The sequence below is a fragment of the Chryseobacterium sp. IT-36CA2 genome, assembly GCF_949767875.1.
Lineage (GTDB): Bacteria > Bacteroidota > Bacteroidia > Flavobacteriales > Weeksellaceae > Chryseobacterium.
In genome coordinates this window covers 576,713-634,383 of the sequence record NZ_CATKPG010000020.1, presented here as the reverse complement: position 1 = coordinate 634,383, position 57,671 = coordinate 576,713, and the positions used below count along the sequence as shown (strand labels likewise).

Genomic DNA, 57,671 nt, shown 5'->3' with positions numbered 1-57,671 from the left:
GAATTTGTAGTCACCGGAATGGTAATCCATGCAGCACTTCCTGTTTTTCTATATTGTAAAGAATAAGTGGCTCCCTGTACAGCTGGCCAGCTTACGGTTGCGGAAGATTTTGTTATCCCTGAAACAGAAACTCCTGTGGGTGCTGTTGACGAGCAAGCCGAAGCAGCAGAAACAGTAGCATTTCCAATGGCATAAAATACATTGTCAATAGCACTTACCCTTATCTTTACATTAGCTCCAGCAGCAAGCGTTGAAAATGAATACGATTCTACTCCGTCATTAGGTGTTGATGCTGAAATAACAGTCCATGTATTTCCATTATCCGTTGTATAATCTATTTTAACATTTGCTACGTTATAAATCGTATTATTTGTATTGGCTACGTCCCAGGTAATGGCTCCAGAGGTATTATTATATACTGTGGATGAAGTAAGTTTAAATGGTCCGTCATTTCCTACATTTATTTTAACTAAACTGCTTTGGGTCTGTTGTTGGGTAACATCAGGATTATTATCTCTTACCGTTACCTTAAAGTTCATTTCTCTGCTGACATTAGATACCGTTTCCCAATCCTGAGCATTGGTAAGATTTCCATTGAGCACACTGGATAATTTGGGGAAATAACGTGTTGGAGAATTGGTAGGCATCAGCGATCTGAAGTTTGCCCCATTAGTACGATTGGCATCTACATTATTAAATTTAGTAGTTGCGATATCATACTGCTCCCAGGTATAGGTCATAGGATCATTTTGAGCATCTGCAGCGCTCGCAGTTAGCACAAAAGCTGTTCCTTTGGGAATTGTTTTGGTAGGAATGGGCTGTATCACCGGTGGAGTATTGGCAACCGGAGTGGTAATAGCACAATTTTGAGAATTTACATATTGTTGTATTTGTTCAATATTGAGTACGTGAAAATAAGCATCAGAATTCATTTGAACATTGGCAGCAGTAATTCCTGCATAACCCATAATGGTGGAGCCTGATCCTGGTTCTATGGGACGGTCTGTCTGAGGATGAATGACAGACATCGTATGACGGCCTCCAAACTGATGTCCCAGCTCATGGGCTACATAATCAATATCAAAGGTATCACCAAAAGGCTGATCATTGATACTCGGAGAAGTGATTCCTGCTCCTTTTGAAGTGTCATCGTTATTATTGGCAGGGTTTCTACATACGTTTCCGATGTCACCGGCTGATCCGCCACCACCTCTATGTCCGAAAAAATGACCTACATCATAAGCACCATTCCCTACACCGGCAGTATTGGTTAAAGTTTGCTGAACTTGCAAATTCCATGCATCAGGTGCAGAATAAGAACCGTTGGGATTTTGAACAACATCTGCATAGGGGTCTGTTGCGGGATCCGTAAAAATAAGTTGTGGCAGATCCTGTACAATCAAATGAATTCCCAAGTCCTTTTCATAGACACCGTTTACTCGGTTTATAGTAGCATTAATACGGGCTGCTGCTCCCGGAACTCCTCCTGCTAATTGGGTATATTCACCATTTACAGAAACAGCTAGTCTATAAGTTCTGTATTTTTGGTCATTACTTTTTTTTTGACTTCCTGCTTTTTCCCAAACACTCTTTGAATTGAGCAGTTTTTTCATTTGCTTTTTTGATTGTTCAGTTTCGGATACTTTACATTCAAAAGGGTGGCCGTCCGATGTTTTATTAGACTTAAAGAAAACTCCAAATACATCCTTTTCCTTATTAATAGGCTCTATAAATTCATATAGACCTGTTTTAGTATCAAAAAGCATCGATTGGAAATCATTGGGTGCTGTACTAAGTCTAACCTGTTTGCTTGGATTATCCAGACCTACTCCTGAATAAGCTCCTAACTGATATCTATCTGCCATTGATTTTTCCATGACAGGCGAGCTGTACACAGAAAATCTTTCAACTCTTCCATCTGTAGTAGGTAAATAAATGACTACCGGACTTCCTTTTCCGGCTTCCGGAGCATTTTTTAAAAGCTCTCTCAGTGCATTAAGATCAAATTTGTAAGCATGAATAACATTCACTTCTTTCCTGATCGGAGTAATCTTTTGAGATACGGGTTCCCAACGTTGTGCTTGTAAACTCGTTAGCCCTATTGCTAACGCAAAAACGAAAATAATTTTCTTTTTCATGAAATAATATATTGATTTGGTTTTGGTTTTGTGAATTTTGTGTAAATCTAATCAATTGTATGTGAATAATTAATTAAAAGTATTTATTTATTGATTTTGATTTAATTTTAAAATTAATAACTTTAATTAGTCTTAATTGTGAAAAATTTTTAATCAATTATTATATTTTAAGAAAAAATAAATTGATGTATTGGGAGGGGTGTAATAAAAAAAGAGCTGATTTTCACAATGGAAAACCAGCTCTTTTTATATCGTTGATTAATTAAATTATTTCTGTACTGCCGGAAGGTTTCCGTTACTTTTCTGTGCTTTTTTATAAGTATAACTACACATCATAATACTGAATTCATAAAGAACAAGCAGTGGTAATGCAGCCATGATCATACTCAAAACGTCGGCTGGAGTAATGATTGCTGCCACTACCATAATCAAAACTATAGCATGACGACGATAGGTCTTCATAAAGGTAGGGGTAAGAATTCCGATACTGGTGAGGAAGTAGATAAGGATAGGGAAAAGAAAAATAACTCCCATACCCAAAACGACCTGTAAAAATAAGGTGGTATAATCACTTAAGTCATAAAGCGGAACGATAATGTCTGAAATTTTAAAGATAACCCCAAAATTAACAGCAAACGGAAGGATTAAAAAATAACCACACAATACCCCGGTCATGAAAAGCATCCATACCGCATTGATAATATAAATAGAATTCTTTCTTTCCTTTGGATGTAAAGCAGGACCAATGAAACGCCATAATTCCCATACAATATAAGGGAATGCAGCTACCATTCCCCCAAAAATAGAAACAGCCATCATCACATTGAACTGCTGATACAATCTCTGTACACGAACAGGGAACTCTTTTGGAAGATGAATACTGTCTTCCCCTAAAATCATTCTTGAAAAATGATTAACAATTCTGAAGGTAGGGAAATCATTTCTGGTGGGTCCAAAAAAGATATGGTCCATAATCCAGTTGATATTAAAGCCCACAACAAAAGCCGCAATTATGATAGCAATAATCGAACGGATCAGGTGCCCTCTTAATTCTCCTATATGTCCAAGAAAGGACATGTCTTTACCATCACTCACAGAATAAAATTTTTACAGCGCAAATTTATAAAAAAAATGACAGAAGTAAGAGTTTGCAGGGTATTAGTTAAATTTTACTTTTAATCTGCAAATTGTCTTATTAATCTCCAACCTCTGGATTTCTATCTCTAATTAATTCCTTCGTCCAGCAGTTTATGCAGATCTATGATCCCGAAATACTTTCCGTTTTCTGTTACTACAAGCTGTCCGATATTATTTTCTTTCAGAATTTTCATAGCTTCTTTGGCTAAAGAATCCTTCTCAATTGTTCTTGGGCGGGCAGACATAATATCTTTAGCCGATACTTTGCTGATATCTTCTCCTTTCATCAGCATTCTTCTCAAATCACCATCTGTGATAACACCAATAATCTGATCTGCATTCGTTACCACTGTAATTCCGTGGCTTGAACCACTGATCGAGATAATAACATCTCTTATGGATGCATCTTCTGTAACCTGTGGTTTTTGTGAAGAAAGAAACTGCTCCACTTTAGATGTAAGATTTTTTCCTAAGCTTCCTCCAGGATGAAATTTGGCAAAATCATTAGCTTTAAAGTCATTCAGTTCCATCAAAGCCACTGCCAAAGCATCTCCCAACGCCATTTGTATAGTTGTAGAACTTGTAGGAGCCAATTTATTCGGGCACGCTTCAACATCTACATGGGTATCTAAAATAACTTCAGAAAACTCAGCCAGTTTACTGGTCTTATTTCCTGTCATTCCTATCAAAGCGGATGAATAATCTTTCAAATAAGGAACCAGATTTGCAATTTCAGGTGAATTTCCGGAATTGGAGATGCATAAAACAACATCCTGTTTCTGAATCACCCCAAGATCTCCATGAATAGCTTCTGAAGCATGAAGGAATTGCGAAGGGGTACCTGTTGAGTTTAAGGTCGCTACAATTTTATTTCCTACGTGAGCAGATTTTCCAATTCCTACCACGATGAGCTTTCCTTTTGCCGAATTAATAATCTCTACTGCCTGCGCAAATTGGTCATCAAGTCTGTTTTTTAATTTTTCGAGTTCAGAAATTTCTATTTCTAAAGTGCTTTTTGCAATTGATATAATGTTGGTTCTATCCATTTTATGATAATAAGGTATACAAAAAAGTTCTTAAAAAACGTTATATTTTAAAAAGAATATTTAATATAAATTTTATTTTTTATAAATTCGTTCGCTTTTATTTTAAGCAGAATTTTTATAACTTTGGGTGAGTTGCAAATTTAGCAATAGAAAATTAGATGAGTGCAAAAAAAGCCAATTTATCAGGCGAATTAAAAAAGTATTTTGGTTTTTCTACTTTTAAGGGCCAGCAGGAACAAATTATAGACAATCTATTGAATGGGAAAGATATATTTGTTTTAATGCCTACAGGTGGTGGAAAATCATTATGTTATCAGCTTCCGGCACTTATTTCGGAAGGTACGGCAATAGTCGTTTCACCCCTAATAGCGTTGATGAAAAATCAGGTAGACGCGGTGAACGGTCTTTCATCTGAGGATGGAGTAGCACACGTATTGAATTCATCATTAAACAAAACGCAGACCAAACAGGTTTTTGATGATATCAAAAGCGGTAAAACCAAACTTCTGTATGTAGCTCCTGAATCATTAATTAAAGATGATTATCTGGAGTTTTTGAAAGACGTGAAAATTTCTTTCTTTGCTATTGATGAGGCGCACTGTATTTCAGAATGGGGACACGATTTCAGACCGGAATACAGGAATCTGAAACAGATTATAGACAAAATCGCCAGTGTACCGGTGATTGCTTTGACGGCTACTGCCACTCCTAAGGTGCAGGATGATATCCAGAAAACTTTAGGAATGACGAATGCATTGGTATTCAAAGAAAGTTTTAACCGTCCTAATCTATACTATGAAGTATGTCCTAAAATCAATATAGATAAGGAAATCGTTAAATTCATCAATCAGCATAAAGGAAAATCAGGAATTGTATATTGCCTGAGCCGAAGAAAAGTTGAAGAATTTGCCCAGCTTCTGCAGGTCAACGGAATCAATGCACTTCCTTATCATGCCGGTCTTGATCAGAAAGTGAGAGTGGCCAATCAGGATAAATTCCTGATGGAAGAAGTAGATGTAATTGTGGCAACCATTGCCTTCGGGATGGGAATTGATAAACCCGATGTGCGTTTTGTAATCCATTATGATTTCCCGAAATCACTGGAAAGTTATTATCAGGAAACCGGAAGAGCAGGAAGAGATGGAGGTGAAGGTCATTGTCTGGCATTCTACGATCCGAAAGATATTGAAAAATTGGAAAAATTCCTGGCACAGAAGCCCGTTTCAGAAAGAGAAATAGGACTTCAGCTTTTAAATGAAGTGGTAGGCTATGCTGAAACTTCAATGAGCAGAAGACAATATATTCTTTATTATTTTGGTGAAAGTTTCGATCCGATAAATGGTGACGGGGCAAAAATGTGTGACAATTCTTCCAATCCGCCAAAATTAAAGGATGCTACGGCAGACATGGAAAAGTCGCTGGAACTGATCAGTGATACAGGAGAAAAATTCAAGTCCAAAGACCTGATCTCTGTCATTGTAGGAAAAGAAAATGCAGTTACAAAATCTTACAAACTTGAACAAAGCTCTTATTTTGGTTTTGGAAAAGAGGAAAAAGATAATTACTGGAAAACAATTCTGAGACAAGCAACTGTTCAGAATTTTTTACAAAAAGATATTGAAACTTACGGTGTTTTAAAGATTACAGAAAAAGGAAGAAATGTCGTAAATGGTAAATCCAAAGAAGTATTTTTAATTGCTGAAGACAGGGAATTTGACCTTACTCAGGCAAAAGCGGAAAGTGATCAGGTACAGCAGCAGGCTGGCGGAGGCTTAGATCAGAAACTTTTTACCCTGTTGAAAGAACTGAGAAAGAAAGTAGCCAAAAAACATGGAATTCCGCCTTATACGGTGTTTATGGATCCAAGTTTGGAGGATATGACAGTTCAATATCCGATCACAGTAGATGAAATTACCAAAATCTATGGAGTAGGCGAAGGAAAAGCCAAAAAATATGGTAAGGAATTCGCAGACTACATCAAAACATACGTAGAAGATAATAATATCGAACGTACTCAGGATATGGTACTGAAGCAGGTGGCCAATAAATCAAGCCATAAAGTTTTTATTATCCAGAGCACTGATAAAAAGATTGATCTTGAAGATATCGCAAGAGCTAAAAACCTTTCTATGGATGAACTTCTTAAAGAAATGGAAAGGATTGTATATCAGGGAACAAAACTGAATATCGACTACTATATTGAAGATAATTTTGACGAAGACATCGTAGACGGATTCATGGAATTCATGAACGAATCTGAAAGCGACAGCATGAAAGTATTGCTGGATGAATTCGGGGATGAACTGTCTGATGAAGAAGTAAGAATGCTGAGAATTAAATTCATTAGTGACGTAGCAAATTAGAAAATCAATATATTTTTAAAATATAAATAAAATAGAGCAAGCTTTTCAGTAGAAGAGCTTGCTCTATTTTTACACAGACTTTGCTCCGGCTGAAATTATAAACTAAAGCAGAGTTTTGAAGCTTAGTTAATTTCTGTTAATAACCACCAAAACAGCAATTTTCACCCTTCCAATATTAGAAAGATAACCAAACTTTTTAGTAACTTTGATATGATGAAAAAAATATCTGTCATATTTATTCTGCCGGACCTAGAGACCGGAGGAGCAGAAAGGATTGTTACTACCATAGCGAACCATCTTTCCAGAGATCGGTTTGAGCCCAAGATTTTGCTGTTACGTAAACAAGGCGGATACCTGGATTTTCTTAAAAAAGATGTCGAAATCATCGATATCAATACCGAAAGAATAAGACATTCATTACGACCTATTTTAGGAGAAATCTACAGAAGAAAACCGGATATTGTTTTCTCAGGTTTCGGAGAGGTAAATGCTTATTTATCCCTATTCATAAAACTTTTTCCAAGAACAAAATTCATCGCGAGGGAAACCAACGTTGTTACCGAGCATGTAACCCGTAAAGAAATTAAATTTTTCTATAATTTTTACAATAACTATCAGAGAATCATTGCTCAAAGTGATGATATGATGAAGGATCTTGTCGATAATTTTAATATTAAAAAGAAAAAAATTGTCAAGATCAATAATCCTGTAGACTTTGATTTTATTGAAGATAAAATGGCTGTATCTGTAAAACCGGAATGCTTCAAATACAATTATAAAAATGTAGTGGCTATTGGTAATTTATCTTCCAGAAAAGGATTTGACAACTTGTTGAAGGTTTTTTCAAGACTGAAGAACGAAAATATTATCCTTCATATTTTAGGAGACGGAAAAGATAAAGATCTGTTGCTTCAGACAAAGGAGCTTTTAGGATTAAAAAAAGTCATTTTCCATGGCAGACAGGAAAATCCCTACCAATATCTGAAATATGCGGATTTATTTGTTCTTTCTTCAAGATATGAAGGATTTCCCAACGTGCTTCTGGAAGCAGGTGCCTGCGGAACGTATTCTCTGGCCAACAACTGTCCCGGAGGAATCAATGAAATCATTCAGCACAATGTAAACGGGGAAATCGCGAATATTGAAAACTATGATGGTTTCGCCCAGCAGATTGTAAAAGTATTGCAGAGCAACTATAACAGAGATGCCATAAAAAATTCTATTAAATCCAGATTCTCGAAGAATATTATTTTGGATAAATACGAAAAGCTTTTATTGGATTTGATACAACCTTGATGACTCCATTTGCTTTATGGGTTGTTAATTTCTTACTTTTGGAGTTATAAATTTTATCTGAAAACCAATTTTTCATTCATGAATAAGATCCAGAAATTAGGATGTGCCTGTGAGAAGCCCAATTCAAATTATACAGAATATAGAAGTTCAGCATTAGGAACTGATCATACCAACGGGAGATACGGGGAAGTAACGATTCAACAGTGCAAGTTGTGCCAGAGAATATGGATTCATTATTTTGTGGAATATGAAAGCTTTTCCAAATCAGGAAGATGGTACAAAGGAATTGTTTCTAAAAAAGACCGCCCAAATATAACCCCGGAAAATGCAGTAGAGTTTTTGGAAAGCCTTGAATGGTATGTGTACGGAGGTTCTTTTTTTGAAAGTACAGGTGAATTTGGACAAGGAAAGCTGAATGTGTAATTAATAAATATTAAATTTATGAAACCATTTATCATTGTTATTTTGATGTTGAATGCTGTTGGAATGCTGGCTCAGCAGAAGACAATCTCCAGAAAAGAATTGTTAAAAACTGCTCTTGATCAGAAAGTTAAATTCACAGAAATTCAGGAAATAACAATGGCTGCAGGACAAGGAGCGCCAGAACATCTGCATCCCTGTCCCGTTTTAGGAATAATCAATTCCGGTGAAGCAGTTTTTCAAATAGAAGGACAAGAAAAAGTGGTTCTTCATGAAGGTGATGCTTTTTACGAACCTAAAAATGTAAAAATCCTTCATTTTGATAATGCATCAGCTGATAAACCGCTTGTCTTTACCGCAATTTACCTGAAAAAGGGGAATGAGGAAAATATAAAGTTCATAAAATAACATTTTTCATAAAACTAAAGCATATAATTATCATTTTTAAAATTGATAAAACTCACTTTGGTGCTTGGTAATTTATATGTAAATTTGTGAGAATTAAGATAGATAATAATAAACAAATTCATACAATAACATGAGTCAATTCGATGTTACCGTAATAGGTTCTGGTCCCGGTGGTTATGTTGCTGCTATCCGTGCAGCACAATTAGGTTTCAAAACAGCAATTATTGAAAAATATTCAACTTTAGGCGGAACTTGTCTTAACGTTGGATGTATTCCGTCAAAAGCGCTTCTTGACAGCTCTGAACATTTCGAAAATGCAAAACATAATTTTGCAGGTCACGGAATCATCATCAATGAGCCACAGGCAGATATCGCAAGAATGATCGAACGTAAAAACGAAGTGATCAAACAAAATACAGACGGAATCAGCTACCTGATGAACAAAAATCAGATTACTGTTTTTGAAGGGGTAGGAAGCTTCGAATCTGCTACTCAGATTAAAGTTACTAAAAACGACGGTTCTTCTGAAACGATCGAATCTAAATATACAATCATTGCAACAGGTTCTAAACCATCTGCATTACCTTTCATCTCTTTAGACAAAGAAAGAGTGATTACTTCTACGGAAGCTTTAAACCTTAAAGAAATTCCTAAGCATTTAGTAGTAATCGGAGGTGGGGTTATCGGTCTTGAACTAGGTTCTGTATACCTAAGATTAGGAGCTCAGGTAACTGTTGTTGAATTTATGGATAAAATCATCCCTGGAATGGATGGAGCTTTAAGCAAAGAATTGACTAAAGTTCTTAAGAAACAAGGAATGAAGTTTATGCTTTCTACTGCGGTTTCTGCGGTTGAAAGAAACGGAGATACTGTAAAGATCACTGCTAAAGATAAAAAAGGAGAAGAAGTAGTAGTAGAAGGAGATTACTGTTTAGTTTCTGTAGGTAGAAAACCTTATACAGATGGTCTTGGTCTTGAAAAAGCAGGAGTAGAGCTTGACGAAAGAGGGAGAGTGAAAGTAAACGATCACCTTCAGACTAATGTTGCTAATATCTATGCGATCGGGGACGTTATCAAAGGGGCTATGTTGGCTCACAAAGCTGAAGAAGAAGGAGTATTTGTTGCTGAAACATTGGCTGGACAAAAACCTCACATCAACTATAACCTTATCCCGGGAGTTGTTTACACATGGCCGGAAGTAGCTGGAGTTGGTAAAACTGAAGAGCAGTTAAAAGAAGAAGGGGTAGCTTACAAAGTAGGATCTTTCCCAATGAGAGCGTTAGGTAGAAGCCGTGCAAGTGGTGATATCGATGGTCTTGTTAAGATTATTGCAGACGAAAAAACAGATGAAGTTTTAGGAATGCATATCATTGGAGCAAGAGCTGCTGACCTTATTGCTGAAGGGGTAATTGCTATGGAATTCCGTGCAAGTGCTGAAGATATTGCAAGAAGTTCTCATGCTCACCCAACGTATGCAGAGGCTATCAAAGAAGCTGCATTGGATGCTACAGCAAAAAGACCTATTCATATGTAATATTTGATTAAAAAATTTAATCATTTAAATATAAAAAGGAGAAATCAATTTGGTTTCTCCTTTTTTTGGCATAAAAATGGAGATGGTTTCTGAAAATTTCATACATGAAAAAGATTTTTATAAGTTGGATGCTTTTGGCAGGAATCAGCGCATTTGCGCAGGAAGCAGGGAAGGCAGGAGAATTATTGAAAAATGAAGCTTCAGCCACAGAAATGAGAGCTTCTAAAAGCCCGGATGAAAGAAATAAAATTGTTGATCAGTCGAGATTAGGAAATACTACCATTCCTCAGAGAAATGGGAATGGAGCTGGAAATAGATCTCCAAAATCTAATTATCAATGGGACAGAAACTACGGATATGCAGAAGTTTTTCTGAGAATTCCTGAACAGGGTTTTTTTACCGTTGAAGTGGGTAATCAGATGATGGCAAACGGCTCCGGAAAATACAGATTCTTTGATCTTTCTTCAGGAAGAATGCCCATTTCAATCTACGAGAATGGTTTTCTGATCTACAGAACAACTTTGAGGCTGAGCAATAACAGTAGAATGGTACTTGATTTCTTCACCAATGAAGGTTTATATCTTCTGGATTCTTATCCTCTTCAAAATCAGTATGGATTTAACGACTGGAATGATATCTGGAACAACCCTTACGGAAATCAACCCGGAGGCGGATATAATAATGGAAATGCGATGGATACTCAATCTTTCCGCCATTTTTTTGATACGATGATGCAAAATGAAAGGTTTGATGATGGGAAAATTACCATGATTAATCAACAGATGCGTGTTTCAATGTTTACTGCTGCACAAATAAGAGATTTGGTGAAATCAATAAGCTTTGATAATAATAAGTTGGCATTAGCTAAATCTATGTATCGTAACTGCGCAGACAAAGAACATTACTTTCTGGTGACTGATGCCTTTGATTTCGAAAGCAGCAAACGTGAACTCATGGAGTATATTTCGAAATTATAATATTCAATAGAAACGGGCTTTAGCCCGTTTATTTTTTTTATAATCAATCCTTTGGCTTCAGCCAAAACTATTCATTGTAAGGTAAAATTAATTTATGTTTTATAAATGTTTAGTTACTTTTATGAAGCAGTTAAAAGAATTATAATAGTATTGACTAGGTTGGCATCTTCAAATTTCCGTACCTTTGTCAGCTAATTTTATCATCAATGCAACTCGGAAAAACTCAAACTTTAACAATTTCAGAAAAAATTAATTCAGGATGGATCCTCGTAGATGAATCCGGTGAGAAAGCTTTTCTGCCTAAAATATTTATGCAGGACGAAAAAGAAATAGGAGAGGAAGTTGATGTTTTTGTCTATCAGGATGATGATAAATTAAAAGCAACTACTGAAATTCCATTGGCTGAAGTAGGAGAGTTTGCAGTAATGAGCTGTGTACAAAGTCTTCCAAGTGGAGCTTTTATGGATTGGGGAATCATTAAAGATTTATTTATTCCTTACAAACAGCAGAAAACTAAAATTATTGAAGGAAAAAGATATCTGGTCTATATTTATGTGGATGAAGATATGGAATTGATTACAGGAACCACAAAGTTTAAGAGAAATCCTCAGTATACTGATCTTCCGTTTCAAAAAGGTGACAAAGTAGATTTGCTCATGATGAACGAAAGTGAACTGGGCTGGAATGTTATCATCAACAAGCAATATATAGGATTAATCTATGTTTCTGATGTTTTCAAAAAACTATATCCGTTATCAGAAGAAAAAGGATACATCAAAGCAATACGTGAGGATGGGAAAATAGATATTTCTTTACAGCCGGAAGGTTTTGAAAATATTGATGAGTTCAAGAAGAAAATTCTGGACAAACTGGAAGAAAATTACGGCCTTCTGTATGTATCAGATAAGTCTTCTCCTGAAGAGATCAAAGATGAGCTGGGAATGAGCAAGAAGAACTTTAAAAAAGCGGTTGGAGGACTTTATAAAGATAAGGTTATAGATATTCTGGAAGATAAAATCAAATTATTATAAAAATAAAAACGAGCAGAAATTTCTGCTCGTTTTTTTGTTTCCTTTCGAGAAATTTTCGGTTGCTGATTTTTCCGAAATATAATTCTCCTCAGTGATTTTTTGCTGAGGAGAATTTTTTTTAATTCCAACTTTTAAATCCGAAACATGATGGATGTCATAACAATTTTGTTTAATTTTTTTGTTTAACAATTTTGTCAAAAATAAATTTTACTATAAATTTGCACAAATTTGTTTAACAAAAATGTCAAATCAAGCAAAAAAAGACCAAACACAGGAATTGATCAAGGAGACAGCGAAACATTTGTTCTTTGTGAAAGGAAAATTTGATGCTACTACGCAGGAGATTGCAGATGAAGCTGGAGTGAATAGAACCCTTATTAATTATTATTTCCGTTCAAGAGATAAGCTTATCCAGATCATCTTTGATGAAGCGCAAAGAGTAGAACAGGAAAAATCGAACATCATTCAGAATTCTGATCTGCCTTTTAAAGAAAAGATCAGCAAATTCATAGAAAGCAGTCTTTCTACAAGCCTTCAGTATCCATATCTGGAAACGTATATCGTATCACAGATCAATAAGGGAACCTGCCATCAAAGAGAAATTGAAGAAAATATCCTGAACGAAATGTATAAGGATATCGAAAAAGAAATGGAATTGGGAAATATTGAGAAAATGGCACCCGTTCAGTTCATTCTGAATATGGTTTCGTTATTGGTGTTCCCAAGTGCCATAAGACCATTATTTATGGAGAATTTATTAATTAATGATGAGGAATATGATAAAATTATTTCTGAACGAAAAGAGATTATTATCAACATGTTGTTCAAAAACTAAAAAAAAACTAAAGTATTTCTACCAATGATTCGTCATTTAGAAATAAATAATGACTGAAAATTAAATAAAAAATAAACGAAGTATAAAATTATGAATAGAAAACGTATAACTGCTACAAAGCTAAAAATTGGGATAGCTTCAGCATTTATGATTTTCGGCTCTACATTGATGTCTGCCCAGCAGCAGGTTTCCCTGCAGGAAGCAATAAAACAGGCACTTCAAAATAAAGCAGAAGCTAAAAAAGCTGCTTTACAAGTCAAAAAAGCCGAATATAAGATTGATGAAGCCAGAGCCGGTGCCCTTCCACAAATCACTGCTACAGCCGGACTTACATATAATCCAATTATTCAGGAATCTTTGCTGGAATTTGGAGGAGAGAAAATCAGAGCTCAGTTTGGACAACCTTGGGGTTCCACAGCTTCTGTACAACTTCAGCAGGCGATTTTTGATCAAAGGGTATTTACCGGACTTAAAGCTGCAAAATCAACAAGAGAGTTTTATGTACTGAATGCTGAGTTAACCAATGAACAGATTATTGAAAATGTAGCAACAGCTTATTATCAGGTGTTCGTACAGGAAGAAAATCTTAAAACGGTTACTGCCAGTTATGCCAACACTGAAAAAGTAAGAAATGTTATTAAAAGTTTGGTTGATAACGGTTTGGCAAAATCAATCGATTTAGACCGAACAAATGTTCAGCTTACGAATATTGGTTCCAATAAACAGACTTTAATCAACTCTGTTGAACTTTCAAAAAATGCTTTGAAGTTTTATATGGGAATCCCGATTTCTACAGACATCGAACTTGAAGAAAAAACGATTGAACCAAAACCTGAACTGATTGCGAGCAGCGTAAATCTTAATAATCGTACAGAAATTAAGGTTTTAAATAAAAACAGAGAACTTTTGGTGTTCAATAAAAAAGCAACCGAAGCTTATCTTTATCCATCAGTAAATCTTACTGCGAACTACGGATGGGGAGCAAACGGAGCAAAATTCCCGTTGACAAATGGTCTTAGTAATGGCGTTCTTTGGAGTGATTATTCAGCAATTGGTTTGAATGTAAATATTCCTATTTTCACGGGAGGAGCTACAAAAGCGAAGATTAATCAGGCAGAAATTGATATTCAGGATATAGATCAGGATATTCAGAAGACTCAGCTGAGCTTAGATCTTGATTATAAAAATGCAGTCACCAATATGGAAAATGCGTTGATTAATATCGAAAGCATGAAAGATAATGTTGGATTGGCAGAAAGAGTTCAGAAAAATACTCAGTCCAACTATCAGTATGGGTTAGCAACACTTACAGAAGTTCTGGATTCTGAAAATGCTTTGACACAGGCAAAACAGAACTATTCTAATGCATTGCTGGATTACAAACAGGCAGAGATCAAGCTGATAAAAGCTAAGGGTGAACTAAACACACTACAAAACTTATAATAAACTAAAATGAAAAAAACTTTAATATATATCATCGTAGCAGCAGTACTGGTAGGTTTAGCCGCTTACAAGATTGCAGGGAACAAAGAAAAGCAGACGCAGGAAGTAAAAGAAGTTGCCAAACAGGTAGATAAAATCAATGTAAATATTGTAACTGTTACAAGAGAAAATATTGATACAGACTACTCTGCCAACGGAACTTTCATTCCTAAGCAGGAAATGAACCAGTCTTCTGAAATTGCCGGACGTATTGTAAGCGTTTTGGTAAAAGAAGGTTCAAGAGTAAGTGCAGGTCAGGTTTTAGCAACCATCAAGAGAGATGCTATCGAAGTAGATGTTACACAGGCTCAGAATAATTTGCAGAATGCTATTATTGATAATCAGCGTTACGAAAATGCCTTCAAAACAGGAGGGGTTACGAAACAGCAGGTTGATAATTCAAGACTTCAACTGAAAAATGCACAGGCAGCTGTGAAAGCTCAGGGAGTAAGAGTGAATGACACCAGCATCCGTGCAGGGATCAGCGGAACAATCAATAAAAAGTTGGTAGAACCTGGAACAGTTGTTTCGGTAGGAACTTCTATGTTTGAGATCGTTAATATCAACAGCTTAAAATTATCTGTTTTAGTAGATGAAAGCCAGATCGGAAAAATCCAGTTAGGTCAGGAAGTTCCGATTAAAGTAAATGTTTTACCTGAGGATTCGTTCGTAGGTAGAATTACTTTCATCGCTCCTAAAAGTGATGCTTCTCTGAATTTCCCTGTGGAAATTGAAGTTCAGAACAGAGGAAATCTAAAAGCGGGTATGTATGCAACAGCTAAATTCAGTACAAATAACGGTGCAGAAACTCAGAATATGCTGACAGTTCCAGCAGAAGCTTTTGTAAATGGAGTAAGTTCAGGGCAATTATTCGTTGTTCAGAATGGTGTTGCTAAATTGATCAAAGTAACCATTGGAAAAGTTTACGGAGATAAAGTTCAGGTTCTAAGTGGATTGAATGATGGAGAGCAGGTGGTAACCAGCGGACAGATCAATCTGGACAATGGATCTAAAGTGAATATTATAAAGTAGCAGACCCATGAAGTTAGCAGAAATATCCATTAAAAGACCCTCGCTGGTAATTGTATTATTTACAATTCTGACGTTGGGAGGTATCCTGAGCTATACGCTCATGGGATACGAATTGATTCCGAAGTTTGAAACCAACATGGTAACCATTTCTACGGTATATCCGGGAGCTTCACCTGCCGAGGTGGAAACATCCGTTACCCGAAAGATTGAAGACGCCGTAGGTTCCCTGGAAAACGTAAAAAAAGTAGAATCTTCTTCATACGAGAGTTTATCCGTAATCATGGTTCAATTGAACGATGGTGCCGATGTAGATTATGCTTTGAATGATGCTCAAAGAAAGGTAAATGCTATTCTTGCAGACCTTCCGGACGACGTGAAAGCTCCCTCTCTGAACAAGTTCTCTTTAGATGATCTACCGATTATCACGATGAGTATTTCATCTGATAAATTAAACAGTAAGGACCTTTATGACTTATTAGATAAAAAGATTGAACCTATTTTCTCCCGTGTAAACGGTGTGGCTCAGGTAGACCTTGTAGGAGGGCAGGAGAGAGAAATTCAGGTGAATCTTGATGAGAAAAAACTGCAGGGGTACGGACTTTCAATTGGAGACGTACAGCAAGCAATCCTTTCATCAAACCTTGATTTCCCTACAGGAAGTTTGAAAACGAGAACTACAAAATCTACGATCAGACTATCAGGAAAATATAAATCTACTGAGGAAATGAACAACCTTGTAGTTTCCAATAAAAATGGAGCTCAGGTACGTTTGTCTGATATTGCAACTGTTTTCGACTCTCAGAAAGATGTAGAAAAGGTAGCGAGATTCAATCAGTTTCCGACCATTTTGATGCAGGTTAAAAAACAGTCTGATGCGAATGCGGTATCCGTATCTGAAAGTGTTCAGAAAACAATTAAAACAGTAGAAGAGGCTTATAAAGTTCAGGGAGTAAAAGTAAAAATTGTAAACGATACTACAGAATTTACCCTTGAATCAGCTAACCACGTTATTTTCGACTTATTCTTAGCGATTATCCTCGTGGCCATTGTAATGTTATTATTCCTTCACAGTATCAGAAACGCGTTCATTGTAATGGTTTCTATCCCAGCTTCATTGGTGGCAGCGTTCATCGGAATGAACCTGATGGGATATACTTTGAACTTGATGAGCTTACTAGGACTTTCGCTTGTGGTAGGTATCCTGGTGGATGACGCGATTGTTGTACTGGAAAACATTTACCGTCACATGGAGATGGGTAAAAGCAAAATCAGAGCGGCTTATGACGGAGCATCAGAGATCGGATTTACCGTTGCTGCAATTACATTGGTAATTGTAGTGGTATTCTTACCGATTGCGATGAGTTCAGGTCTTGTAGCGAACATTTTGGCTCAGTTCTGCGTCACGGTAGTTATTGCAACCCTATTATCATTGTTAGCTTCATTTACCATCATTCCTTGGTTATCATCAAGATTCGGTAAACTGGAACATTTAACAGGAAAAAACTGGTTTGAGAAATTTATTCTTTGGTTTGAAGGATTAATTGACAAGTTTACACACTGGATTACAGGAATTCTTGAATGGTGTCTGAAAACGACCTTAAGAAGAATTTCAACAGTAGTAATTACATTTATTGTCTTAATCAGTTCATTCATGTTGGTAGCATTCGGATTCATTGGAGGTGAGTTCTTCCCACCAATTGACAGAGGTCAGTTCTTAGTACAAATGGAATTGTCAAAAGATGCAACCGTTGAAAAAACAAACCAATTAACATTAGACGTTGAGAAGTTTCTAAGAAATGATAAAGATGTTGTAGACCTTATTACAACAGTTGGACAGCAGTCTACAGGTTTTGGTGGAGCTCAGGCAACAACATACCAATCTGAGGTTCAGGTAAACTTAACAGATAAATCTGAACGTTCTGAAAGTACCAACATTAAAGCTGCAAAAATAAAAAGACAGCTGGAAGAGAAATTCACAGGAGTTGAATTTAAAACGGCTCCAATCGGTATCATGGGTGCTGAAAATGCTCCAATTGAAATGGTAGTAACAGGACCTGATAACGAAACAGCAGTAAAAGAAGCAACCAGAATCTTAGAACTATTGAAAAAAGTTCCTGGAGCGGTAGATGCCGAATTATCAACAGATACCGGTAGCCCGGAAGTTCAGGTAAGTATTGACAGAGATAAAATGTCTTCTCTAGGCTTAAACCTTTCAAGTGTAGGACAGACGATGCAGACTGCATTCAACGGAAATACAGATGGGAAATTCAGAGCCGGAGAATATGAATATGATATCAATATCCGTTTCGGAGATGTCAACAGACAATCTATCGATGATGTGAAAAACCTTATGTTTACAAACCCTCAGGGGCAGCAGGTTCGTTTAAGCCAGTTTGCTGATGTAAAAATGGGTTCAGGACCAAGTTTGCTTGAACGTAGAGATAAATCACCTTCAGTAAAAGTAAGAGCTAAAGCAGTAGGAAGACCAGTAGGGGACGTTGCTAATGAATGGGCAGATCAGTTCATGAAGAGCACTAAAAAACCTGTAGGGGTAGAGTACATTTGGAGTGGAGATATGGAGAACCAGCAGGAAGGTTTCGGTACGTTAGGAATTGCATTATTGGCAGCTATCGTATTGGTATACCTGGTAATGGTTTCATTGTATGACAGTTTTGTATATCCTTTCGTGGTATTGTTCTCAATCCCGTTAGCGATGATCGGGGTAATGGTAATCCTTGCCTTAACTGCCAACTCACTGAACATTTTCACAATGCTAGGGATGATTATGTTGATTGGTCTTGTAGCGAAGAATGCAATCCTTATCGTTGACTTTACGAATGCGAGAAAAGCAGCAGGAGCAAATACTCATGATGCCTTGGTACAGGCTAACCATGCCCGTCTTCGTCCGATCCTGATGACTACCATTGCGATGATCTTCGGTATGTTACCGATCGCATTGGCAACAGGTGCCGGAGCTGAGATGAACAAAGGTCTTGCATGGGTAGTAATCGGTGGTTTGACATCGTCACTATTCCTTACATTGATCATTGTACCAGTAGTATACTCTCTATTTGACTCTGTTCTAAGAAGAATGGGTAAAGATACTAAAGTAGACTACGAAGCTGAAATGAAAGCAGAATATGTACACAGAGAACTGAATGAGGACGGATTTACTCCTAAGCATTTAGATAAATAAATTAAACCTTTAATTAACCTAAAAGCCGTATCATTTTTTGATGCGGCTTTTTTGTTGATTATGTTTTGATAGGTTTAGGCTAAAGCCCATTTCTATTGATGAGTAATTATATAGCAATAAAAGCCGGACGATGTTTATGAAAAGAAAAGAAGTTGTTTTTAAGTTGAATTATCAGCTTATGTCATTCTGAACGAAATGAAATGTAGTGAAGAATCTCATGGGTTTGATTACAATTGAGATTCTTCCTTGGTCAGAATGACAACCATAAATTTAAAAAATTCAATAAGAGCGGAGTATAATCCTGGGCGTAGACGAAGGTAATTCTACAACATCAAATAATTGCTTTAGCCGAAACATAATATTGATTGAAAACAAAAAAAGACTTCCAGAATAAACTGAAAGTCTTCAAATATTGTAATAGGAAAAGATTAATCTGCCATAGCCTCTCCAGACTTTCTGTAGATAAAGTTTCCATAGATGTGTCTTCTTGCAAAACGGCTTGGTGAATCAGCGTTGACCATTTTGATATAAGTATTTCTTGGAACTCCCATATACTCATACATATTTCCGTTTAAATGCTGAACCATTAAAATTGACTTCTCAAGATAGAAATCCTGGATGTTAGATTTTGTAATGGTTTCAGTATATTCTTCTTTGTATTTTTCCTGTGTTTCAGAATTAATACTTACCAAAAAGTGATACGCTTCAATTACAGACTTGCTTTTTTCTTCTGCTTCTATCTTTCCAGCTTCATCATTAATGAATTTATCAGGATGGGTATCTTTCATCACATTTCTGTAAATGGTCTTTAATTCTTTTAAAGTAACATTTTTATCTACTCCAAGAAGTGTTCTGTGTTCACCAATTTTTTTCATATCTCTAAACCTTATTTTCGGGGTGCAAAATTAAGGATTTTAATCTTATAAACCATAACTTATTCATTATTAATTTATTTGGATTGTTTTAAGATGGTTGAAATGGACTCGATATAAGCTTATAGAATATGTATAATTAACTTTTACAGCTAATTAAACTCCGAGTACAAATTTTTATTCAGTTTAAAATAAATAAATCCATTCTTGAAATCAATCACTGTATTGAACCTTTTTAAGAATTGATTACCAAAAAATCCCGCCATTTTTTCTGTAGAATCAATTCCTTCTGTGGAGCCGGAAAGCGTAATCGGGAGGTTATAAAGATATTTCTGAGCGAATTTAACCGCCGGACAGAGAACAACAGGCATTTCATATACAGAACCGTCAGAACCTCTTGCTGTGGCTTTACCTATCGTTTTCATGTTATTTACCAAAGCATTATTTTTTGCAAAAGGGGAAGCTACCGTAAGTGCATCATCCGCTCCGCTGTCAAGCCCAAAGAACCCAGAATATTCTTTATTATTGATAATCATGCTGCTTTCTACGGCAGGGTAGTTGTCGATCATATGCAGCTTCATTTTTTCATATCCTGTGAAATCAATAGTCTGGTCATTTTCATCATACAACCGGATTTCATTTTTGTGATAATTGATTTCAATAATTTTTCCTTTCATCAGATCCGTTCCGAAAACCCCGTCAAAATGGGCAGATTCATAAGGAATAAGAGTAAACTGTATCTCTTTTCTCTGAATATCTCCGAACTGTATAGTATTGTGACTGCTGTAATCAACGATATTTACTCCGTTGGAACCTTTGTTTTCAGACTTTCCATCAATTTGCAGCGGTATCTTTTTCTTCGAATTGCTATTAATGACAGAACCATCGGCTCCTGTGTCAAACAGAAACTTAATACTATCCGTTTCATTGACTTTACAATGGATATAAATGGAATTATTTTCCAGAGAAAAAGGGAGAATGTTTGGTTTTTTCTGACCTGATAGTATTATGCAGAATAATGATGTCAGGAAAGTAACAATATATTTCATGGAATTAGTTTTTATTGAGACGAAAATAGCTGTAATGACGACTTTAACAAAGAAATAACAAGTCGTTAACCCACTTTTAACCGTTCCTTAACCGTTCTCTATAAAACCTTATAAATAAAAACAGCACCCAATCTGAGTACTGCTAATATATTTTTAAATATTTAAATGCTTCAATCTTTAGTTCAGCTACGGTTCATCACAGGTTTTCTTCAACTTAGTGAAAATTTTATCAAAGTCCTTGTAAGACGTTCCTTCGTCATCACGCTTCTGTCTGAAACTGCTGTTGGCACAGTTGTGAAAACCAAGACCAATCAAATCTATCAGAGCATAATCTTCTTTCTGCGGATCATTCATTTTAGCATCAAATCTTGCCATTACACCTTTCGGATCAGCATTGTTCTTGCTTTTAAGCTCTGTATAATTTTTCCATGCAGCAAACATCTTTTCTCTGTCCGGAGATGATACTGCATCAATTTGTTCTCTGCAGGTATTGTAATATTTACTGTTTTTAAGCGTGGCAGGGTCAGAATAAGCGAGAATTTCTTCTTTATTCAGCTGGTATTCATTTTCAAAAGAATCTATTGTTTCTTCCTGTAGTTTTTTCCATCTTGGAAGATCGATTATTTTAAGGCTGTACAATTCCTTTTTCTTTTCTTCATACTGCTTTTCAAGCTCCTGTAAATAAGCTTCTCTGTTTTGGCGGATTTCTTCAAGCTGGGAAAGTTTAAAAACAGGTCGGGTATCAAATACAACCCCATTGAACTGATACAAAAGTTTGTTTACCCCGTCTATTTCTTCTTTTTTATATTTAGCCGGATCAAAATACCCTTTATTGTCACAATTAAAAGTCTGATAGCTGTACGGTGTCAGATTGTTTGCTTTTGCAGGAGTTTTTTGCCCCCAAATAGTAATGGATAAGGCCAAAGCAAGCCCGATCATCATTTTTTTCATGTACATAACCTGTTGAAAGAATCCGAATTTTCTGAATTTCAGTGCAAAATTAAGGCTTTAAATTCGAAATGTAAAGAATTAAATAGATTTTCTCAATGGTTTTTGTGAATTTTATAAAGATTTTGTACTGTTGATTTTAAATTCTAGAAATTCTACGAAATTAAATCCAAGAAACAGAAGTGAAAATTTTAACCAAAATTAAGGTTATTGATAAGCCTTTTATTACTATTGTTGATTGTTTTTTAGATTTAAAATAATAGATTTACACAAATTAACACGAAACCATGATCTATTATTTTTTTCTTCTTTTTATTATCGCTCTTTTTGGAGGAGTCGCTTATCTGATAATGCGTTTTTTCGGTAAATGGACCCGAAATAATAAATACGAAGTGCTTTTTAATACCTTAATATTTATCGCATCATTTTTCCTGGTATCATTTCTCAGTCTTTATATTTTCTTTTCTACCGTTGATTTTTCCCGTTAATAAAGAATCTTTTCTGAGGATTAAATAGGCAATGAAAAGATTAATCAAAAGGGCTGCCCAGACATTCAAACCATAAAAGAGCTGGTAATCATGCTTCGCTTCATTGTAAAACAGATTCTTAACAATTCTGAAAGTAATGGCTGTGGTTGTCACAGAATAGCTTAGAATCATAAACATTCTGTGTCTATTGATATTTCTTTTCTTGATAGAAAGTACAGCAGCTATAGTAAAATATGCCCAGAGAAAATCCTGCACCAGAAATCCTGCAATTCCGACAAGTCCTCCATTTGAAAAAAGTCCCAGTACAAAACACGCCGGAACATTGATGATCAAAATGTTGTAAACGTATATTTTCCCAATAATCTGATGAAGGTTTCTGTTTTCTGCCAAAAAACCACTTGAAAACTGAGTCAGACCAGCCAGAAGACAAAGCGTTATGGAAAAGATATGAATATAGAAGAAAGTCATCCAGTAAGGATTATCTACAACCTGTTGTTTAAAGGCCAGAAATCCAATGTTTTTTTCAAGAGAAGTATATTGGGAAATTGTTTTCAGCATCAGAATACTGAAAAGAAGAACTAAAAATAAAGCAGTGGCTTTAATGATCTTTATTCCCAAATACTTCATGAATTATTTAAATGATGAACTTTTTAATGTTCCAATACTTCTCTGATCTGTTTTTCCAGATCTTCCATATTTTCATACTTTCTCAGTTCCAATGATTTTCCTGAAATTGTAAGTTCTTTAGCAATATCAAGGATCAATTCTAAAGGCTCAGCTTCATAGCCAAACAGATTGTTGTCGAAATTCGTTCCTACCAATACTCCGTCACTATTCATTCCCAGACACCAGTTTTCTACAAACTCATTAAGAGGAATAGAAGAGGGCTCATACTTATCCCACTCGTTTTCTATGCATGATTTTGCTCTGGCAGCATCAGACCAGAAACAAATGATCTGCACTGGCTCACCGTCTTCGTATTCTGATTCGGAGGAGTAGGATGTTGCATATCCTACATCACCTTTTAAAGCATATACTGTTTCTGTTTCAATTATTTTTTTAATAAAGTCTTTATGGCGGTTCTCAACTGTAATATGATCTTGGAGCATTTTTGTTTAATTATGAATTATGTTTGATATTCTATTTCTTATGAAATCTCATCGTTGTTAATATGAATAATTTCGGGATTTTGGCCATCAGAATCTCTCTTAGATCTACCATAAAGTCCTATTTCAAGATCATTTGGGGATTCATTGTCCAGTTCCGAAGGATGTACATATGTATACATACCATATCCATGTCCGGAAACCAGCCATCCGTCAGTAAGGTTTAAATGAATTACACTGAAATCGCCGGCAGGACCTCCAGCAGAAACCGGCCCGAATTCTTTCATTAATTGTATTGCTTCTCCTTTTACATCTTTGATAGTACTGATATCGTCAAAAATGATATAAGTACCGTTTTCAAAAAGAACCCAATCCTGAAATTTAGGATTAATGGCAAGCTTCACATGTTCAATCATCTGTTAATAGTTTAAAATAAGGGTTATAAGGTAATATTTTTATTTAAATATGTAGCTTTTATAGATGATTTATCAATCATCATTTATAAACTGTTACATAATTCCTTTAATTCTTAAATGCTGTAGCAGCATGATTGTTTTTGCATCTTTGATTTCCCCTGTATCAATCATTTTCAGGCTTTCTTCAAAAGGGAGTTCCAGAACTTCTATATTTTCTCCTTCTTCTTCTAATCCACCTCCATCATTAATTTTCATCTCACTGGAATATTCTGCAATGAAGAAATAAAGAATTTCCGTTACAGATCCAGGCGACATATAAGCTTCAAATACCTTTTGAACACTTGAAATTTTATATCCTGTTTCCTCTTCTGTTTCCCTTTTAATACAGTCTTCCGGATTGTCATTATCCAAAAGTCCGGCACAGGCTTCAATAAGCATACCTGTAGGATTTCCGTTGATATAAGTAGGTAATCTGAATTGTCTGGTGAGAATAACAGTGTTAGATACTTTATTGTAAAGAAGAATGACTGCTCCGTTCCCACGGTCGTAGGCTTCTCTGCTTTGGGTTTCTGTAGTTCCGTTCTTTTTTAAAACAGAATAAGTGACTTTGTTTAAAGTATACCAGTTGTCTGAAAGGATTTCTGTATTTAATAGAGTTATATCAGGGTTTTTCATTAGAATATTTTCTGTGTTATTATTTATGTAAGTTGATTATATTTTTAAATTTAATGCTTTAATAAATCATTTAAAGCTTTTTCCAGATCCGGAAATTTAAAATGGAAACCTGCATCCTGAATTTTTTTTGAAGAAGCTCTGGAGCCTTCCAGAATAGCAGTCGCCAATTCCCCGAATATAAGTTTCAGAACAAATCCAGGAACATTAGGCATGAATAAAGGTTTTTGAAGAACCTGTGCAATTTTTTTTGTCAGATCTCTATTGGTGGCATGCTGTGGAGATACAGCATTATAAGGCCCGTTTATTGCCGGGTTTTTTAAAGCAAATTCATAGATAGAGCAGATGTCCTCAATATGAACCCATGGCATATATTGTTTTCCACTCCCTAGCGGAGATCCAATGTAATATTGAATAGGAGGTATCATTTTCTTTAAAGCTCCGTCTTTTTCAGAAAGAACAACAGCAGTTCGTATTTTGACAACTCTTTCTGCCAGGCCCTGCTCTTTGAAATCGTCAGCTGCTCTTTCCCATAAAACAACCACCTCACTTAGAAAATCATTGCCAGGTGGATCGTTTTCTGTATAAATCTTTTCCGAAGTTTCAGTACCATAAAAATTAATTCCTGAAGCTGAAATAAAAGATTTAAGCTTTATTTTATTTTTTCTTAAAGCAGTTCGAAGTAATTCCGCAGAATCAACACGGCTTGAGATCAATTCTCTTTTTCTTTCGGGTGTCCAACGTTTTTCTGAAATATTGGCACCCGCAAGATGAATGATATGGGAGATATTCTCCAGAGCGGTTTCATCCATTATCCCTTTTCTGATGTCCCATTCGTATTCATGATCATGTGCTTTTTTTCGGGTAAGAAACCTGAGCTCATATTCGTTACCTATCTTTTTTGCCAGTTCTTTGGCAATCATACCGCTGGCACCGGTAATCAGAACAACTTCTTTCATAATAATAGATTTGTGAGGTGTGGGGTTATGCCTGATTTTTTACAATCAGTACAAAGTCATCTTCCAGAAGTTTATAGCCGTAATCATAAATAAACTTATATTCAGAACCATTTTTATAAACTTTCAGATTGGTAAAATAATCAAAATCAAAACCTAAGCCATCCAGTCTGGATTTTGGAACTTTTGTTTTGCCATCGGTATTTATTTCCATCAGGATACGGTAATTCTTACGGAGTTTGTTGTTCACATTCCGCATCAGATTGCTTGAGTCCTTATTCTGCTTATTGTTATAGGCGTTCCGGCAGGCATCGTTGCAGAATTTTTTATCCGATCTTCCGATGATTTTTTCGCCACATTCCAGACAATTCATGATTTTTATTTTAAGTGATGGGTGTGTCTTTTTTTCAACAGTTTTTTAAACATGCTGTGGGTAGGGTAGCTTCTATTTGGCGTAATATTATTAAAAAATAGAGCCACAATCAGAAGAATAATGCATCCGGAAAGTACAGGGGAGAGAACGTACCAATATCCTAATTCCGGAATTTTTCCTGTAGAACTTACTGCAATCAGGGCTGTAGCTCCGCCTGGTGGATGCAAAGTTTTTGTATACTGCATCAGTACAATGGAAAATGCTACCGCTAAAGGAGCCGAAAGCCATATAATATTGGGAACAAACTGATAAACAGTAACTCCAACTAATGCCGACAGAACATGTCCGCCGATAAGATTTCTTGGTTGTGCCAAAGGACTCTGTATTGCCCCATAAATAAGAACACTCGATGCCCCAAAAGAACCGATCAGGAAAATATTCTCAGTTTCTGTGAGTGAGTGAGACTGGATAAATGCAATAATCCCAATTCCAAAAAAAGCTCCCAGAAATGACCAGAAATGCTCCTTGTAATCCACAAGAGTCTCTTTATAAATCACATATTTTGAAACCCTGAATGTTCTTTTGATTGTCTTCTTCATTTACTCTTCTTTATTTTTTATAATTTGAATTAATTGGTCTACAAATGGACGGGTATAAGCTCCGTTTTCATCATAATCCGGATCTAAAATAGTAATCTCTATTCCAAAACACAATGGATTTTCAAATAAAGGTTCCAGCATTTCCCTGAGATCGTCATAACTAATTCCATCTTCCATTCTGCTATCTACGGCAGGCATAATCTCATCTTTCAGAATATCCACATCAAAATGAATAAAAAATCCGTCCAAACTTTTATCATCCACCATTCTCAGAAAGTCTTCAGCTGTTTTTCTGAAACCATTTTCTCTGAGGCGGTAAAGGTCAAAATAATGAATATAGGAATTGATGATTTGAGCAACATATTCTTCGTCATCTGTTTCCGCATTTCCACAGCAGAAAATATTTTCTTCGGACAGATAAGGTTTTAAACCATTGATATCAGTTAATTTTTCGTGTCCGGTTCCGGTAATGATGGCAAGATCCATTCCTGCTGCGCCACCGGTTTCAGAAAGTTCTGGTGGAATAAAATCTGTATGGCCATCCAGATAAAAAAGCCCGAAATTTCCAAGCTTTTTCAGAGCAATAGCATTTCCTATAAGAATGCTGCAGTCACCTCCAAGAAAAATATTGAATGCATCTTTTTCGTAATTGTGAAGGAAATAATCAGCCTGCTTTTTAGCATATTCAATAATCTGGTCTGCATTTCTGACGTTTGATTCCTTGTCAAAATCCATAGAATATGCCGGAGCCTCCAGTCTGAAAACGTTGGTCGGGTTAATTCTGCTATGAAAATCAAATTTTCTGAGCCAATCCGGAAGTTTTCGAACCCCTGGTTCTGTCTCATGTATTTTCTTTGTAAGCCCCAAATTGAGAGGAAACTCAAAAATATTGATGCTCCTTTTCATAGATGAATTTTCACAAAGATACGGAATTATCCGTTTGTAAATGGATAGCTTTTCACCTGGTTTTTATTTATATGATATTTTATAAAAAAGGATAGGGTTTGTTCGATAATATAAAAATTCAGAGTATTTCAGGCTGTATTTTATTTGTTGCTCTTTCTTTTGAAATAAGCAGTATTTATCAATGTTTTAAAAATATATTTCACTTATAAAGCTTGATTTTTAAACATAACTATCTTGTTTTCATGTAAATAAAATGAATTTTTATTTCACGTAATTGTGTTTTTTTATAAATTTGATAATAATAATTCTTCTGTTACTATTAAACATCATCAAAAACTATTACTATGAAAAAACAACCCGTTAAACCGGAATTTACTTTCAAAATGTTTGAGGTATTAAGTCGGATGTGGCTTGTGGGCTGTGTAAAAACGGCTGCGGAACTTAATATTGCCGATCAGCTCGCATATGGGCCCAAAACAATTTCAGCACTGGCCGCAGAGACGCACTCTAACGAAAAAGAGCTATACAGAATAATGAGAGCTCTGAGTAGTGAAGGTATTTTTGAAGAACTGGAGAATAAAACATTTGCTTTGAATGATTTCGGAGCTGCCTTACAAACCAGCGTTCCCGGAACCGTAAAAGACTTTGTCATAGCCAATGTTGGAGAGCATTTTCCATGTTTTGCAGATCTTATTTATTCTGTGCAGAAAGGCAAAGTTCCTTTTGACCATGTACATGGGATGAATCTTTGGGAATATTACAAAAAGCATCCGGAATTAGGAGCCAATTTCGGGCGGGGAATGACGGGATTGTCCGGAATGTCTTTGCAAGGAATTGCTGCAAACTATGATTTTACCCCCTATAAAACCATAGTAGACGTAGGCGGAGGTAATGGTGCTATGATGTACGTTATGTTGAATTCTTCACCCGAAAGCTCAGGGATTATTTTTGATGAAGCCCATGTTACGGAAAAAACAATTCAGCTGATTCCTGAAAATTTAAAAGACCGTTGTAATGTTGCCACAGGAAGTTTCTTCGAAAAAGTACCTGAAGGAGCAGATCTATATACAATGAAATGGATTATCCATGACTGGAATGATGATGAATGTATACAGATTCTAAAAGTATGCCGTGATGCAATGCCCAAAGGCGCAAAACTACTGATTATAGATTCTGTAATTCCTGATGACAGCAGAAATAAGCCTCATATTTCCAAACTTTTCGACATCGCAATGATGGCCTGTATTACCGGAAAAGAAAGAGAGCTGAATGAATTTAAAAGTCTTCTGGATAGTGCAGGATTAAAGTTCAACAGGGTAGTTCAAATAGGAACAGAGGTTCAAAGCATTGTAGAATGCGAAAAAGCATAAAATTCCAATTTTAAGTTACATGATTAAGTGAAAGTACTCAATAAAATTTTGTTGGGTACTTTTTTATTGTCTATATCCAAAAAAGCGTTCCATTGCGGAACGCTTTTATATTTACAGGATCATACTGAGCGGAGCTGAAGTAGCTCTGTTTATTTTTTCAATCTGCTAATTTCTTCTTTCAGAAGGCCGATATATTCCTGCATCGTTTTTATAATTTCTATACTTAATTCATTATTAAGATATCCAATATTGTTCCCGGAAGAAGTACTGTTGCCAACGTTCGCTCCCGGACTGTCATTAAAAACAGGATTTTCAATAATAATCCTAGCTTCTTCCTCTTCATAAATCTCTTCTACAGAAACATCTAAAAATTTAGCAAGCTTTTGCCATTCTGTCTGTGTTATAGATACACCACCGCTTTCTTTTCTGCTATAATTGGAGACGTCAGTAGGGATCACTTCAGCCATTTGCTGCTGGGTGAAGCCTTTCATCTTTCTTACTGTACGTAGTTTTTCTTTTTGCATATCAGACATTTTTACAAATTTGCAAAAAAAAATTAAATTAAATAGAAAAAAATCCCTTGTGATAGATCTATTTTTCAATGTTTTTTAAGAGTTGAAAATATGTTAGGATTAGATTTTTCTTTGTTGAATTTTTTAATTTTAAGGTAAGAATTACCAGCTTTTAGTTCTTATAAATAGTCTTTTTTGCTGTATTCTCTTTATTTTATTATCCGTTTTCAAACGACTACAAACGAATTTAAACAGTTTATAACCGACTGTGATTGGATAACATCACAATCTTTGCAACAGAGATTTGAGAAAAACAGTGAACGTCTCTTATCTGAATTATTAATCTTTAAAATCTAAAAGTTATGTCACTAAGAAACAAAGTAACATTAATTGGTTACACCGGTAAAGAAGTTGAAATGGTAAATTTTGATAATGGAAACATAAAAACAAGCGTATCTCTAGCTACAAGTGATCATTATACGAATGCCAAAGGAGAAAAAGTAGAAGAAACGCAATGGCACAATCTTATTGCATTTGGGAAAACAGCAGAAATTTTTGAAAAATATGTTCCCAAAGGAAAAGAAATTGCTATCGAAGGAAAGTTAACCTACAGATCATATGATGATAAAGATGGGGTGAAGAGGTATATCACAGAGATTCGTGTAGACGAGATCTTATTATTGGGAGGGAAATAATTAAAAAACACAAATGATGAAAGTAAAAATTTTTAAAATAAGACTTCCCGAAGAGTTTCTCTACAAAGATCAGAAAATGCTGGATGATTTCCTGGAATGCAATGAGATTATAAAGGCAGAAACTGCTTTTGTAGGTGAAGAAAAATATTGGTCTGTAATATTGTATTTTGAAGACTTAAAACTGACAAAAAATACAGTAAAAGAGCCAAAGGCAGCTAAATATTCAGCAGAAAATGATCTTTTGAATACAGATGAAGAAAAGATTTTGGAAGCATTGAAGCTCTGGAGATCAGAAAAAGCCAGAGAAAATAATCTTCCTACTTATTTCATCGCCAGTAATAAAGAATTGATGTCTGTAGCTAAATATAAACCTGCTAAGAAAGAAGAATTGCTCGAGATCAAAGGATTTGGAAAGCATAAAATTGAAAATTATGGTGAAGAAATTCTGGAGATTCTTGAAAGTATTTGATTTTTGGAATAATTGATAACCCAACAGCAAAGCTGGAGAAGATTGTTTCTTCAGCTTTTTATACTATGTAAAATTCCTTTCAATTCCGTACTTTTGCATTTATCAAAATGACATACAACAAATGAAGCCAAGTTTAGCAAAAGGGACGAGAGATTTTACGGCACAGGAAGTTTCCAGAAGAAAATATATCATCAATATTTTACAGAATAATTTTGAATTATTCGGATTTCAACCATTGGAAACACCAAGCTTTGAAAATCTTTCTACATTGACAGGAAAATACGGAGAAGAAGGTGACAGACTGATCTTTAAGATTTTAAATTCAGGTGATTATACTTCAGAGGTTAATCAGGAAGATTGGGATCATAAAAACCATCAGAAACTGACTTCTCAAATTTCAGAGAAAGCTCTTCGCTATGATCTTACTGTACCCTTTGCAAGATTTGTAGCTATGAATCATGGAAAACTAACATTTCCTTTCAAACGCTCCCAGATTCAACCGGTATGGAGAGCAGACAGACCTCAGAAGGGAAGATATAGAGAGTTTTATCAGTGTGATGCAGATGTGGTAGGAAGTGAGAGTTTGCTACAGGAAGTGGAACTGGTTCAATTGTATCTGAAGTCTTTTGCAGACCTGAAAGTTCCGGTAACGATTCATATGAATAACAGAAAGATTCTTTCTGGGCTGGCAGAATATGCAGGTATCACAGAGAAACTGATTGATTTCACTGTAGCATTGGATAAACTTGATAAGATTGGAAAAGATGGAGTTGTAAAAGAATTGCTGGAAAGAGAAATTGCTCAGGAATCTATTGATAAGCTTGATTTCTTATTCAGCCAGTCAGATGATGCATTGGAAAATCTTCTACAGCTAAAAGAAAAATTTGCAGGAAACGAGATAGGTTTGAAAGGAGTAGAAGAACTAGAGTTTGTTCTTACACAATCTTTGAACCTGGGTGTTGACATTCAAAACTTAGTATTCAATATTACCTTGGCAAGAGGTCTGGATTATTATACAGGAGCCATCTTCGAAGTGAAGGCAGATGAGGTTGCTATGGGATCCATCGGAGGAGGAGGTAGATATGATAACCTGACGGAAGTTTTTGGGGTGAAAAACATTCCGGGAATAGGAATTTCATTTGGATTAGATAGAATTTATCTTGTTATGGAAGAATTGAATCTTTTTCCTGAAGAAGCTTCTTCTAAGATAGAATACCTGTTTGCTAATTCTGGAGGTGAAGAAATAACAGAAGCTTTGAAACTGATTATGCAACTGAGAGCAAAAGGAATTTCAGCAGAATTATATCCTGAAAATGCAAAAATCAATAAGCAGTTTACCTACGCAGAAAAGAAAGGAATAAAAAATGTAGTTTTCCTGGGTGAAGAAGAAATTAAAAATAACACGGTTACTTTTAAAGATCTTGGAGCTGGAGAGAAGAAAACAGTTTCTTTAGAGGAGTTTTTAGGAGAATAATATTGTACATATATTAAAAATAAATCAACCACAAAAGCAATTTTGTGGTTGATTTATTTGATGGATACTAAGATTTAAATACTTTTGATCTTTATAATCGGTTCAGAATTTGTAATTTGGAGTCGACATTATAAAAACAGGGTAAAATGTTGCCCTGTATTCATAAAAACTTTTAAACATAAAAACCAGATGAATACCATTTGCGCATTGTGCGGTACACCGCTGATGGATATAGATATGTCCGTAGGTAAAAATAAATTGGCTGACGGTGGCTATTTATGTGCAGGATGCTTTACTAAAGCCATTTCGATCAATAGAGAGCTCATCAATAATCTTGATCAGTTTTATTTTGCAGAAATTACAGGAATGATGCTGAAAAGTAAAATTGATGCCAGCCAGAATCCCGGAGGAACTCAGTTTTCAGGAAACAGCCGCTACAAATATGATGCACCCACCAGACTGGATGAAATAAAAGATCAGATTGTTGCACTTAATGCAAGGCTGAGCGTTTTGGCGAATGAAGAAGTAAATGAGTTGGCGAATGTACTGGATAGAGATGAAAGATTATTGGCCATCGCAGAAGGAATAGATCTCCAAAGTAATAGAGAAGGAATTATATTTTCAACCCAGAGAAGAATTCTATTTATTGATAAAAAATTTCTGGGTGGTATTGTAAAAAACGAATTCCTTATTCACGATATTTCTTCCATTGATCATATTGAAAACCTTTTATACTCAATATTGCAAATCAATACTTATAGAGGTTCGGCACAGTTCAAGCTACATAATAAAAATGATGGAAGAGCATTTTCCAATATTCAAAACAGAAGTACTTCTTACAATGAAAACGAACTCAAACAAAATTCAAGTCCATTCCAGGCATTTGCTCAAACGATTCCTGATTTGGTAGAGGAAAATGTATATTCCATTGACAAAGGTGATTCCGGAGCTATCTTTGAGCAGCTGGAAAAACTAGGAAAGTTGAGAGAAACTGGAATTTTGACAGATGAAGAGTTTGCAGAACAAAAGAAAAAACTGCTTGATAAATTATAAAAAAGAAGAAATGAGCAATAATTGTGCATTGTGTAATACAGAACTAACATCCATGGATACGCTTTTGGGAGCGAATACGCTTTCAGATGGTAATGTTTTATGCAATAAATGTTTAAATAAAGTAAGTGATATCAACGAAGAATTGCTGTATAATCTTAATAAATTCAGCCTTAATGATATCAATAAAATGCTGAATGAAGAAAAGAATGAAACAGTTCAGACAATAATGATAGCAGAACAGAATCTTCCTGTAACAATAAACTCCGGTTCCCGTCAAATCTCAAAAGAAGTTTATAAGAGAAGACATCAGAAAATAAAGAATGAGTTGGAAATGTTGAATGCAAATCTTTCCGTCTTTACCAAAGGAGAAATAAAAGAACTTCCTTATCTGATTTCTGAAGAAGAGCAGATCATTGCCATTACAGATGCTCAGTTTGCCAATACCCTGGAAGCAGGAATATTGGTAGCAACATCCATAAGATTGATTTCTGTATCAAAAGCTTTGTTTGGAGCAGCGAAAATAAATGATTATCCTAACGAAACCGTTAAGGCTGTAAGCTTTGTGTCACATTCAAAATCCCCAATTATTAAATTACATCTTGATGAAAGAGTAGTAGAATTTGAATGCTTCATGGATAAAGAAGATGCAGAGAAATTCTATGACAAGATAAAAGCAAATTACAATAATCCTCAGGAACAGTCTTCAATAAAGATGGGTTCTGTAAGCAAAAATGTTTCAGTTTCCTCAGAAGAAATTTTTAATCAACTGGAAAAACTAGGGAAGCTAAGAGAAAATGGAATCTTGACGGATTCAGAATTTGCGGAACAAAAAAAGAAATTGTTAGAACAATTAAAATAAAACTTGTAATACTGAATCATGAAGGATAAAGTATCGGTAGAAATTGTAGAAAAATGGCTTAAAGGATGGTGTTTATCAAGAGAAGTATCTTTTCCTGTTCCGTATAAGTCCGGATTCCACGTAATGGTAGGAGACGAAAAACAAAAAGAACGTTTTGTATTTCCAGACCTGAATGAAGATTTTTTCCAGCTTGCCCATTCAATTGATGAGCCCTGGATTTATCTGAAAGTATCAACTTCTCCTGATGAATTTATAGAGAAAATTCCTGAAAGATGGAAATTGCAGCCGCAGGGATATATGATGACCTGCTTTCATCCTATGAATTTCCCGGAAACAAGTCTTGCAGAAGGCTATCATTTAGAATTCTCTGAGTATAATACAACCTTTGTTGTTAGGATTGTATCGGAAAATGGAGAACAGGCATCTATAGGCCGTGTTTCTCTTATAGATGATATCGCTGTGTATGACAGAATCATTACCGAAAAAGATCATCAAAGAAAAGGACTCGCTACTTTTTTATTAAAAGAACTGGAAAAAATTGCCTTGTCAAAAGGAGTTACAAATAATCTTTTAGTAGCCACAGAAGAGGGAAAACTATTGTACGAAACCTTAGATTGGAAAATATATTGCCTGCATACTTCTATTGTAATCCCTTCAGAAGAATGATGTTTTTTATTGGATTAAATTTCTAATTTTATATAAACACTAATTTTAAACCATACAGTAACACCATGAGTGAAAAATCAAGACTTGACGAAATAAGAGATGAATTAAAAAGTCTCGACATCAACCCTACCATATTTGCCAGAAAAGAAATTCATGCATTGCCGGACATCCTTTCACCGGATGAGAAAATTGTCTCTCTTGTAGAAGGAAGAAACAAATTAAACAATCATCATATCATTTTAGTAGCCACAGAAAGGAGATTGATATTTGTGGATAAGGAATTCATGTACGGATTGAAAGTAGAAGACTTTTCTTACAGCAAAATAAGCTCCATACAATATGAAACAGAATTCTTATTGGCTTCTATTGATATTCAGGTAACAGATGATATTGTAGAGATTGATGGAGTAGGAAAGTACCATGCTGAACTGTTTTGCGAAAAAGTAAGAGAATTCATGTCCCGCCCGGAAGAAATTATTCAGAGTAAATCTGAACCCAGCGTTTTAGACCAACTTGAACAGTTGGGAAGATTAAAAGAAGCCGGAGTTTTAAGCGAAGAAGAATTTCTGGAGCAAAAGAAAAAATTAATGGAGAAGTTATAGACAGTAAATTGAAGAGATAGGAAAACTAATATAATTTTAAACTAAAATCATGGAAAATTACTTAGAAATAAACAAAGAATCTTGGAATGCCAAAGTAGAGCCCCATCTGAAATCGGATTTCTACTTTGTAGATGAATTTTTAAAAGGAAGGACATCTCTGAACTCCATAGAGCTGGAACTTCTTGGAGAGGTAGAAGGGAAAACTATTCTGCATCTGCAATGTCATTTTGGACAGGATTCCATTTCTCTCTCAAGAATGGGCGCTCAAATTACCGGAATAGATCTTTCCGACAAAGCCATTCATACAGCCAGAGAGCTTGCACAAAAATGTGGTACGGATACAGAATTCATCTGTTCGGATGTATATGATCTACCGAATGTTCTGGATAAGAAATTTGATATCGTTTATACAAGTTATGGTACTATTGGATGGCTTCCTGATCTTGAAAAATGGGCTGGGGTTATTGATCATTTCTTAAAACCGGGAGGAAAGTTTATTATGGCAGAATTTCATCCTGTTGTTTGGATGTTTGATGATGACTTTACAAAAGTGGCTTACAACTACTTCAATGAAAAGCCAATTGTTGAAACGTACGAAGGAACTTATGCAGATCAGTCTGCGCCTATCGTACAGGAATATGTAATGTGGAATCACTCTGTAGCAGAAGTTCTTGATAATTTGATTAAAAAAGATTTACAGCTGAATACTTTCAGAGAATTTGACTGGTCACCATACCCATCCTTCAGACATGTAGAAGAATTTGAAACAGGAAAATGGAGAATTTCACAGTTTGGAAATAAAGTACCTCTCGTGTATGCATTAGCAGCACAGAAAAAGTAAAATTAATTGAAGCAGATCAATATCTGAACGATTTAAATTAAAATAAAAAGTCATCGTAGTGCTATTACGATGACTTTTTCCTATATATGAATGTTAAAAAAACTGCTCTTGTTAATTAGCTCAGAGAATCTTCAGCCTTTGTTTTGGCTTCGTCTACTTTGTTCTGAACCTGGGAAGCAACATCATTAGCTTTGCTTTTAAGGTCATTTCCCCATTTGTTAAGATTATCCTTTGCAGTATTGATCTTATCTTTTACAGCTTGTTGATCTTCAGGGCTTGAGTTCTTATATTTCCAATAAGCTAATGCACCTAAACCTAATAAAGCTAATAGTCCTTTTGCTTTGTTTCCCATGATTTCTATTTTTTTATGTATTAATATTAAAATTTGTTGTTATGAATAATGTAAAATACGTGCCAAAAAAATAAATGGACTTATAAAAAAATGTTAAATTTAAGAAAAGACTTGGAAATTTTCCCCGTCAAAACTGGCGAAAACCATAGTAGGATAAGAATCCTGATGATAAACATTTCCAGCTTTATCAATAGCGATGGCACCTGCGAATCCATCAATAGTTTTAAGCTCATCAAATGTTTTGCTGAAAGCCTCTTGAAGATTCATACCGTCAGTAACTCTTGTTACAATTTTTGCAGCGGTGGCATTGCTGACAATATCTTCGCCCACACCGGTACAGCTTACTGCACAGAAAGCATTGGAATAATTTCCGGCCACTGTGGCAGAATCAGAAATCCTCCCGGGAATCTCAAAACCTTTTCCTCCTGTAGATGTAGCAACAGCCAGTTTTCCTTCATGATCAATAGCAACACAGCCTACTGTTCCTTTTCCGCCATTGGCAAGCTTAGCCTCATATTCTTTTCTTCTCTGGGGAATTTCTGTAGAAAAATTCTCAAAACCATTTTCCGTAGCGTAAATTTTGGCACCATTTCCTCCTAAAACCCTGTCATCTTCGTTGATAAGGTCCTTGGCCACAAAAATAGGATTCTGTACATTTTGAATATTGATCACACCGCTTAGCTTCTGAGTGTCTCCGTTCATAATGGCAGCACTCATGCGGATAACACCGTCACTTTGAATTTGAGAACCGATTCCAGCATTGTATAATGGATCGTTTTCCAACAGTGAAACGGCGTATGCAACAGTATCAAAAGCGGAATGTGTTTTAAGATAGTCAAAAGCTTTTTGGGCAATTTCTTTTAAAGAGTCCTGTTTAGCTGTTTTTACTTCATGACTTTGGTCGCTTTCAGAGAAAAAACCGCCGTGGATAATGATTTTCATAGTAGATATGGTTTCTTATTCGGAGTTCTGTATTTATTATTGTCAATAATACGAATCCCGATTATTAATAGGAAGAAAAGATAAGGATTTTATTAATACGGGTTCTGTGTTTCGGGATTTCGAGTTTATCGTTTTCGAAAATTGAATCCTGGTTATTTATAAAATATCAAAAGCATGCACTCTGCACACACCCCGAATCTCAAAACCCTGTAGGCCGTATTACTTATCCTGTGGTATCGGATTAAACTGTGAATTTTCAATCGTTAATGTCTTTGTTGTAAGATCATAATGATCATTCATAGACATGACATGTACGGTCAAATTATCAATAGAGATCGGTTCACCAAGGTTAATATTCGTTAGATTGGTATCTTTAATAAATCTTCCGTCTACTAAGATAACAAGACCTGAACCTACAGCTGTCATTACATCATTATGAATGAAAAGACCTGTATCTTCTCCCAGTCCGATTCCCAGCGTTCTTGGGTTGTTTACGACTGCCTGAAAAAGACGTCCGATTCTTCCTCGCTGTACAAAATGGGTGTCAATAATGACGTTATCGATCAAACCTAATCCTTGAGTGGTTTTGATTTCTCCTTTCAATAGAGCTTCAGAACTGCTTCCCTGATAAATCATGTTTTCAGAAGCAGCAGCAGCACCCGCAGAAGTTCCCGAATAGATAAAATCCTGTTCCTGATATTTTAATAAAACGGTATCATGAAATCTTGTTCCTCCAAGAATAGAAGTCAACCTCAGCTGATCTCCTCCGGTAAACATCATGACATCAGCAGCGTTGGCTCTGGCTACCATTGCATCAGAATTGGCCTCTTCACGGTTGTGGATGTCGAGAACGTTTACATTTTTAGCACCAAGAAATTCAAATGCTTTTTTATATTCAGTGCCTACAATCTGAGGGATTTGAGAGGCTGTGGTAACAATTTCGATGACAGAATTTTCCTTAAGTTTAGATTCGTTGATGATCTTTCGTAAGATCCCACGCTCAAAAAAATTAAGATTCTTTTCAATATTCTGATCATAATCGGTTTCAGCAAAACTGCCTTTGTTTACAGCGCCTCCGATAACTATTAATTTTCCAACAGGTTTCATCATTGTACAAAATTAAAAAATAATTCACATTCATTGGCTAATTTCGTGCCATCTTTAATTGATTTTTAATGTTTTAAGAATGTTAATTAAAATTAATTTTTTTTTAACAAATCTTTAAATCTACTATGGTTTCGTTTAGGGTTTTACATTATCTTTGACTATGAAAGGAGTTATTATTAAATGTTAAAATGCCAATAGACTATGAAAATCGAAAAGATTCAGGCACTAAGAGGTCCTAACATCTGGAGCATCAGAAGAAAGAAGCTGATACAGATGAGGTTAGACCTGGAAGAAATGGAGGATTATCCTACCAATAAAATAGAAGGTTTCCGGGAAAGGATTGAAAAATTAATTCCTTCATTGATTACCCACCGTTGCTCAGAAGGAGTGGAAGGAGGCTTTTTCCATAGAGTGGAAACAGGAACCTGGATGGGACACGTCATTGAGCATATTGCTTTGGAAATACAAACCCTGGCGGGAATGGATGTAGGGTTTGGAAGAACCCGCGAAACAAAGACTCCGGGAGTGTATAATGTGGTATTTAATTATATCGAAGAAAATGCAGGGATCTATGCTGCAGAAGAATCTGTAAAAATTGCAGAAGCTCTGATAGAAGCGAAAGATTATGATCTGAATGCATGTATTCATCGCTTAAAGGAAATCAGGGAACGTGTACGTTTGGGACCGTCTACAGGAAGTATTGTAGAAGAAGCGGCTTCCAGAAGAATTCCATGGATCAGACTGGGGACAAATTCCCTGGTACAGCTGGGCTATGGAGTGAATCAGCAAAGGTTTCAGGCTACTATTACAGGAAAGACAAGTTCTATTGCTGTAGATATTGCCTGTAATAAAGAACTGACCAAAAGAATGCTTCACGATGCGGCTATTCCTGTACCGATAGGAGATTTAGTGGTAGATGAAGAAGGATTAAATGCTGTGATCAGGAAAATTGGCTATCCGATTGTTTTAAAACCTTTGGATGGAAATCACGGAAAAGGCTCTTCCATTAATGTCAATGAATTGGAAGCGGCTAAAATAGGTCTGGAGCATGCCCAAAAATATTCAAGAAAAGTAATTGTTGAGAAATATATTACAGGTTACGACTTCCGTATACTGGTTATCAATAATAAAATGGTAGCTGCAGCAAGAAGAGTTCCAGCCCATGTTGTGGGAGATGGTGAACTGAATCTTCAGCAGTTAATTGAAAAAGAAAATAAAGACCCAAGAAGAGGATATGGCCATGAAAATGTCCTTACCGAGATTGAGGTAGATAAAGATACTCTGGAGTTGCTTGATAAACTTCAGTATACACTGGAAACAGTTCCTCAAAAAGGAGAAATAGTGTATCTGAAGTCAACTGCTAATCTTTCAACCGGCGGTACATCCATTGATGTAACAGATATGGTGCATCCGGAAAATATCACAATGGCTGAAAGAATTTCTAAAATCATAGGATTGGATGTCTGTGGTATTGACGTGATGGCGGAGAATCTTACTCAGCCGTTAAAGGAGAGTGGTGGTGCCATCATTGAAGTAAATGCCGCACCTGGATTCAGAATGCACCTTGCTCCGAGTGAAGGATTGCCTAGAAACGTGGCAGCTCCTGTGGTAGATATGCTTTATCCGCAGGGTAAACCTTTTACAATTCCGATCATTGCCGTAACGGGAACCAATGGAAAAACAACCACTACAAGACTTATCTCACATATTGTAAAAAGTAATGGATATAGAGTTGGATTTACCACTTCGGATGGAATTTATATTCAAAATACGATGTTGTCAAAAGGAGATACTACAGGACCCCTTTCAGCAGAATTTATTTTGAAAGATCCTACAGTAGAGTTTGCAGTTCTGGAAACAGCCAGAGGAGGAATTTTACGTTCCGGACTTGGGTTTTCGCAATGTGATATCGGTGTTTTAACCAATATTGAGGAAGATCATTTGGGAATGAACGATATTCACAATTTAAAAGATCTTACCAAAGTAAAACGTGTCGTGCTGGACAGCGTAAAGAAAAGCGGTTGGAGTGTGTTGAATGCAGACAGCGAATATTCTATGAGGATCATCAATGACCTTGATTCCAATGTGGCCATCTTCAGTATGGATGAAAATAACCCTCATATCATAAAATTTGCGAAAGAAGGAAAAATCACCTGCGTTTATGAAGAAGGTTTTGTGACTATTAAAAAAGGAGACTGGAAAATCAGAATAGGAAAAGCCAAAGATTTCCCGATCACAATGGAAGGAAAGGCCAGGTTTATGATTGAAAACGTTTTGGCTGCGAGCTTAGCGAGTTACCTTTATGGATTCGGGATTGAAGATATTTCCAACTCTTTGAGAACTTTTATTCCAAGTGCTCAGCTTACACCGGGAAGGCTGAATGTTTTTAAATTCAAAAACTTTAAAGTTCTGATCGACTTTGCCCATAACCCTTCAGGATACGAAGCTATTGAAGATTATCTGAAAAATGTGGAATCTACGAAGAAAATCGGTATTATTTCCGGTGTGGGAGATCGAAGAGACAACGATATCAGAGAATGTGGAAAGATTGCAGGAAGAATGTTTGATCATATTATTATCAGAAACGAAAAACATCTTCGCGGAAGAACCGAAGAAGAGATCAATGGATTGATTATTGAAGGTATGCAGGCTGCAGGAAAAGATGTAAGCTACGAGATTATTCCTAAAGAAATAGAAGCCTTGAAACACGCTATGGGAATGGCAGAAGAAGGTACGTTTATCACAGCTTTGAGTGATGTTATCTCCAATGCTATTGATCTGGTACAGGAATACCAGGCAAGGGAATTATTGGAAGACGATAAAAACCTGTAAATAAATCTTTATCAACTTATTAAAATTGCAATACGAAATAGAAAAACGTATTGCAATTTTTTTATGCCTATGGCACTCTAGTTGATTTGAATATACATTATAAATACTTTTAACCTTTTTTTAAAAGAGATAAAAAATAAAAATTATTAACTTGCCGTACGATCGGTTTTTATGAAAAAGGCACTCTTTATTTTCTTTCTTTATTTTTCTGTACAGTCTTATTCTCAATACTACACTCCTGCAAAGCTGGATAGTATCACGAGTATCTATAAAAACAAAGGAGAATATGAAAAGGTATTTCAATACAATATAGAAGCACTGCAGTATTATAAAGAACATGATAACCCCGAGGGAGAGGCTTTAGCTAATATTAATATTGCTAATGCTCTTTCTACCTTTGATGAGCACCAGAAAAGCCTTCATTATCTTGATGAAGCTAAAAAGCAACTTAAATTAGTCAATAATAATGGGCTGAATGCCAGATTGTGTAATGAAATTGCAAGAAATTATGCTTTTTTAGGACTTTATAGCCAATCAAATATTCAACTCAATAAATCGATAGAATATCTTAAGCATGCTCCTGATACAAAAGAGAACAGAAATTCTTTGTTTTTTGTGTACATCTGGAAATGGTCAAATTTTGAAGATTTAAAACAGCCGGATTCTATTAATGCAATGCGGAAAAAAGGGTTGAAAGAGTTTCCCAATGAACCTAAGATTTATGTAAGAATTGCAGAGCAGTTTTTATCTAAAAAGAAACATCTTGATTCCGTAGAATATTACCTGAACAAAGCATCTATATTAGCCGTAGAAAACAACAGCTCACTCCACGCTTATGGAGCTATTGCAACAAGACGTGGAAACTTATATACTCTGAAAAAAGATTATCAAAAGGCACTTGAATATTATCAGGAATCTCTACCCATCTATCTGAAAATAAATCGTGGTGCAGATATTATAGATACTTATAAAAAGATCTATCAGACTTATCTGGCTTTACATGATCTTCCAAAAGCGAATGAATATCTGGCAAAATATACGGAACTCAACGACAGCATTCAGTCTGGAGAAAGAAAAGCTGTGGCTTCTGTCGTTAATAATCTTGCCATTGAACAGGAGAAAGAGAGAAATAATCTCTATATCATTATTGTTGCAATTGCCGGTATTGCTGCTGTATCTATTGCCGCAATATTTATGATTCGGAAACGGAATAAAAGAAAAGATCAGCTGCTTGAAGATCAGAAGAAAATAATCAGTGAAAAAATAATAGAAACAGATATTCTGAAAAAGAAAGTAGATACTTCCATTGATGATCTGTCCAAAATGGCTACTTCGAATAATCCCTTTTTCATTAGTAAATTTAAAGAAGTGTATCCTGAATTTTATGAAAAACTGACTTCACAATATCCGGAATTGACCAGTCATGATATAAAATTTATCGCCTATTTAAGGCTTGACCTTACCAATAAAGAAATTGGACAATGCGGAAACGTAACCCTAAAAGCTGTTGAAACCAAAAAATACAGACTTAAGAAGAAACTCGAAATACCCGCTGATATGGACTTAGGAACCTGGGTTTCAAAATTATAAATAAAATAAAAATGCCTCAGGTATTTCTGAGACATTTCACTGTGATTTATTATAATTTTTCAGACTTTTCTAAATAAGATAAAAGTTTATACGCAATGTCAATCCTTTCAGCATTAGGATAATTTTTATTGGCAAGAATGACGATACCAATTTTTTTCGAAGGAACATACATTACATACGCTCCAAAACCATTGGTAGCTCCGGTTTTATTGATCAGTACATCAAGTTTCGGTTTTTGATGTGGAAGGATTTCCTTTACAGGATTAGGTTTAAAGGCCATATCCGCGGAATTTCCTTTTTGAAGCTGTTCCAGTGTTACCGGATAATTATATTGTTCCCAAATAAGATCCTGAGTCATTTCCGAAGTGTTAAAATAGCCGGTATGCGTATTCATTATGGCCGCAGATAATTTGCTGTCAATATTTCCAATTCCCATATTGGCATCCACAAACGTAATCATATCCTGCGTGCATGATTTCACTCCATAAGCTTCATTTGCCAAAACTCCGGGATTTACACGGATCGGTTCATCATTTTTACTATAACCGAATGCATATTGATTCATATTTTCAGCCGGTACTTCATAAAAAGTATTATTCAAACCCATTTTATTGAAGACATTTTGGGTCATTGCGTTGGCGAAAGGCTGTTTAAATGTTTTTCCAGCAATAACACCTAGCAAACCAATGCTCGGATTGGTATACATTCTTTGTGTGCCTGCCGGATAATCTGGTTTCCATGTATTGTAATAATTAATGAGTTGTTCATTGGTAGTCACCTCATCAGGTAACTGCAATGTAAATCCACCAGCAGTGTGCGTTCCAAGATTATAAAGTTTTATCTTGTCAAAAGCGGTGTTTTTAATTTCGGGCATATATTTGCTCACAGGGTCAGATAAGTTAAGTGTTCCGTTCACTTGTGATAAACTGGCTAAAGTAGCCGTGAATGTTTTGCTTACAGAACCCAGCTCAAATAACGTTTTATTGGTAACTTCTATCTGGTCAGCTTTTGAAGCTAATCCGTAATTGAAAAATGTATGTTTACCATCTACTGTTATGGCAATACCTAACCCTGGAATTTCATTTTTCTCCATGACAGGCTTCACCAGAGCCTCCAAATAATTATTAAGATCTGAAGTATCCGCTTTCTTGGGATTGTTACAGCTTGACAAAAAAGATAAACATAATACCGAAACAGAAATTGTTTTTAAACTTCGCATAATTTTTAAATTTTATAATTGAATTTTTTACTACTATTTACCAAGAGAAATTTCTGGAAAATTTTTAAGCGAAAGTAAGAGAAATTTGCAATATTATCTCTACTACAATTGCACTACAATGGTTTATTTTGTTGATAATTAGTGTTTTGTAATTATGCTGAAGAGCGTTTGAAATAGTAGGGAACTGCTAGGAAAGAATTACCTGAAAGAATTTTATCCTTAAAAAAGAGGTGATGGTGAAGTGGTATATGCTAAATAGACTTCGGCTGAACCAAAGGTTCAGCCGAAGTCTATTTTATCTCAAAATGATCATTAAAAATGAATCTTATCCTTCTGCAAAAAAAGCATTCGAGCTTCCAATCCAAATGGCATCTTTTTTATTAAAATCCACATTTACCATAGCGGCCTTGGTCATTCTTCCCAGATTTTCCAAGAGGATAGGGCGCTCGTCATTTTCCCGCCAAATATACAACAAACGGATCTCTGCTTTTGAGAATTCTCCATTGATATCTTCAAAAATAGGCTCATAAGATACCTTTCTCTGCAGAATATAGTTTTCTTTATCCTGAATTGCATCGGTGATATCCTTTGTAGGGTTCAAATTAACTCCGCTTCCTGCGAATGAAAATAACGGTTTCAATACAAAATCTTCAAGATTTTCATGTTCCGGAAACTCATGTAGAAAATAGCTTTTAGGAACAAACTGATGCTCCAATAAAGGTAAAAGGAATTTTGATATTTTAAAGAACCAGTTAGGGTGGGTTACCCATTTTACATCAACTTCCTCACGGAAATCAAATTCTGTAACAAGATCAGGAATGTTATCAAGTTCGTCAAATATTACACGGTTGTAGATTCTTTTGATTTCTGTTAGCTTTCCATCATTTTCATAATATAGCTTTCTGCCTTCTTTTTTTACTTTGGTAAGACATACTGTTTTTATTCCAAGCAATTTTTCTGTTAGGGCAAAATCAATGGCTGTTTTCTGTTTTTCCGGGAAAATTTCAAGCAGAATTACATTTTCAGGATGTTCATCACCTACAATCAGTTCCTTCAAATAGTTTTTAAAGGTGTCATGAGGCATCGGATTTTTGATTTCTGAAAGAAAAGGATAGACCTCACAATAAGTTTCTTCATATACTTTCTGGAAAGCGTATAAAGAAGGAAATGCCTGAAGTTCTATCAGTTGAGGTTCTATTTTTCCGTTTTCACTTTTGCAGATTCCAAAATCTATGGTAAAAAAATGAGGTTGATTGGTATCATTAGGAACTCTGCAGTCATCAGGGATCGCCTTTTGAAGTAATTCTTCCGGCATTGCTTTAATCTGGCTGATGATACTTTCGCTGGCATCTATAAGCTTACTTTCGAATTCTTTAGTAAGAAAAATAGGACTTTCTGAAACTCTGAAAGTGGGAGCTATCCCTCCTTTTTGCAGCAATATATCTTTTAATTGATTGTATTTTTCCTCCGAAAACTCCTGGTTGTATTGTTTTCTGTATTTTGGGATCATATTTTTTTTCTTTTGTGATGTTAAAAAAATCGGGCGTTTCTGCCCGATTGTTATAATAAGGAGGTTTGAAGCTGAGAGAGAAGTATTAAAATAATTATAACTTCCAGCATCCTTCTTTCAGCTTCCAACCTTTTAAACCAAAGATTCAGCTTCTTTCAAAATGTTTTTTTTTGCAAACTGAAGGAATCTCGGAAGGATCTGATTTCTGGTTAGAATGATTTTGTCTTCATCATCGATTCTGTCCATCGTTTCAAGATATTTTTCCATTCCGAAGTTTTCAATCATGGCTTCTCTGTTTTTTTCATCTTTGAGATTTTCAATCAGAGATTCAGGATTCGCTTCAGGATGAAACTGTGTTCCGAATATCTCCTCCGAAAAACGAACCGCCATTATCGCTCTTTCCAGATTGATATGAGGACGGAACTTTTCGATGGCCATAACAGTCATTCCAAGCTCTTCAAAACGGTCATGATCCGGCTCAATAAACTGGTAAGCTCTGGAATCTACTGCATAAAAAGGATCCTGAAGATTTTTGAATAAAAACTCTTCTCTGCCTTCATCAGTTTTATGAACAGGCATTACTCCGAAAGAATAAGACTTTCTTTTGCAGATATTTCCCAGGTTCCAGTGGATACTTGCCAGCTGGAATGAATGACAGATCAGGAAAAGGTATTTTTTATCTTCACTGTATTTATTATGCTCAAAAACAGAATCTAAAAAATGGGCAAATCTGTCTTCCCAGGCAAGACCTTCACGATGCGGGTTCCCCGGACCTCCTGAAGAAATGAAAATATCAAAATCTCCAATCTCCGGCATTTCATCCTTAAATCTCACATCAAATGTCTTGATGACAACATTTTCTTCAGAGTTCTGCTGAAAAGCTTCGGAAATCTCTTTAATGTTTCTAAAACCTTGATTTACATGGTTGTTATTCATGTCCAGCAGAGCAATTCGAATATCTTTCATTACATCATATTTTTTGCAAAGTTACCAAAAATATTATGAAGCGGTTTCACCATGTGTTATACCATACTCCGTTTCAGAGATCATATAATCAACGACTTTCGTCAGATCACCTGTTTCTTTAAAGATCTGAAGCTGTCTGTCTGCACCGGTTCCGTTTTCCAGGATCTTCCATGCATATTCCACTTCATGACGGCAGCCTAAATCGTCTACCACATCATCAATAAACTCTAAAAGTTCCTTTAATAAATGAGGATAAGGTACAGATTCTTCTTTTCCAAAATCAATCAGATGGGCTTCGATACCGCTTTTGGAAGCACGCCATTTATTTTCGTTCAGTAACAATCTCCTGTAGCTTCTGAAGCTCAGATTCTGCTGGTGAAGTTTATAGATTTTAGCAACGAGACTCTGCATGATCGCGGCAAGACATACTGTTTCATCAATTCTCAACGGCATATCGCAGATTCTGAATTCAATCGTAGGGTAGAACGGGTGAACGCGCAGATCCCACCAGATTTTCTTTGCATTGTCGATGGTTCCTGTTTTTACCAGAAGATCTACATAGCTGTCAAATTCTGCCAGAGAGTTAAAATAACTCGGAATACCGGTTCTTGGGAATTTTACAAAAATTTCCTGTCTGTACGATTTAAAACCTGTATACCTTCCAATCCAGAATGGTGAATTGGTAGAAAGGGCATATACGTGAGGAAGAAAATAACGCATGACATTCTGAATTCTCACACCTTCTTCACGATTAGGAATTCCAATATGAACATGCAGACCGAAAATAAGATTTTCACGGGCCACATCTCCCATGTCATCCACAATCTTGATGTATCTTTCTCCCTGAGTGATACTGTTGTCTGACCAGTGTGAAAATGGGTGAGTACCTCCTCCGGAAACACGAAGTCCCTGCTCATGGGCGGTATTAATAAGATGACGTCTTAAATTCGTTAATTCTGCCCTGGCTTCCTGAATATTCTGGCAGATGCCCGTTTCCATTTCAATCATGGATTCGTGCATTTCGTGCTTTAAATTTTCACTTAAAACAGCTTTGCCACCTTCAATGATTTTCGAAACGTGAGAAACAAGATCTCTGCTCTCAACATCAATGATTTGATATTCTTCTTCAATTCCAATAGTAAACTGATGATGCATTTATTTTTGTGTTTTTTAATTTTTTTCAATGTTATTTGATGGAATCTTTCACAAAGGTTCCCCAGGCAATATTAGGTTTCCCCGGAACATATTCCTTAGCTTTTTCTATAGCCAGTTTTGCTGCGTGTTCTATGATCCATGCAAAGTTTTCTTCTCCTACAGAATTTCTGTCAGCATCCGGAGCCGGGTTGCAGAAGTCAATAGCATAAGGAATACCATCTCTTACTGCAAATTCTACTGTATTGAAATCATATCCCAAAGCTTCATTCATTTTAATGGTATAATCATGAATAGTTTTCAGTAGTTTTTCAAGTTCTTCTCCTTGTGTCTGGTGGGTAGTGGCATATCTCAAATGAGGAGCATTTCTCGGTTCATAAGGCATGATGTGAACATATTTTCTGCCCAGACAGTACACTCTGTAGTAGTCATCAAAAACAATTTCTTCCTGTACCATCATTACCAGTTGTTCCGTTTCGCCTAGTTTGTTCCAAAGATCATCCGGGTTTTCTACTCTGTAAACACTTTTCCAGCCACCTCCGTCGTGAGGCTTCATATAAGCTGGAAATCCAACGTAATTGAAGATATATTCCCAGTCGTGAGGAAATTTCAGGTTTCTGAATGAAGTTTCCGAAGTGTTGTCCGGCCTTTCGTGTGAAGGAAGCAGAACAGTCTTAGGAAGCGGAATTCCCAGTTTAGACATCAGGGCATTGTTGAAAAACTTCTCGTCAGCACTCCACCAAAACGGATTGTTGATTACATAAGTTCCGTTAAGTGCAGCATTTTTAAGATAAGCTCTGTAAAAGGGAACGTCCTGTGAAATTCTGTCGATGATCACTGCATATCCATAATCTGCACCCTGTTCCAGTTTGTCTATGTTAACGGGTTCAGCCACAATTTCTCCACCTCCAAGCTCATTTACTTTGTCTATAAATGCCCAGGGAAATGTGTCTTCCATACCGAAAAGAATTCCTACTTTTTTTGTCATAATTTTTGTTTTTAAGATGGATGTATATTTTTTTCTATTTGTCTTTTTTATTGTTTTTAGGAGAAGAATGTTCCTATAAAGGTTGGGAAGACCATCCTCCACAAAGGCCAGTCGTGGCCTATCCATTTTCTTTCGTCATACCAGAAGTCAATACCTTTTATCCTTAAGATTTCTGCCATTTCTACATTTTTTTCTTTGCAGATATCCTGATCAGAAGTACTCAGGACAATATGCATGTGTTTGTATTTCCAGGCTTCATCATTTCTTATAAATTCCCTAGGACAGTTGAAATATACCAGATCATCAGAATAGCCATCCATAAAATTTCTTATGCTGAAGGCTCCGGAAAGGCAAAACAGATGGGAAACCACATCAGGAAACCTGAATGCAAAATTGGCAGCATGATATCCTCCGAAACTTGCTCCGGCTACAGCTACACGATGGGTTTTATGAAGTTTTTGAATGTAAGGCACAAATTCCTTGATCAGAAACTGTACATACCGTTCATAGTTTCTTATTCTTTGTTGAGGAGATATTTTGTCATCATAAAAACTCCAGCTATCAATGGTTTGTACATTGTAAAGTTTTACTTTTCCTTGCTCTACAAACCAGTTGATACTTCCATTAAGATGAAAATCATGGTTCTGGGTGTATTGTCCCTGAGAAGTTGGAAACATAATGATAGGATGACCATAATGTCCGGTCACTTCTACCTTGAGACTTGTTCCCAATATGTTTGAATAATAATCTGTATGTTCTATATGAGGCATTTTTTTTGTGTTTAATTTTACTATTGCATTGATATTAATTTGATAAATTCAATTCCTCCAGACTGATTAATGAGCTGATAATTTACTTTGCTATTTTCAAAAATTTATTTTCTCTAAATTACGTTTCAGAATGGATTTTTCTGGCAGATAATATATTATGAATTTAATAATATTTTGAATATCAGTATTTAGGAGCTAAGCTTGGTGCTTTTTGGGGGTAAAATATTCAGCATATCTGCGTGAATTATTTCTGCTGCTGCATCCAGCCTATCCTGTACAATGGAAGCATCGTTGGATTTATAAACAATCCCGACGTGATAATCTATTGGAAGGAATTTTACAACTTCTTCACATTCAAAGCTGCTGTAGTTTGGTTCTTTATCTTTAATAAGTGCTACAATCAACCCGGAATAGTATCCTGTAGGAGGTGAAACACTATAATCATTACCTCTCAGAAGAGCATCTTCAATCTTAGCCCATTCTCGCCAGATATTAATACCGCTTGAAGCTTCTACCAAATCAGGAATATGAGCACCGCCAACCCTTGAAGAAGTTTCCAGGAAATACCATTTTCCGTCTTCTTTTCCACGGATAAATTCGGTATGGGTCGCGCCATTAATCAGTCCGAAATTGGAAAGTACGCTGGCATTGATTTCTTCTAATGCCTTAAATTCTTCAGAATATCTGCCTAAAGTTTTGGATCTGAATACTCCGCCTTCATGGGAAACCTGCATAGGAAGAGCAAGGTATTTCGAAGCGGAAGTGAATACAATTTTTTTATTAAAAGTAAGGCTGTCTACATGGTAAACGTCACCGGGCTTAAAGCTTTCCAGTAAAAAAAGATGACGTTCTTCGCCCAATGTTTCTAATGCCTCAGAAAGCTGTTCTTTGGATGTGATTTTTTTGATTCCTGATGCGGAAGCTTCAGAGCGAGGCTTCAGTACCCATGGTGAAGGAACTCGGTCTGTAAATTCATTCACTTCATCATCATTAAATACCGCTGTAAATTCAGGAACACTGATCCCGGAATCTTTTGCTTTCTGGCGCATGGCCAGTTTGTCTCTGAAATATCGGTGTGTAGTTTGTCCCATCCCTGGAATACGGAATGTTTCTCTGATTAACGCAGCTTTTTCTACGTCATAATCATCCAAAGCCACTACAGCATCTACTTTTCTGGTTTTCATCAGGTGGGAAAATCCCTGAATCAAATGTTCCAGATTCCATACAGATGGCTTAAGTTCAGGCATATAAAAGGTTTCTTCAATGGCATGCCAGGGCCAATCCTTTTCTTTGAGGTTTTCCGAAGTTACGAGGATGATTTTATTGCCGAGTTTCTTCATTTCGTCCATAAAATCGTAGCCCTTGTAATAGCACGAAATACACACAATCGTTTTCTTCTCCATATAATGTTTTTTAAGATTTAGTGAATTTTCAAAAATAAAAGCATTTATTTATTATTTTATTAATAGTAAAAAATACAATATTGTGAGTTTTTGAAAATCCACTAATCAAGTATACAGAGTTTTTTTGTAAAAAACTAATTTTTAGTGATAATTTTCAATTAAATTCACGAGCAGTTGAACCCCATAACCTGTTGCTGCTTTTTCCCTGGCATAGCCTACATTCCCAAAGGCTACTCCGGCAATATCCAAATGTGCCCATTTAGGGTGGCTTTCAATGAATTGCTCTAAGAATTTTGCGGCAATAATACAGTCTCCAATCGGTTTTAAAGAGATGTTTTTAATATCTGCTACATCGGATTGAATATCGTCTTTCCAGACATCCCATAAAGGAAGATTCCAAACTCTCTGGTTAGTTAGATCTCCGGTTTTAATCAGATTGTTTTTCAATTCTTCATTATTGGAAAACATAGCGGCGCAGGTGTCTCCAAACATTCTTACTGAGCTTCCCGTTAAGGTAGCCAGATCAATCAGAAAGTCTGTTTTGTAGTTTTTAGAAAGATAAGACAGTCCGTCTGCAAGAATCAATCGGCCTTCAGCATCAGTATCAAGTACTTCAATGGTTTTTCCGTTGTAGGCTGTAATCACATCACTCGGAAGCAGGGCTTTCTCTGAAACAGCATTGTCTGTAATAGGAAGTACGGCAATAATATTCACCGGAAGCTGCATTTCAGCGGCATAAATTAGAGCTCCTATAACAGCTGTAGCACCTCCCATATCAGATTTCATATAGTGAAGATTGGCAGAACTTTTAATAGATATTCCTCCCGTATCAAACAATACACATTTTCCTACCAGTCCGAAAGTTTTGGCATTTTTAACCGTAGTTTTATATTCTAAAATAGTGAAAGCGGCATCATAAGCACTTCCTTGATTAACAGCTAAATAAGCTCCTAATCCAAGTTCCTCACATTTCTTTCTGTTAAAAACGGTATATTTTAATTCATGTTTTTTAGCCAGATTTTTAAGATAGGTACTCAAGGTATCCGGCCTTTTTAGATTGGCAGGTTTGTTGAGCCATTCCTGGCAGGCAGTCTGCCCATTAATCAAAGCTTCTGTTTTCTGGCTGATATGGTCTAATTTTTTCTGGCTTAAATTTTCAAAATGCAATTCAAATTTTACATTCCAGAAAGTATGTTTTTTATCAAAAGGATAGTTGTAAGTTCCTGCCAGAAGTCCTGTTACAAATTCTTCAAACTGTTTTTCATTCAAAAAATCGGCAAGGGCTAATGTAGGGACTGCCTGCAGTTTTTCTTTCTGTGTCTGTGAAAATTTAGCTGCAACCTGCTGGATTTCGAAATTTTGTAAGGTAGACTTTCCTAGTCCAATGAAATAGGTAATTCCTTCTTCATGAGCATTCACAAAGACTTCATATTTCTTTCCTGTGAAGAAAGTGGAAATGTTTTTATTGAAATTTTTACTGGTTTTTGTCCATTCTTCTTCGGTGAATAGATGGAAAACCTGCGTATAATTTTTGTTTTTTTTATTGATTAGTTTCATAAATAGATGTTATATTTTTCTAAGATCACAAATCATTGCTGTTTTAAAGTTTCTTTCAGTAATTTTATGTCTCTAGCTTTTAGTACTTTGTTGTTGTGGTTTTACTTCTACAGGATTTTCAGTATTGTCATAAAACAGCCATTCAATAGCTCTCGGAAACTCTTGTGACCAGTAAAATTCATTGTGGGTACCTTCAGGATTGATATTGGTTTTAAATTCAAAATCAAAAAGCTTTTTCTCTTCCCATCTTTTCAGGTATTCTTCAAAAATGTGAATTCTTTTGACCATTTTAGAGCCTTCCTGAGCTCCTCCATAAAGATAAATTTTTGTCTTATAGGGAACTCTGAAATTCATCATCGGGAAGTTGTTATTCGGTTCTACCCAAAGAGAAGGAGAGAAGATTAATAGCTTGGAATAGACCTCCGGATAAAGAAATCCACTGTATATACTGATCAGAGCTCCTAATGAACTACCTCCGATTCCGGTATTGTCGCGGTCTTTTTTGGTTCTGTAATTTTCGTCTACAAAAGGTTTTAAAGTATCTGCGATAAACCGGATGTATTTTTTTCCTTCAGAACCATTGGCCACATGGTCATTGTCAAAAATATATTCTTTGATCCTTTCCTCGCTTCCATGTTCTATGGCGATGATGATAAGATCTCCACGGCCGTATTCTGCAAGGATCGATAGTTTTTTATCGATTTCCCAATTTCCAAAGCCGCTTCCTTCATTGAACAGGTTTTGTGCGTCCTGCAGATACAGTACGGGGTAACTTTTGTCGGTGGTATGATAGTCATAAGGGAGAACTGCCCAAACCTTTCGGTAGCGGTCAAGCTGTGGAATATAGAATTTTTCAGAAATAACTTCTGCAATAGGATAGTATTCTTCTTTGAATGGACCCCAGTTTAATCTCCATTTTTGCACTGAGTCGGAAGTTTTACCTGCTGATTTTTTTATTTTCCGGTTGGGCGTTATGTTTCCATACTGGTCCAGTTCCACATTCTCCCAGCCTCCTTTTGTGAATTTGTATTCAATTTCGTCAGTGAGCAACTGGTCTTCAATTTCTATAAAATAATTGGAAGAATCTGTCTGTTTGAGCTGGAAATTGTAATCTTTGGGATTCCAGCTATTGAAATTTCCGGTGATAAATACCGGTCTGTCGTCTTTTTCTTCTGTATAAAGTTCAAACCTCATCGTATGTGTTTAATAAAATAGTGATGCTAAATTTATAAAAAAAGATTGTTTTGAAATCATAAAAATGTGAGGTAAAAAATGATATATTTGATAGAAAGACAAAACACGAAATGATATTGATAATTATTTGATGGATAATTAACCGCTATTATCAGTATTTTTCGTAGTTTCAAAGAAATTATAAATATAAACTGATCTTGATGAATTCTGTTAAAACCTACACGCTTTTCACCGATCATGATGTGTATCTTTTCAAAGAAGGTAGACATTATAAGCTGTACGGTAAATTTGGAGCACATTCTGCGGAAAAAGATGGCGTAAAGGGAATCTATTTTTCAGTATGGGCGCCCAATGCAAAAAAAGTTTCTGTAATTGGAAATTTTAATAACTGGAATCATAAAGATCATATTTTATTTCCAAGATGGGATGAATCCGGGATTTGGGAAGGATTTATTGAAGGATTAACCTGGGGTACATTATATAAATATGCTATTGAAACACCAAGAGGCGAAATTCTGGAGAAAAGTGATCCCTATGCATTAAGTTGGGAACAGAATATTCAGGCGGCATCTTTGGTTTCCACAACATGGTATGAATGGGATGATCAGGAATGGATGGACAACCGTTGGGAAAAAAATAAGCTTGAAGCTCCCATATCAGTCTATGAAATGCATTTGGGTTCATGGGTAAGAGAGGGAGATCAGCCCCAACGTTTTTTAAATTACAGAGACATTGCCAAAAAACTGGTTCCTTATATAAAAGATATGGGATTTACCCATGTGGAATTTATGCCTGTGATGGAATATCCTTACGAGCCAAGCTGGGGATATCAGATTACAGGTTTTTATGCAGCAACATCACGCTTTGGTTCACCACAGGATCTTATGTTTCTTATTGATGAACTTCATAGAAACGGAATAGGTGTTATTCTGGATTGGGTTCCATCTCATTTTCCGGGAGATGCTAACGGGCTTCACCGTTTTGACGGATCGTATCTGTATGAACATGAAGACCCAAGAAAAGGATTTCATCCGGATTGGAAATCACATATTTTCAATTACGGAAGAAACGAAGTCAAATCTTTTCTGATTTCGAATGCCATGTTTTGGCTGGATCGTTATCATGCAGATGGATTGCGTGTAGATGCAGTAACTTCAATGCTTCATCTTGATTATTCCAGAAATGAAGGCGAATGGGAACCTAATATATATGGAGATAATGTAAACCTGGAAGCAAAAGCCTTTCTTCAGGAGTTTAATACAGCCGTTTATAAAGAATTTGGAGATAGTATTATGACCATTGCTGAAGAAAGTTCAGATTTTCCCATGCTTACCAAACCCGTTCATGACGGCGGTGTAGGATTTGGAATGAAATGGATGATGGGCTGGATGCATGATACACTGGATTATTTCAAAGAAGATTTTCCTAACCGGAAATTTCATCATCATAAACTGACCTTTGCTTCCATGTATATGTATAATGAAAATTATATGATGCCTTTGTCACACGATGAAGTCGTACACGGAAAAGCAAGTCTGATCTATAAAATGAAAGGTGATGAATGGCAGAAATTTGCCAATCTGCGTGCCTTGTATGTCTATATGTATACCCACCCGGGAGCCAAACTGCTTTTTATGGGTGATGAATTCGGGCAGACCAGTGAATGGAATTTTACAAGAAGCCTCGACTGGCATTTGCTGAAATATCCTATTCATAAGGGAATGCAGGAAATTGTAAAAGAGCTGAATCACCTGTACAGATCAGAAACAGCCTTTTATGAAAATCAGTTTGATAAACATGGTTTTGAATGGGTTGAAGCAGATGATCTGGAAAACTCAGTATATGTATATTTGAGAAAAGGGAAAAGAAAGGACGATGTATTGATGGTTATTTTAAATCTGGCACCCAAAGTTTTGGATTATAAAATCGGGATTCCTGCAGGAACACATTGGGAAGTTGTTTTAAATTCCGATAATGAAAAATACAGCGGAAGCGGAGTAGAACCTGAAATATTGGAGGAGAAATACGAAGAATGGAGAGGATATCCAAAAACAATGACCTTAAAACTTCCGCCATTAGCGGGAATTATTTTACGACAGAAGAAAGATAAAAAGTATAAATTACACAGAATTAAACACAAGAGATAAAGAATGGTTATTTATCATTTAAGTACAGAATGTTATCCTGTAGCAAAAGTAGGTGGTCTGGCAGATGTAGTAGGAGCACTTCCGAAATATCAGAATAAAATAAAAGGAATAGATGCTAAGGTGGTAATGCCATGGTATAATAAAACCTTTGTCTATGATCATGAATTTGATCTGGTTTTTGATGGGTTTATTCATCAGGGAGATAATATGCTGCAGGTTCAGGTGTTGAAAGAAAAAACAAATGTTCTGGGATTTGAGCTGTATATGGTTAAAATTCCAGGATTACTAGACAGGGAAAATCCTTATGGATATCAGGATGAGAGCTTCCAGTTTATAGCTTTTCAGCATGGAGTGCTGCATTGGCTGTGCGCTATGGAAATCCGGCCTGATGTACTGCATTGTCATGATTATCATACCGGCCTGGTTCCTTTTATGGTAGAAAACTGTTCAGAATTCGGATTCTTAAAAGGAGTGAAAACAATAGGAACAATCCACAACGGGGAATATCAGGGAATGATGAGCTGGAATATGGCAAATTATATGCCTTCTTTTAATGCTTATCAATGGGGACTGATGGATTGGAACGGATTCATGAATCCTCTGGCAAGTATGATCAAATGTGCCAATGCTTTTACTACCGTTTCCGGAGGATATCTTGAAGAACTTTTCATAAGCTTCCGCGGACTGGAAAGCCTGGTTCGTCAGGAATTCGGGAAAGCCTATGGAATCATCAACGGTATTGATACCGAAGTCTGGAACCCTGAAACTGATCCAATGCTGGATTTTAATTTTAACAGTAAAAATGCAGTCGCTCAAAAGAAGAAAAATAAAGAAAAACTCTGCAAGGAATATGGTTTGAAACCCGAACTTCCTTTATTTGCCTTTATTGGAAGGTTCGCGACGGAAAAAGGAGCTGATCTATTACCGGATGTAGTATGGAGGAGTATTAAGCAAAGCTATGGAGCTTTAAATATCATGATTCTCGGCTCAGGAAATACTTATATTGAAAATAAACTAAAAGAATACGACTATACGTATACCAATTTTGCTTTAGATCTGGGATATAAAGAACATCTTTCCCATAAGATATATGCCTCAGCAGATTTTCTTCTGATGCCTTCCAGAGTAGAGCCTTGTGGACTGAATCAAATGTATTCCATGAGATATGGAACCGTTCCTGTGGTAAGATATACAGGGGGTCTTAGAGATACCGTAGAAGATATTTCAACCGGTGGAGCAGGACTTAATTTTACTTATCCGGGAGTAGATGATGTTGTACATGCGATGAACAGGGCAATGGCAATTTATAATCAAAAAGGTGTAATGGAAGAACTTATCCATGCCAACATGAATTTTGATTTTGCATGGGAGAAATCTGCAGAAAAATACATAGCTTTATATAATAGCTAAATATGAGAAAGCTTTTTTCCTTTCTATTAATAATAATTATAATCTCTTCTTGTAAAAAAGAAGATAATGGACTTCGGAATGGTTATTTCTGGTTATATGGTTATGGCCTTAAAGACAGGTATGGGGAAGAAGCAACCAGCGGTATTTCTGAAAAGTGGAAAATAAAAAGAGTAGATGTCGGAGGATGTATGGTAGATTATGAAACAGAAAGAAAAATAATTAGAGCTAATAAGAAAACCACGGCTGCCATTACAAAAAAATATGGTAAAGGATGGGAAGAAAAATATAATCGGGATATAGAAGATTTTGCCTTAAAAAGTGCTGATGTAATGGATGTTTTGATTGTAAACAAATTATTCAGAAGCAAATTGAGAGACCACAATATTCCTATTGATGATGTGGATAAACAGGTCAGAGAACTTAATGATCAGGGAGAATACGAAGTGGCAATAGTTAATCTAAATCTGAAATACGAAAATAAAGAATGCTTTAAAGTAGCAGTAAACACTAAGAACCGAACAGTAAACTTAATAAAATAAAAAAACGCAAGATATTTATGAATCGAAATGTAATCTCCATTGTTTTAGGAGGAGGCAGAGGGACAAGACTATTCCCGTTAACGTATTCCAGATCAAAACCGGCTGTCCCTATTGCAGGAAAATACAGACTGGTAGATATTCCTATTTCAAACTGCCTGAATTCAGGACTGAA

General features: G+C 35.9%; 53 protein-coding genes (2 of these 53 running past the window's edge). 26 read left to right on the top strand and 27 right to left on the bottom strand.

Annotated features, from left to right (window positions below):
• The 3 genes from ACM6F9_RS10265 to ACM6F9_RS10255 form a co-directional block, all read right to left on the bottom strand.
• Positions 1 to 2,138 carry the 5' portion of a reprolysin-like metallopeptidase gene (locus ACM6F9_RS10265; RefSeq protein WP_414845617.1) on the bottom strand. Its footprint begins 823 nt before the window's first position, so the window shows 2,138 of its 2,961 coding nt (coding positions 1–2,138); the start codon lies at positions 2,136 to 2,138; its stop codon lies beyond the left edge, outside the window.
• A gap of 267 nt (positions 2,139 to 2,405) precedes the next feature.
• Positions 2,406 to 3,233: a twin-arginine translocase subunit TatC gene (gene tatC, locus ACM6F9_RS10260; RefSeq protein ID WP_105701321.1), complete on the bottom strand. Its 828-nt coding sequence runs from the start codon at positions 3,231 to 3,233 to the stop codon at positions 2,406 to 2,408.
• A 128-nt stretch (positions 3,234 to 3,361) separates the two neighbouring features.
• The gene (locus ACM6F9_RS10255; protein ID WP_414845616.1) at positions 3,362 to 4,321 is read right to left on the bottom strand and encodes a KpsF/GutQ family sugar-phosphate isomerase; all 960 of its coding nucleotides are present in this window, start codon (positions 4,319 to 4,321) and stop codon (positions 3,362 to 3,364) included.
• Positions 4,322 to 4,479: 158 nt separating this feature from the next.
• Here ACM6F9_RS10255 and recQ point away from each other — a divergent pair, with 158 nt between their 5' ends.
• From recQ to ACM6F9_RS10200, 11 genes are all read left to right on the top strand, one after another.
• Positions 4,480 to 6,684, top strand: a complete 2,205-nt coding sequence (recQ, locus tag ACM6F9_RS10250) for a DNA helicase RecQ (RefSeq protein WP_414845615.1) — start codon at positions 4,480 to 4,482, stop codon at positions 6,682 to 6,684.
• Positions 6,685 to 6,897: 213 nt separating this feature from the next.
• Positions 6,898 to 7,980, top strand: coding sequence for a glycosyltransferase (locus ACM6F9_RS10245; RefSeq protein ID WP_414845614.1), 1,083 nt, complete (start codon positions 6,898 to 6,900; stop codon positions 7,978 to 7,980).
• 78 nt (positions 7,981 to 8,058) lie between these two features.
• Positions 8,059 to 8,403, top strand: coding sequence for a hypothetical protein (locus ACM6F9_RS10240; RefSeq protein ID WP_414845613.1), 345 nt, complete (start codon positions 8,059 to 8,061; stop codon positions 8,401 to 8,403).
• 18 nt (positions 8,404 to 8,421) lie between these two features.
• A complete protein-coding gene (locus tag ACM6F9_RS10235; RefSeq protein WP_414845612.1) occupies positions 8,422 to 8,808 on the top strand; it encodes a cupin domain-containing protein in 387 nt (128 codons plus the stop codon).
• Between the two features lie 130 nt (positions 8,809 to 8,938).
• Positions 8,939 to 10,342: a dihydrolipoyl dehydrogenase gene (gene lpdA, locus ACM6F9_RS10230; RefSeq protein ID WP_105701327.1), complete on the top strand. Its 1,404-nt coding sequence runs from the start codon at positions 8,939 to 8,941 to the stop codon at positions 10,340 to 10,342.
• A gap of 104 nt (positions 10,343 to 10,446) precedes the next feature.
• Entirely contained in the window at positions 10,447 to 11,319 is an 873-nt protein-coding gene (locus ACM6F9_RS10225) for a DUF4476 domain-containing protein (protein ID WP_414845611.1), read from the top strand.
• Between the two features lie 206 nt (positions 11,320 to 11,525).
• Positions 11,526 to 12,350 carry a S1 RNA-binding domain-containing protein gene (locus ACM6F9_RS10220; RefSeq protein WP_414845610.1) on the top strand — a complete coding sequence of 275 codons (825 nt, stop codon included), beginning with the start codon at positions 11,526 to 11,528 and terminating at the stop codon, positions 12,348 to 12,350.
• A 241-nt stretch (positions 12,351 to 12,591) separates the two neighbouring features.
• Positions 12,592 to 13,185, top strand: coding sequence for a TetR/AcrR family transcriptional regulator (locus tag ACM6F9_RS10215; RefSeq protein ID WP_414845609.1), 594 nt, complete (start codon positions 12,592 to 12,594; stop codon positions 13,183 to 13,185).
• 90 nt (positions 13,186 to 13,275) lie between these two features.
• Complete coding sequence (locus ACM6F9_RS10210) at positions 13,276 to 14,628, top strand: TolC family protein (protein WP_414845608.1); 1,353 nt, start codon at positions 13,276 to 13,278, stop codon at positions 14,626 to 14,628.
• 9 nt (positions 14,629 to 14,637) lie between these two features.
• Positions 14,638 to 15,699, top strand: coding sequence for an efflux RND transporter periplasmic adaptor subunit (locus ACM6F9_RS10205; RefSeq protein ID WP_414845607.1), 1,062 nt, complete (start codon positions 14,638 to 14,640; stop codon positions 15,697 to 15,699).
• Between the two features lie 7 nt (positions 15,700 to 15,706).
• Positions 15,707 to 18,895 (top strand): efflux RND transporter permease subunit, encoded by a 3,189-nt coding sequence (locus tag ACM6F9_RS10200; protein WP_105701333.1) that lies wholly within the window; start codon positions 15,707 to 15,709, stop codon positions 18,893 to 18,895.
• A gap of 428 nt (positions 18,896 to 19,323) precedes the next feature.
• On the opposite strand, the gene ACM6F9_RS10195 is transcribed toward ACM6F9_RS10200, so the two are convergent.
• The 11 genes from ACM6F9_RS10195 to ACM6F9_RS10145 all read right to left on the bottom strand — a co-directional run bounded on the left by ACM6F9_RS10195 (position 19,324) and on the right by ACM6F9_RS10145 (position 27,280).
• Positions 19,324 to 19,770 (bottom strand): KTSC domain-containing protein, encoded by a 447-nt coding sequence (locus ACM6F9_RS10195; RefSeq protein WP_223600866.1) that lies wholly within the window; start codon positions 19,768 to 19,770, stop codon positions 19,324 to 19,326.
• A 149-nt stretch (positions 19,771 to 19,919) separates the two neighbouring features.
• Positions 19,920 to 20,816, bottom strand: a complete 897-nt coding sequence (locus tag ACM6F9_RS10190) for a retropepsin-like aspartic protease (protein WP_414845606.1) — start codon at positions 20,814 to 20,816, stop codon at positions 19,920 to 19,922.
• Between the two features lie 186 nt (positions 20,817 to 21,002).
• On the bottom strand, positions 21,003 to 21,767 hold the full coding sequence (locus tag ACM6F9_RS10185; protein WP_414845605.1) for a hypothetical protein: 765 nt from the start codon (positions 21,765 to 21,767) through the stop codon (positions 21,003 to 21,005).
• Between the two features lie 434 nt (positions 21,768 to 22,201).
• A complete protein-coding gene (locus tag ACM6F9_RS10180; protein ID WP_414845604.1) occupies positions 22,202 to 22,879 on the bottom strand; it encodes a DUF2306 domain-containing protein in 678 nt (225 codons plus the stop codon).
• A 23-nt stretch (positions 22,880 to 22,902) separates the two neighbouring features.
• A complete protein-coding gene (locus ACM6F9_RS10175) occupies positions 22,903 to 23,361 on the bottom strand; it encodes a DUF2750 domain-containing protein (protein WP_414845603.1) in 459 nt (152 codons plus the stop codon).
• Between the two features lie 38 nt (positions 23,362 to 23,399).
• Positions 23,400 to 23,774, bottom strand: a complete 375-nt coding sequence (locus ACM6F9_RS10170; protein WP_414845602.1) for a hypothetical protein — start codon at positions 23,772 to 23,774, stop codon at positions 23,400 to 23,402.
• Between the two features lie 93 nt (positions 23,775 to 23,867).
• Positions 23,868 to 24,449, bottom strand: coding sequence for a GDP-mannose pyrophosphatase NudK (gene nudK / locus ACM6F9_RS10165; RefSeq protein WP_414845601.1), 582 nt, complete (start codon positions 24,447 to 24,449; stop codon positions 23,868 to 23,870).
• A gap of 50 nt (positions 24,450 to 24,499) precedes the next feature.
• The gene (locus tag ACM6F9_RS10160; RefSeq protein WP_414845600.1) at positions 24,500 to 25,405 is read right to left on the bottom strand and encodes a TIGR01777 family oxidoreductase; all 906 of its coding nucleotides are present in this window, start codon (positions 25,403 to 25,405) and stop codon (positions 24,500 to 24,502) included.
• A 25-nt stretch (positions 25,406 to 25,430) separates the two neighbouring features.
• Complete coding sequence (locus ACM6F9_RS10155) at positions 25,431 to 25,775, bottom strand: hypothetical protein (RefSeq protein ID WP_034695532.1); 345 nt, start codon at positions 25,773 to 25,775, stop codon at positions 25,431 to 25,433.
• A gap of 5 nt (positions 25,776 to 25,780) precedes the next feature.
• The gene (locus tag ACM6F9_RS10150) at positions 25,781 to 26,374 is read right to left on the bottom strand and encodes an HPP family protein (RefSeq protein WP_414845599.1); all 594 of its coding nucleotides are present in this window, start codon (positions 26,372 to 26,374) and stop codon (positions 25,781 to 25,783) included.
• Entirely contained in the window at positions 26,375 to 27,280 is a 906-nt protein-coding gene (locus ACM6F9_RS10145) for an arginase family protein (RefSeq protein WP_414845598.1), read from the bottom strand.
• Positions 27,281 to 27,624: 344 nt separating this feature from the next.
• Here ACM6F9_RS10145 and ACM6F9_RS10140 point away from each other — a divergent pair, with 344 nt between their 5' ends.
• Positions 27,625 to 28,650 (top strand): methyltransferase, encoded by a 1,026-nt coding sequence (locus ACM6F9_RS10140; protein WP_414845597.1) that lies wholly within the window; start codon positions 27,625 to 27,627, stop codon positions 28,648 to 28,650.
• A 149-nt stretch (positions 28,651 to 28,799) separates the two neighbouring features.
• Here ACM6F9_RS10140 and ACM6F9_RS10135 read toward each other — a convergent pair whose 3' ends face one another.
• The gene (locus ACM6F9_RS10135; protein ID WP_414845596.1) at positions 28,800 to 29,174 is read right to left on the bottom strand and encodes a helix-turn-helix domain-containing protein; all 375 of its coding nucleotides are present in this window, start codon (positions 29,172 to 29,174) and stop codon (positions 28,800 to 28,802) included.
• A 350-nt stretch (positions 29,175 to 29,524) separates the two neighbouring features.
• On the opposite strand from ACM6F9_RS10135, the gene ACM6F9_RS10130 reads away from it, so the two are divergent.
• The 8 genes from ACM6F9_RS10130 to ACM6F9_RS10095 all read left to right on the top strand — a co-directional run bounded on the left by ACM6F9_RS10130 (position 29,525) and on the right by ACM6F9_RS10095 (position 35,821).
• Complete coding sequence (locus ACM6F9_RS10130) at positions 29,525 to 29,857, top strand: single-stranded DNA-binding protein (RefSeq protein ID WP_414845595.1); 333 nt, start codon at positions 29,525 to 29,527, stop codon at positions 29,855 to 29,857.
• Between the two features lie 13 nt (positions 29,858 to 29,870).
• Positions 29,871 to 30,326: an HRDC domain-containing protein gene (locus ACM6F9_RS10125; RefSeq protein WP_414845594.1), complete on the top strand. Its 456-nt coding sequence runs from the start codon at positions 29,871 to 29,873 to the stop codon at positions 30,324 to 30,326.
• A gap of 121 nt (positions 30,327 to 30,447) precedes the next feature.
• A complete protein-coding gene (gene hisS, locus ACM6F9_RS10120) occupies positions 30,448 to 31,800 on the top strand; it encodes a histidine--tRNA ligase (RefSeq protein ID WP_414845593.1) in 1,353 nt (450 codons plus the stop codon).
• Between the two features lie 189 nt (positions 31,801 to 31,989).
• The gene (locus ACM6F9_RS10115) at positions 31,990 to 32,853 is read left to right on the top strand and encodes an SHOCT domain-containing protein (protein ID WP_414845592.1); all 864 of its coding nucleotides are present in this window, start codon (positions 31,990 to 31,992) and stop codon (positions 32,851 to 32,853) included.
• A 10-nt stretch (positions 32,854 to 32,863) separates the two neighbouring features.
• A complete protein-coding gene (locus tag ACM6F9_RS10110) occupies positions 32,864 to 33,712 on the top strand; it encodes an SHOCT domain-containing protein (protein ID WP_414845591.1) in 849 nt (282 codons plus the stop codon).
• Positions 33,713 to 33,730: 18 nt separating this feature from the next.
• The gene (locus ACM6F9_RS10105; RefSeq protein ID WP_414845590.1) at positions 33,731 to 34,378 is read left to right on the top strand and encodes a GNAT family N-acetyltransferase; all 648 of its coding nucleotides are present in this window, start codon (positions 33,731 to 33,733) and stop codon (positions 34,376 to 34,378) included.
• 65 nt (positions 34,379 to 34,443) lie between these two features.
• Positions 34,444 to 34,980, top strand: coding sequence for a PH domain-containing protein (locus ACM6F9_RS10100; protein ID WP_414845589.1), 537 nt, complete (start codon positions 34,444 to 34,446; stop codon positions 34,978 to 34,980).
• Between the two features lie 49 nt (positions 34,981 to 35,029).
• Positions 35,030 to 35,821, top strand: a complete 792-nt coding sequence (locus ACM6F9_RS10095; RefSeq protein ID WP_414845588.1) for a class I SAM-dependent methyltransferase — start codon at positions 35,030 to 35,032, stop codon at positions 35,819 to 35,821.
• Positions 35,822 to 35,936: 115 nt separating this feature from the next.
• On the opposite strand, the gene ACM6F9_RS10090 is transcribed toward ACM6F9_RS10095, so the two are convergent.
• From ACM6F9_RS10090 to ACM6F9_RS10080, 3 genes are all read right to left on the bottom strand, one after another.
• On the bottom strand, positions 35,937 to 36,173 hold the full coding sequence (locus ACM6F9_RS10090; RefSeq protein ID WP_105682092.1) for a YtxH domain-containing protein: 237 nt from the start codon (positions 36,171 to 36,173) through the stop codon (positions 35,937 to 35,939).
• A gap of 99 nt (positions 36,174 to 36,272) precedes the next feature.
• Positions 36,273 to 37,115 (bottom strand): isoaspartyl peptidase/L-asparaginase, encoded by an 843-nt coding sequence (locus ACM6F9_RS10085; protein WP_414845587.1) that lies wholly within the window; start codon positions 37,113 to 37,115, stop codon positions 36,273 to 36,275.
• 219 nt (positions 37,116 to 37,334) lie between these two features.
• Positions 37,335 to 38,222, bottom strand: coding sequence for a cyanophycinase (locus tag ACM6F9_RS10080; protein WP_414845860.1), 888 nt, complete (start codon positions 38,220 to 38,222; stop codon positions 37,335 to 37,337).
• 201 nt (positions 38,223 to 38,423) lie between these two features.
• On the opposite strand from ACM6F9_RS10080, the gene cphA reads away from it, so the two are divergent.
• Complete coding sequence (gene cphA, locus ACM6F9_RS10075) at positions 38,424 to 41,054, top strand: cyanophycin synthetase (protein WP_414845586.1); 2,631 nt, start codon at positions 38,424 to 38,426, stop codon at positions 41,052 to 41,054.
• 171 nt (positions 41,055 to 41,225) lie between these two features.
• Positions 41,226 to 42,644, top strand: a complete 1,419-nt coding sequence (locus tag ACM6F9_RS10070) for a tetratricopeptide repeat protein (protein ID WP_414845585.1) — start codon at positions 41,226 to 41,228, stop codon at positions 42,642 to 42,644.
• Between the two features lie 49 nt (positions 42,645 to 42,693).
• On the opposite strand, the gene ampC is transcribed toward ACM6F9_RS10070, so the two are convergent.
• From ampC to ACM6F9_RS10025, 9 genes are all read right to left on the bottom strand, one after another.
• The gene (ampC, locus tag ACM6F9_RS10065) at positions 42,694 to 43,863 is read right to left on the bottom strand and encodes a class C beta-lactamase (RefSeq protein ID WP_414845584.1); all 1,170 of its coding nucleotides are present in this window, start codon (positions 43,861 to 43,863) and stop codon (positions 42,694 to 42,696) included.
• A 325-nt stretch (positions 43,864 to 44,188) separates the two neighbouring features.
• Positions 44,189 to 45,373 (bottom strand): hypothetical protein, encoded by a 1,185-nt coding sequence (locus ACM6F9_RS10060; protein WP_414845583.1) that lies wholly within the window; start codon positions 45,371 to 45,373, stop codon positions 44,189 to 44,191.
• 132 nt (positions 45,374 to 45,505) lie between these two features.
• Positions 45,506 to 46,339: a type 1 glutamine amidotransferase gene (locus ACM6F9_RS10055; protein WP_414845582.1), complete on the bottom strand. Its 834-nt coding sequence runs from the start codon at positions 46,337 to 46,339 to the stop codon at positions 45,506 to 45,508.
• Between the two features lie 33 nt (positions 46,340 to 46,372).
• Complete coding sequence (locus tag ACM6F9_RS10050) at positions 46,373 to 47,494, bottom strand: carboxylate-amine ligase (protein ID WP_414845581.1); 1,122 nt, start codon at positions 47,492 to 47,494, stop codon at positions 46,373 to 46,375.
• Positions 47,495 to 47,525: 31 nt separating this feature from the next.
• Positions 47,526 to 48,479: an ATP-grasp domain-containing protein gene (locus ACM6F9_RS10045; RefSeq protein WP_105701364.1), complete on the bottom strand. Its 954-nt coding sequence runs from the start codon at positions 48,477 to 48,479 to the stop codon at positions 47,526 to 47,528.
• 56 nt (positions 48,480 to 48,535) lie between these two features.
• On the bottom strand, positions 48,536 to 49,249 hold the full coding sequence (locus ACM6F9_RS10040) for an alpha/beta hydrolase-fold protein (RefSeq protein WP_414845580.1): 714 nt from the start codon (positions 49,247 to 49,249) through the stop codon (positions 48,536 to 48,538).
• Positions 49,250 to 49,437: 188 nt separating this feature from the next.
• Positions 49,438 to 50,652 (bottom strand): ATP-grasp domain-containing protein, encoded by a 1,215-nt coding sequence (locus ACM6F9_RS10035; protein WP_414845579.1) that lies wholly within the window; start codon positions 50,650 to 50,652, stop codon positions 49,438 to 49,440.
• Positions 50,653 to 50,793: 141 nt separating this feature from the next.
• Positions 50,794 to 52,209 (bottom strand): leucyl aminopeptidase family protein, encoded by a 1,416-nt coding sequence (locus ACM6F9_RS10030; protein ID WP_414845578.1) that lies wholly within the window; start codon positions 52,207 to 52,209, stop codon positions 50,794 to 50,796.
• Between the two features lie 72 nt (positions 52,210 to 52,281).
• Positions 52,282 to 53,403, bottom strand: a complete 1,122-nt coding sequence (locus ACM6F9_RS10025) for an alpha/beta hydrolase-fold protein (protein WP_414845577.1) — start codon at positions 53,401 to 53,403, stop codon at positions 52,282 to 52,284.
• Between the two features lie 200 nt (positions 53,404 to 53,603).
• Here ACM6F9_RS10025 and glgB point away from each other — a divergent pair, with 200 nt between their 5' ends.
• The 4 genes in view from glgB to ACM6F9_RS10005 are tightly spaced (at most 17 nt apart) and all read left to right on the top strand, a layout consistent with a single transcriptional unit that may run on beyond the window.
• Entirely contained in the window at positions 53,604 to 55,550 is a 1,947-nt protein-coding gene (gene glgB / locus ACM6F9_RS10020) for a 1,4-alpha-glucan branching protein GlgB (protein WP_414845576.1), read from the top strand.
• Between the two features lie 3 nt (positions 55,551 to 55,553).
• Positions 55,554 to 56,960: a glycogen synthase gene (locus ACM6F9_RS10015; protein WP_414845575.1), complete on the top strand. Its 1,407-nt coding sequence runs from the start codon at positions 55,554 to 55,556 to the stop codon at positions 56,958 to 56,960.
• 2 nt (positions 56,961 to 56,962) lie between these two features.
• On the top strand, positions 56,963 to 57,499 hold the full coding sequence (locus ACM6F9_RS10010) for a hypothetical protein (protein ID WP_414845574.1): 537 nt from the start codon (positions 56,963 to 56,965) through the stop codon (positions 57,497 to 57,499).
• Between the two features lie 17 nt (positions 57,500 to 57,516).
• On the top strand, positions 57,517 to 57,671 hold the 5' portion of the coding sequence (locus ACM6F9_RS10005; RefSeq protein WP_414845573.1) for a glucose-1-phosphate adenylyltransferase. 1,114 nt of this gene lie beyond the right edge of the window; the window shows 155 of its 1,269 coding nt (coding positions 1–155); the start codon lies at positions 57,517 to 57,519; the stop codon falls past the right edge of the window.

Bases quoted from the DNA above. Each gene is read 5' to 3' on its own strand.
- nudK (WP_414845601.1), bottom strand. From the start codon at position 24,449: ATGAAAAACCCTGATATAACTCTATTAAATACAGAAATCCTTTCAGAC.
- ACM6F9_RS10070 (WP_414845585.1), top strand. From the start codon at position 41,226: ATGAAAAAGGCACTCTTTATTTTCTTTCTTTATTTTTCTGTACAGTCT.
- ACM6F9_RS10095 (WP_414845588.1), top strand. From the start codon at position 35,030: ATGGAAAATTACTTAGAAATAAACAAAGAATCTTGGAATGCCAAAGTA.
- ACM6F9_RS10115 (WP_414845592.1), top strand. From the start codon at position 31,990: ATGAATACCATTTGCGCATTGTGCGGTACACCGCTGATGGATATAGAT.
- ACM6F9_RS10140 (WP_414845597.1), top strand. From the start codon at position 27,625: ATGAAAAAACAACCCGTTAAACCGGAATTTACTTTCAAAATGTTTGAG.
- ACM6F9_RS10210 (WP_414845608.1), top strand. From the start codon at position 13,276: ATGAATAGAAAACGTATAACTGCTACAAAGCTAAAAATTGGGATAGCT.
- ACM6F9_RS10240 (WP_414845613.1), top strand. From the start codon at position 8,059: ATGAATAAGATCCAGAAATTAGGATGTGCCTGTGAGAAGCCCAATTCA.
- ACM6F9_RS10025 (WP_414845577.1), bottom strand. From the start codon at position 53,403: ATGAGGTTTGAACTTTATACAGAAGAAAAAGACGACAGACCGGTATTT.
- ACM6F9_RS10155 (WP_034695532.1), bottom strand. From the start codon at position 25,775: ATGAATTGTCTGGAATGTGGCGAAAAAATCATCGGAAGATCGGATAAA.
- ACM6F9_RS10030 (WP_414845578.1), bottom strand. From the start codon at position 52,209: ATGAAACTAATCAATAAAAAAAACAAAAATTATACGCAGGTTTTCCAT.
- ACM6F9_RS10215 (WP_414845609.1), top strand. From the start codon at position 12,592: ATGTCAAATCAAGCAAAAAAAGACCAAACACAGGAATTGATCAAGGAG.
- ACM6F9_RS10085 (WP_414845587.1), bottom strand. From the start codon at position 37,115: ATGAAAATCATTATCCACGGCGGTTTTTTCTCTGAAAGCGACCAAAGT.
- ACM6F9_RS10015 (WP_414845575.1), top strand. From the start codon at position 55,554: ATGGTTATTTATCATTTAAGTACAGAATGTTATCCTGTAGCAAAAGTA.
- ACM6F9_RS10190 (WP_414845606.1), bottom strand. From the start codon at position 20,816: ATGAAATATATTGTTACTTTCCTGACATCATTATTCTGCATAATACTA.
- ACM6F9_RS10050 (WP_414845581.1), bottom strand. From the start codon at position 47,494: ATGCATCATCAGTTTACTATTGGAATTGAAGAAGAATATCAAATCATT.
- ACM6F9_RS10200 (WP_105701333.1), top strand. From the start codon at position 15,707: ATGAAGTTAGCAGAAATATCCATTAAAAGACCCTCGCTGGTAATTGTA.
- ACM6F9_RS10175 (WP_414845603.1), bottom strand. From the start codon at position 23,361: ATGCTCCAAGATCATATTACAGTTGAGAACCGCCATAAAGACTTTATT.
- ACM6F9_RS10125 (WP_414845594.1), top strand. From the start codon at position 29,871: ATGATGAAAGTAAAAATTTTTAAAATAAGACTTCCCGAAGAGTTTCTC.
- ampC (WP_414845584.1), bottom strand. From the start codon at position 43,863: ATGCGAAGTTTAAAAACAATTTCTGTTTCGGTATTATGTTTATCTTTT.
- ACM6F9_RS10180 (WP_414845604.1), bottom strand. From the start codon at position 22,879: ATGAAGTATTTGGGAATAAAGATCATTAAAGCCACTGCTTTATTTTTA.
- hisS (WP_414845593.1), top strand. From the start codon at position 30,448: ATGAAGCCAAGTTTAGCAAAAGGGACGAGAGATTTTACGGCACAGGAA.
- ACM6F9_RS10110 (WP_414845591.1), top strand. From the start codon at position 32,864: ATGAGCAATAATTGTGCATTGTGTAATACAGAACTAACATCCATGGAT.
- cphA (WP_414845586.1), top strand. From the start codon at position 38,424: ATGAAAATCGAAAAGATTCAGGCACTAAGAGGTCCTAACATCTGGAGC.
- ACM6F9_RS10130 (WP_414845595.1), top strand. From the start codon at position 29,525: ATGTCACTAAGAAACAAAGTAACATTAATTGGTTACACCGGTAAAGAA.
- ACM6F9_RS10160 (WP_414845600.1), bottom strand. From the start codon at position 25,405: ATGAAAGAAGTTGTTCTGATTACCGGTGCCAGCGGTATGATTGCCAAA.
- ACM6F9_RS10090 (WP_105682092.1), bottom strand. From the start codon at position 36,173: ATGGGAAACAAAGCAAAAGGACTATTAGCTTTATTAGGTTTAGGTGCA.
- ACM6F9_RS10255 (WP_414845616.1), bottom strand. From the start codon at position 4,321: ATGGATAGAACCAACATTATATCAATTGCAAAAAGCACTTTAGAAATA.
- ACM6F9_RS10150 (WP_414845599.1), bottom strand. From the start codon at position 26,374: ATGAAGAAGACAATCAAAAGAACATTCAGGGTTTCAAAATATGTGATT.
- ACM6F9_RS10045 (WP_105701364.1), bottom strand. From the start codon at position 48,479: ATGACAAAAAAAGTAGGAATTCTTTTCGGTATGGAAGACACATTTCCC.
- ACM6F9_RS10205 (WP_414845607.1), top strand. From the start codon at position 14,638: ATGAAAAAAACTTTAATATATATCATCGTAGCAGCAGTACTGGTAGGT.
- ACM6F9_RS10185 (WP_414845605.1), bottom strand. From the start codon at position 21,767: ATGAAAAAAATGATGATCGGGCTTGCTTTGGCCTTATCCATTACTATT.
- ACM6F9_RS10195 (WP_223600866.1), bottom strand. From the start codon at position 19,770: ATGAAAAAAATTGGTGAACACAGAACACTTCTTGGAGTAGATAAAAAT.
- ACM6F9_RS10170 (WP_414845602.1), bottom strand. From the start codon at position 23,774: ATGATTGAACATGTGAAGCTTGCCATTAATCCTAAATTTCAGGATTGG.
- ACM6F9_RS10100 (WP_414845589.1), top strand. From the start codon at position 34,444: ATGAGTGAAAAATCAAGACTTGACGAAATAAGAGATGAATTAAAAAGT.
- ACM6F9_RS10245 (WP_414845614.1), top strand. From the start codon at position 6,898: ATGAAAAAAATATCTGTCATATTTATTCTGCCGGACCTAGAGACCGGA.
- ACM6F9_RS10060 (WP_414845583.1), bottom strand. From the start codon at position 45,373: ATGATCCCAAAATACAGAAAACAATACAACCAGGAGTTTTCGGAGGAA.
- lpdA (WP_105701327.1), top strand. From the start codon at position 8,939: ATGAGTCAATTCGATGTTACCGTAATAGGTTCTGGTCCCGGTGGTTAT.
- ACM6F9_RS10055 (WP_414845582.1), bottom strand. From the start codon at position 46,339: ATGAAAGATATTCGAATTGCTCTGCTGGACATGAATAACAACCATGTA.
- ACM6F9_RS10105 (WP_414845590.1), top strand. From the start codon at position 33,731: ATGAAGGATAAAGTATCGGTAGAAATTGTAGAAAAATGGCTTAAAGGA.
- ACM6F9_RS10135 (WP_414845596.1), bottom strand. From the start codon at position 29,174: ATGCAAAAAGAAAAACTACGTACAGTAAGAAAGATGAAAGGCTTCACC.
- glgB (WP_414845576.1), top strand. From the start codon at position 53,604: ATGAATTCTGTTAAAACCTACACGCTTTTCACCGATCATGATGTGTAT.
- ACM6F9_RS10235 (WP_414845612.1), top strand. From the start codon at position 8,422: ATGAAACCATTTATCATTGTTATTTTGATGTTGAATGCTGTTGGAATG.
- ACM6F9_RS10145 (WP_414845598.1), bottom strand. From the start codon at position 27,280: ATGAAAAGGAGCATCAATATTTTTGAGTTTCCTCTCAATTTGGGGCTT.
- recQ (WP_414845615.1), top strand. From the start codon at position 4,480: ATGAGTGCAAAAAAAGCCAATTTATCAGGCGAATTAAAAAAGTATTTT.
- ACM6F9_RS10225 (WP_414845611.1), top strand. From the start codon at position 10,447: ATGAAAAAGATTTTTATAAGTTGGATGCTTTTGGCAGGAATCAGCGCA.
- ACM6F9_RS10040 (WP_414845580.1), bottom strand. From the start codon at position 49,249: ATGCCTCATATAGAACATACAGATTATTATTCAAACATATTGGGAACA.
- ACM6F9_RS10080 (WP_414845860.1), bottom strand. From the start codon at position 38,222: ATGAAACCTGTTGGAAAATTAATAGTTATCGGAGGCGCTGTAAACAAA.
- ACM6F9_RS10220 (WP_414845610.1), top strand. From the start codon at position 11,526: ATGCAACTCGGAAAAACTCAAACTTTAACAATTTCAGAAAAAATTAAT.
- ACM6F9_RS10010 (WP_414845574.1), top strand. From the start codon at position 56,963: ATGAGAAAGCTTTTTTCCTTTCTATTAATAATAATTATAATCTCTTCT.
- ACM6F9_RS10035 (WP_414845579.1), bottom strand. From the start codon at position 50,652: ATGGAGAAGAAAACGATTGTGTGTATTTCGTGCTATTACAAGGGCTAC.